Genomic DNA, 54,207 nt, shown 5'->3' with positions numbered 1-54,207 from the left:
CCGCTGCCCGCGTTCGCGCGGGGGGCGCACGTCAACCTGATTGACTACCCCAGCGATGAGACCGCGTGGGAAAGGGCCTTTGCGCTGGAGGACGCGGTCGCCGGTGAATTCGCCGCGTTGTGTGCCGACACCTTCTGTGAAGGTGACTACAGCAATTACCGGGTGATGGAGTTCCGCTGTGCCGTGCTGGCCCATCGGGGCACCGTGCAGCGCTGCGTCCTGGTGGTGGCGGCCAGCGAACTGGAAGTACAGCCCGATACGGGACAGGTGCAGGTCGACAACGGCAGCTGGGTCTGCCCGATCGAATTGCAGCCCGGGGTGCCAGTCGAGGCGTTCTATGCCTCACTGGAAGCGCCGGGCGGCCTGGTCGCGCCTCTGCCCGGGCGTGACCACGGCATCTTCGATGGGCTGCCTGAATGCCTGCGCACGCAGGGGAGGGTGGGCTGATGGGCAGCTTCCGTAGATGCTGGCTGTTGTGCGGCGTGCTGTCTGTCGGCCTGTTGTACGCCGGTGCCGTGCAGGCTGCGCCGGCGTTCGTCGATGCGCGCGATTACACCGGCCCGGGGGGCGGCCACGAGCGTTTCCTGGCTGCCGAGCGGCAACTGGTGCGTGGCTTCGATGAGGTGTGTGGCGATACCTTCTGCGAGGGGCAGTACATCAATCTGTGGGCCATGCGCCTGCGCTGTTCCGTGGAACAGGCCACGGGGGTGGTTGTCCAGTGTGTGTGGACATTCGCCGGCAGCGACACCTGGGTAAAGCCCAGCGGCCTGATCAAGGTCAACCGCGGACGCTATGCCTGCGTGCTGCCGCTGGCAACTGGGACACGCCTGGAAACCCTGCTGCAGGTGTGGGAAATGGGGGATGGGTTTGACGCGTTGCACGCGCCGTTGCCCGGCACGACAAGCAATACCTACGACGCGCTGGTTGATTGCCTGTAGGTCTCGTCACTGATGAGAACGTGACTGATTCGCATTTGCGGAGTAGCATGCGCGGCGCCTCCCGTCTGTCGTCCCGGCTCCGCGCATGTCCTCCAATGCTGCCTCCCTCACCGAACTGCTGATCCGCGAGCGGCCAGCGCTGCTGCGCCGGGTGCAACGTATTCTGGGGGGCGACAACGGCGCCGAGGACGTGATCCAGGCGGTGTGGTTCAAGGCCCGTGGGGTCGATGACAGCCAGGCCATCGACAATCCGCGCGCCTATCTGTACCGGCTGGCCGCCAACCTGGCCACCGACCACGGCCGCGAGTCGACCCGGCGCAACCGCCTGTTGGCTGATCACTACCTGTGGGGGCCGGACGAGGTGATCTCCACCGAAGAGCAGGCCATGGCGCAGGACGAGCTGCAGCGGGTACTCGACGCGGCCGGCCATCTGCCGGAGCCGACCCGCACCATCTTCCGGCTCAACCGCCTTCAGGGCCTGACCCAGGCCGAGATCGCACGCCGCCTTGGGGTATCGGTGACCACGGTGGAGAATCACGTACGCACCGCGCTGCAGCGCCTGGCCTGGGCCCGCAGCGGCCGATGATCGCGCCGCCTTGGGGCTGGCCTTCGCGCAAACGTCTTGATCATTGGACCGTGGATGCGGTCCAGTTCCCCCGCCCCGCGCTTGAATGCGCCTGTCCGCCAGCCGATGAGCCCGCCGAACATGCTGCCTGCCGCCAATGACGATGCCCTGGCCGAGCAGGCCCGGGACTGGATCGCGTGGCTGGCCTCGGGCGATATCAGCGACGCGCGCATGCAGGCGTTCGAACACTGGCTGCAACAGCCGGGGCACCGCAGGGCCTTCGAACACGAGCGCGCGCTGTGGCGCAGCGTCGGGCCGCGAGCGCAGCCGGCCCGCGTGGCTGGTCGACGCCCGCGCCGACGGCGTTGGGCCATGGCTGCGGCGGCAATGCTGGCGATGCTGGTGGCATGGCCGGAGGCGTGGCTGCGCCTGCAGTCCGATCACCGCAGCACGCACCAGGTGCAGAACGTGCTGCTGCCTGATGGCAGCCGTGCGGTGCTGGACGCCGACAGTGCGATTGCCGTGCACTTTGATGCGAACGCCCGCCAGGTCGAGCTGTTGCGCGGGCGTGCCTGGTTCGAGGTCAGTCCGGACGCGCAGCGACGTTTCAGCGTGCGCGCGGGCAATGGCGTGGTCGAGGACATCTCGACCGCCTTCACCGTGGCGCGGGGCCACGACCAGGTGGAAACCCAGGTCGGGCAGGGCAGGGTACGGATGGCCAGCCCGGTTGACGGTGGCTGGACCTACCTGCAGCAGGGCCAGCGCGCGGCCTACGGTGAACACAGTGGGGTGGGGCGATTGGGGGACGTTGCGGCCGACAGCGTCGGCGCCTGGCGTCAGGGCGAGCTGCTGTTGGAACAGGCCCGCGTTGCTGACGCGGTGCAATGGGTGGGGCGCTATCGCGCTGGCCCGACCTTCGTGCGTGGTGATCTATCGCAGCTGCCGGCGGTAAGCGCGGCGTTGCGTATCGACCGCCCGGAACAGGCGCTGGATGCGCTGGCCGCGACGGCTGGATTGCAGGTGACCCGGCTGCCGCTCGGCGTCGCCATCGTCCATCGGTAGATCCACGCCATTGCCCCGTTGCCGACCAACGGTCGGCACCCACCACTGCAACCAGCCACGCAACCGTCGGCGCCCACCACTGCAACCGGGCGCGCAACCGTCGGCACCTGCTTCGACTGCAAATCCCCTTGGGGTTGCCACGCTTTCATCCGTCTTACTCCGCGAACGTACCCGCCGCCGCCACGTACGTCGCCGTGTCCGCCCGTGTTGCGGATGACGCCGCGTTCGCGGCACCGATTACCTGACAGGTTCCCCCATGTTCGACTTCCATCGCCCGGGCCGCGTGCTGCGCCCGTCCCGCCTGTGCATCGCGTTGCTCGCCGCCGGCCTGGCCAGTGCCGCGCCGTCCGTACTGGCGCAGAGCGCCAGCAGCGACCACGCGGCCGTGCTGCGCTTCGATATTCCGGCGCAACCGCTGGATGACGCGCTGCGCAGCTACATGCGCCAGTCCGGTGTGCAGGTGGTCTATCCCGCATCGCTGGCACGTGGCGTAACCTCTCGCGCGGTCGGCGGCAGCCTGTCGGCCAACGAGGCGCTGCAGCAGCTGCTGCAGGGCAGTGGCCTGGCAGTGCGCCGGGTCAGCGCCGATGCGGTCACCCTGGAAGCGGCAACGCCGTTGCAGGCCGACAGTGGTGTGATCGTCACCGACACGCTGAGTGTGGCCGGCGACCGCGTCGGGAGCGGCGCGACCAGTGATGAAGCACGCCTGCTCGACAGCTATCGCAGCGTGGGTTCGACCACCACGCTCAATCGCACGCATCTGGAGCGTTTCCGCGGCACCTCCAACGGCGACATCGTCAAGGGTGTGGCCGGTGTCACCGCCGGTGATCCGCGCGTGGGCAACGGCTTCGACGTCAACATCCGCGGTATCCAGGGCCAGGGCCGCGTGCCGGTGATCATCGACGGTGGCCAGTCCAGCATGGATACTTACCGTGGCTACGCCGGCCAGTCGCAGCGCACCTACCTCGACGCGGACCTGATCTCCAGCCTGACCATCACCAAGGGCCCGAGCCTGCAGGCCAACGCGTCCGGTGGCATCGGCGGCGTGGTCGAGATGGAGACGTTGAAGATCGGTGACGTGCTGCGCGAGGGCCGCGACGTCGGCGTGCGCGTGCGCGGCGGCCTGGCCAATGGCAGTGCCAACAGCCTGCCGTCCTACAGTGCGGCACCGCGCACCGATCGCAGCGCCACCGGCAGCCAGTTCTTCAACGTGGCCGCCGCAGGGCACTGGGACCGCTTCGATCTGGTCGCCGCTTACGCCTACCGTGACAACGGCAACTACTTCTCCGGCCGCCACGGCTACGACGACTTCCCGCAGGATCGGCGCACGCTGGCGCCGCTGAATCCGCCGCGCACCGAGGTTTTCAATACCTCTTCGCGCTCGAAGTCGGCGCTGCTCAAGGGTACCTGGCGCATCGACGACACGCAGACGCTGGAAGCCGGCTATCGCCGCTATGAAGGCACTGCCGGCGAGATCATGGCCTCGCAGATCATCCGCGTGGATCGTGACCGCATTCCACAGTGGGATCCGGGCCACGTCGACATGGACAGCTACAGCCTGCGCTACCGCTTCAATCCGGACAGCGAGCTGATCGACCTGCGCGTCAACGCCGCGTACACCGACACCGACAGCGTGATGTACAACAGCCTGACCGGCATCACCCCATGGTACTTCGACCGCCGCACCGAGTGGTACGACGCGCCCAGCTTCAGTGGCGACCCCGGCTACAAGGATGCCTACCGCAATCCGCTGCGACAGAAGCGCTTCGGCCTGGATGTCAGCAATACCTCGAAGTTCGACACCCGGGCCGGCGCGTTCACGCTGGACTACGGCCTGTCCTACAGCGACGAAGACATCGCGCCGGGCAGTTCGGGGCCGGTCATGCACGACGACCTGGTCAACAACCGTTTCCTGCGCAACGCCGAGCGCAAGGAGTACAGCGCCGTGGCCTCGCTGAAGTGGCAGCCCGATGAGCATTGGGAACTGCTGGCCGGCGGCCGCTGGAACCGCGTGGATGTGCAAGACCGCAACCGCCTGGCCACGCCCGATGCCTATGAGGTACAGGGTCAGTACCGCTATACCGAACTGCTCAATGGCAACCCGGCGCTGCCGTCGTGGCGGGCCAAGCGCATCGCGCTGCTGAACTGGTACCCGGATGCCAACGGCAACTTCACCCGGGAATCGCTGCTGGCCTCGCCGTACAAGAAGGGTACGGTGGCCGACATCGGTGGCTGGAACTTCTACGACGCTGGCAAGGCGCAGGATCTGGAAGTGCCGGTCAGCTGGAGCTGGTCGCAGCCGATCCGCCGCCGCGACAGCGCGTTCTCGCCGACCGCCAGCGTGGCCTATCGCTTCAGCGAAGACACCATGGTCTACGTGAAGTACGCCGAAGGCACCAAGCTGCCGAGCCTGTTCGAGACCACGCTGGGCCTGTTCACCGCCGCCAAGCCGGTGGGCGAGCTTAAGCCGGAGCGCGCGCGCAGCTGGGAAATCGGCGCCAGCACCCTCCGCTACGACCTGTTCACTGCCGGCGACCGCTTGGCGCTGAAGCTGGCGTATTTCGATACCCGTATCGACGACCTGATCACCCGTGACTACCGCACGCTGTCGGCGGGCCTGATCCGCAACGTCGACCAGTTCAAGGTCTCGGGCATGGAGTTCCAGTCCAGCTATGACAGCGGCAAGGTATTTGCCGATCTGTCCGCGCACTACTACTTCAAGGCCAAGACCTGCGCGCCGGACATCGCCGCCGAGCGCCGTGCCTATGGGGCGCAGCGCAGGAACGGCGAGCTGGCCAACACGCCCGACTGCGTGGACGGCGGCTTCGAGGGCTCGTACACCAATACCCAGAACCCGCCGCGCTACATGGTCAACCTGACCCTGGGCTCGCGCCTGTTCGAGGAGCGCCTGACCTTCGGCACCCGCGTGGTCCACAACGCCGGCCCGATCAGCAAGCTGGACAAGGACTGGAACGTGGGCCTGTCGGCGATCCAGCAGCTGTACCGGCCAACCACGCTGGTGGACCTGTTCGCCAGCTGGAGCTTCAACGACCAGCTCTCGGTGGAAGCCGGCGTGGACAACCTGACCGACCGCTACTACCTGGACCCGCTGGCCCTGGGCGTGATGCCGGCACCGGGCCGCACCGCGCGGCTGGCGCTGACCTGGAAGTACTGATCGGTCGCGGATGAGCGCTGGGGTCGGATCCCTTTCCTGCGGAAAGGGCGAGCGGCAGGGTCGGATCCCTTTCCTGCGGAAAGGGCGAGCGGCGGGGTCGGATCCCTTTCCTGCGGAAAGGGCGAGCGGCGGGGTCGGATCCCTTTCCTGCGGAAAGGGCTCTGACCCCAACAGCGCGGGATACCCCGCTTACAGCCCCGTCGCCGCCTTAACCGCATCTTCGTGCAGCGACTCGTTCAGCTCATCCACCACGGTGGTCCATGCCGCATCGGCCTGCAGCGACTCGGACAGGAACTGGCGCTGCGCATCGTTCCAGTACGGTGCCTCGACCACTTCCACATCGGTGGCCAGCTGGTGCTCGCGGATGAAGCGGGCGATGCCCTCGGCGCTGGCGTCCAGGCCCAGCTGCAGGAACAGGTTGGTCATGCGCGGTTCGGTGGTGATCATCGTCGGTTCCTGCGGTAAGAAGGGATGCGCCATTATCGGCGCACATAGCCTTGGGGAAAGCCCCGTGGCGAACGTCTACAGCAGGACGACCCCCTTGGCATCCCCCATGAACGCACACATCGCCCCTGAAGACAGCCGCAGCCTGCGGCTCAAGGCCGCCACCCGCGACAGCCATGGCGCCCTGGACAAGCGCATCATGGCCGGTGACATCTTCGCCGACCGCAGCAACTTCGCCCGGTTCCTGCGCGTGCAGTATCGCTTCCATCGCAGCATCGATGCGCTGTATGCCAACCCTGCGCTGGACGCACTGCTGCCGGACCTGGGCGAGCGCCGCCGCCTGGCCCAGGTGGCGCGCGACCTGCAGGATCTGGAGCAGACGCTGCCCGGGGCCGACATCGCGGCGTTGCCGTCCGATCTGGAACTGCCCGCCGCGTTGGGGTGGCTGTATGTGGCCGAAGGGTCCAACCTGGGCGGCACCGTGCTGTACAAGATGGCCGCCAGGCTCGGCCTGGATCGTGATTTCGGCGCCCGCCACCTGGCCGCGCATCCGGATGGCGCGGCGCGCCACTGGCGCGAGTTCACCGCTGCGCTGGACGCGGTACCGCTGAGTGCCAGGCAGGAGCAGCAGGTGATCGATGCGGCCGACGCCGCGTTCCGCAGCGTGCACGGCCACGTCGAAGTGGAATTCGCCTGATGCCTGGTGCCCGCCTGCGGATGCAGCGCTGATGCGTTGGCTCTGGTTCGCGCTGGGATGGGTGATGGTCGGCCTCGGGGTGATCGGCGCGTTGCTGCCGGTGATGCCGACCACCATCTTCCTGATCCTCGCCGTGGGCTGCTTCGCACGCAGCTCGCCGAAGTTCGAGCAGCGCCTGCTGGCGCATCCGCGCTACGGCCCGTCACTGCGGCTGTGGCGTGAGCAGGGTGCGGTGTCGCGCAAGGGCAAGGCGTTCGCCAGTGCCGGCATGGCCGTGGGTTTTGCGCTGTTCTGCTGGGGAGCGCACCCGTCGTGGCGCCTGCTGCTGGGCGTGGGCCTGTTCTTCGCGGTCAGCGCCGGCTACGTGCTCAGCCGACCCGCGCCGCGGCTGCAGCCCCATCCGGTCGTGGAAGTGGACGACGCCAATGATCCGCGTGCGACCCGCCGTCGCGCAGCGACCCGTGATGCTGATGGAAACCGAGACGATGCTGCCTGCTGACCTGGCCCCTGTGGCCGCCCCCGCATTGACTCCGTGGGGCATGTACCTGGCCGCCGACGTGGTGGTGAAGGCCGTGATGATCGCGCTGGCACTGGCGTCGCTGGCCACCTGGACCGTGCTGCTGGCCAAGGGCTGGGAGCTGGCGCGGCAGGCCCGGCAGCTGCGTACGGCACGCGCGCTGTTGCTGCAGTCCGCACAGCTGCCGACGCAGAGCGAAGAAGCGACCCTGCAACAGGGCGCCGCACTGACGATGCTGGATGCTGCACGCACCGAACTGCGCCTGTCGCAGGGGCTGGACAGCCACGACGGCATCAAGGAGCGCGTCGCCTCGCGCCTGGAGCGCATCGAGCTGGAAACCGCGCGCGTGCAGCGGCGCGGTATCGGCGCGCTCGCCAGCATCGGCGCGGTGGCGCCGTTCGTCGGCCTGTTCGGTACGGTGTGGGGCATCATGAACAGTTTCATCGGCATCGCCCACAGCAACACCACCAGCCTGGCGGTGGTTGCGCCCGGCATCGCCGAGGCCCTGTTGGCGACAGCGCTCGGCCTGGTCGCGGCGATTCCCGCGGTACTGGTCTACAACCATTTCAGCCGCGTGCTGGCCGGCCTGCGGGGGCTGCTCGGCGATCTGTCGGCGGCCGTGCAGCAGCTGGTGTCGCGCGATCTTGATCGTGCCGTCCCGCGTGCCGCTGCGGCGCCGCTGCGCGCGGTGCACTGAGGCGCGACGATGGCGATCAGGACCGCGTCCGACCGCGACGATGCCCCCGAAGAAGCGCACGAGATCAATGTCACGCCCTTCATCGACGTGATGCTGGTGCTGTTGATCATCTTCATGGTGGCCGCACCGCTGGCCACGGTGTCGGTGCCGGTGCAGCTGCCGGCCAGCAGCGCCAATGCCGCGCCGCCGGAACAGGCACCGGTGTACGTGACCGTGCAGGCCGACCTGTCGCTGCGCGTCGGCGAGCAGGCGGTGGCGCGTGACGGGCTGGCGGCTGCATTGCAGGTGGCCACCCACAGTGATACCGCGCAACGCATCTTCCTGCGCGCCGACACCCGCGTGCCCTACGGCGAACTGATGGCCACCCTGGATGCGCTGCGTGCGGCGGGCTACCTGAAGGTGGCACTGGTCAGCCTGGAGCAGCGCACGCAATGAGCGGACTGCGGCGCTGGGCGACCAGCCTGGCGATCGTACTGCTGGTGCACGCGCTGTTGATCGGCGCGGCCTGCTGGTGGGTGGCGCGCGCATCGGTGCAGGCTGCAACGGCTCCCCCGGCAGCGCTGACGCTGGAGCTGGCGCCGATGGCGCAGGCACCGCCGGCGCCGCCGCGCGAGGTCGCCACCGGGCCGCTGCAGCAGCAACAGCAGCGGCAGCAGGCGCCAGCGCCAGCCGTGCGTGAGCAACCCAAGGCACCCGTGCAGCCGCAGGGTGAGCTGCCTCCGCCAGAAGCGCCGGAACCAGCGCCCGCGCCGGACAGCGCCGATGCCAACGTCGCGCAGACCAGCGCACCGCCGCAGGTGGCCGCCGACGCTGCCGCACGCTACACCGCGCCGCAGACCACGGCGGGTGAGCGCAGTCGTGCCGAGGCGACCTGGGAAGGACGCCTGCTCGGGCACCTGCAGAAGCACCGGCGCTATCCACGCCAGGCCGAGCGGCTGCGCCAGCAGGGCGTGGTCTACGTGCGCTTTGCCATGGCCCGCGACGGTGTGGTTTCGGCGGTGGTGCTGGGTCGCAGCAGCGGCTTCGCGTTGCTTGACCAGGAGACGCTGGACACCGTGCAGCGGGCCAGCCCGGTCCCGGCGCCGCCGGCCGAGGTGGCTGGCGACCCGGTGCAGGTGATGGTGCCGGTGTCGTTCTTCCTGCGTGGGCGGTGATTGACGGTGGGGTCGGATCCCTTTCCGCAGGAAAGGGCTCTGACCCCATCGAGGCCGTCATCCACGCATGGCGCGGATCTACAGCAGCGGCACCAGCAGCAGCGCCACGATGTTGATGATCTTGATCAGCGGATTGATCGCCGGGCCGGCGGTGTCCTTGTACGGGTCACCGACGGTATCGCCGGTCACCGCAGCCTTGTGCGCTTCGCTGCCCTTGCCGCCGAAGTGGCCATCCTCGATGTACTTCTTGGCGTTGTCCCAGGCACCGCCGCCGGTGGTCATCGAAATGGCCACGAACAGGCCGGTCACGATGGTGCCGATCAGCAGGCCGCCCAGCGCGCGTGGCCCCAGCAGCAAGCCGACCACCACCGGCACCGCCACCGGCAGCAGTGAAGGCACGATCATTTCGCGGATCGCCGAGCGGGTCAGCATGTCCACCGCCTTGTCGTACTGCGGCTTGCCGGTGCCCTGCATGATGCCGGGGATCTCGCGGAACTGGCGGCGCACTTCCTCCACCACCGCACCGGCGGCGCGGCCGACCGCTTCCATCGCCATCGCACCGAACAGGTAGGGAATCAGGCCGCCGATCAGCAGGCCGATGATCACCGTGTGGTCGCTGAGATCGAAGCGGAACTCCTGGCCGGGATTGGCCGCCTGCAGGTTGTGGGTGTAGTCGGCGAACAGCACCAGTGCGGCCAGCGCCGCCGATCCGATCGCATAGCCCTTGGTCACTGCCTTGGTGGTGTTGCCCACCGCATCCAGCGGATCGGTGATGTCGCGGATCTCGGAAGGCAGCTCGGCCATTTCAGCGATGCCACCGGCGTTGTCGGTGATCGGGCCGTAGGCATCGAGGGCGACGATCATGCCGGCCATCGACAGCATCGCAGTAGCGGCGATGGCGATGCCGTACAGGCCGCCCAGCGCGAAGGCTCCCCAGATCGCCGCACACACCGCCACCACCGGCAGCGCGGTGGACTTCATCGAAATGCCAAGGCCGGCGATGATGTTGGTGCCATGGCCGGTGGTCGAGGCCTGCGCCACGTGTTGCACCGGCTTGTACTGGGTGCCGGTGTAGTACTCGGTGATCCAGACGATCAGGCCGGTCAGCACCAACCCGATCAACGCGCAGCCATACAGCGCCATCGGCCCATGCACGTTGTCGGACATCAGCCCGGTGGTGATCGGATAGAACGCAATCGCCGCCAGCACGCCGGAGACGATCACGCCCTTGTACAGCGCCCCCATGATCGAGCCGCCCGGCTTCACCTTGACGAACAGCGCACCGATGATCGAGGCGATGATCGATACGCCGCCCAGCACCAGCGGGTAAAGCACCGCGTTGGCGCCGGCCTCGGCCAGCATCAGGCTGCCCAGCAGCATGGTGGCGATCACGGTCACCGCGTAGGTCTCGAACAGGTCGGCGGCCATGCCGGCGCAGTCACCGACGTTGTCACCGACGTTGTCGGCGATCACCGCCGGGTTGCGCGGATCATCTTCGGGAATGCCGGCTTCGACCTTGCCGACCAGATCGGCGCCGACGTCGGCTCCTTTGGTGAAGATGCCGCCGCCCAACCGCGCGAAGATCGAGATCAGCGACGAACCGAACGCCAGCCCGACCAGCGCGTGCAGCGCCTGCTCCATCGGCAGGCCCATGCGCAGCAGCAGTGCGTAGTAGCCTGCCACGCCCAGCAGGCCCAGCCCGACCACCAGCATGCCGGTGATCGCGCCGCCGCGGAAGGCGACGTCCATCGCCGCGCTGATGCCCTGGCGCGCCGCCTCCGCGGTGCGCACGTTGGCGCGCACCGACACGTTCATGCCGATGTAGCCGGCGGCGCCGGACAGCACCGCACCGACCGCGAAACCAATCGCGGTGTACCAGCTGAGGAACACCCCGACCAGCACGAACAGCACCACGCCAGCGATGCCGATGGTCAGGTACTGACGGTTGAGGTAGGCACGCGCACCTTCCTGGATCGCGGTGGCGATCGCAACCATGCGCTCATTGCCGGTGGGTTGGCGCAGGATCCAGCGCGCCGAGACGATTCCGAACAGGATCGCGAGAATGGCGCAGCCCAGCGCCAGTGACAGCCCGTGACGTTCCAGCATTAGACCCCTCCGCAGAATGGATGTAGGCATCCAGTGGCGATGAACGGCACCACGAGGGGGACGACGGGCTGCAGCCTGGAACCAACCCGTACCGACCTTGGTGGTCGTCCGACGTATGGCGGTGTTCAGCATTCCCTGGTGCCTGCAGTATGCGTGCCGCTCTTTGTAGAGTCGAGCCATGCTCGACCGGCCCGTGGGAGCCGCGCCGCATGACCCGTGGGCGCCCTGCCAATGAACGCGTCGACATGCGCGCGGACCCGCCGCCAGGCAAGGGCCTGATTTGCGAGCCACCGGCCTTTGCACCCCGTTAAGCCAGTCTCTGCAAGCCTGCGCGGAGTCCCGATGGAGATCCCCCATGCGCCTGTCCCTGTTGATGCTCGCCGCCCTGGCCCCGGCCGTGCCGGCACTCGCTGCGGAAACCCCGGAGCTGCAGCGTGCCGTGGGTGCCCCCCAGGCGGTGGGTGCGGTGCATACGCTGCGGCAGATCCCCGAGGCCTGCGCGCGCCTGGAAGGTGCGTTCACCGGCGATGCCGCCGCCCCGTACCGCTTCTCCGCCGTGCGTACCAGCGAGCAGTGCCAGCCACGTGCGCGCTTCGTCGACTACACCAAGGCACAGCCGAGTGCCGACAAGGGCTGGAAGCTCAACGATGTGATCCGCGTGCCCAACGCGGCATGCCCGGCGCAGCAGGCGGTGGTGCGGGTGTGGCGCCTGCCGTCGAGCAACAAGATCGAGCTGGATGGGCAGGGCCAGTCGCGCATCTATCTGGAAGAGGCCAAGAAGCAGGCGGCAGCCGGCCAGATTCCGCAGGTGACGATGTTCGCCGCGCAGCTGCAGATGGAAGGCAAGGCCTGCAACTGAGATGATGCGTGCGCTGCGCCCACGCAGTCGTCCACGGGTGGTAGTGCCGGCCGCTGGCCGGCATCCGGCTGATCTCACTCCGCCAGCGTCGCCCCGCGCGCCACCAGCAGCTCGCGCAACGCCCTGCGATGGCAGTGCGCTTCGTCCTCGCAGTAGCAGCCCACGCTGAGGTCGCTGTGCTGCGACATCGCGGCCAGCAGGTCCAGCGCGTGCGCGGCATCGGGCGCTTTCATCTCGGCCTTGTAGTGGCGGAAGAACGCAGTCCAGTCGGCGGCGGTCTTCGCCTCATGGGCCTGCTTCACCAGCTCCGCGCTGGGTGACAGAGTCGGGAACCAGACGTCGTACCAGTCCCGTTTCGCGCATTCGCTGCGGGGCACGCCGCGCGGTGGTCGCCGCACGGTGCCGATGCGCAGGCCTTCACCGGGTTGGCGCGGGCTGCCGAGACGAACAACACGCAGTGCCATGATGACCTCCATGAAAAGGGGACGGAGGGGATTAAGTCGTATCCGACCCACTGCTGATGCTGTTGGAGATGACAGAGGGGCGTATGCGACTTAATCCCCTCCGTCCCCTTTTTCAGGTCAGCCCTCGAAGGCCGGCAGCTTCTGCTTCACCGCCACGTTCTTCAGTGTCACGTACTTCGGCAGGCCGTCGGTGCCATAGGGAAGCGGCGCTTCGCCCTTGATCAGCGGCGACAGGTAGGCGCGCGCCTTGGCGGTGATGCCGAAGCCATCGCGGCGGATGAAGCCGGCTGGCATCTTCTTCTCGTGGTTGGCGATCTTCGACAGCGGGGCCGCTTCGATCTTCCAGCGATAGGGCGCATCGCTGCTGCGCACGATCACCGGCATCACGCCGTTCTGGCCCTTCAGTGCCAGCTGCACGGCGGCCTTGCCGACCGCCTGTGCCTGCTCCCAGTCGGTCCTGCTGGCCAGGTGGCGGGCCGAGCGCTGCAGGTAGTCGGGCAGCGCCCAGTGCACCTTCAGGCCCAGCTGGTCCTTGACCCGTGCAGCAAGGTGCGCGGCCACGCCGCCCAGCTGCGAGTGACCGAACGAGTCCTTGCCGCCGCCTGCGTCGGCGACGAAGCGGCCATCTGCGGTCGCGATACCTTCCGACGCCACCACCACGCAGTAGCCGACGCGCTCGACCACGGCCTTCACCTTGGCCAGGAACGCGGCCTCGTCGTAGGCGCGCTCGGGCAGCAGGATGATGTGCGGTGCTTCGTCATCACCGTTGCCAGCCAGGCCGGCGGCCGCGGCCAGCCAGCCGGCGTGGCGGCCCATCGCCTCGTAGATGAAGACGCGGGTGGAGGTCTCGGCCATCGCCGCAACGTCCAGCGCCGCCTCGCGCACCGAGACGGCGGTGTACTTGGCCGCCGAGCCGAAGCCGGGGCAGGTGTCGGTCACCGCCAGATCGTTGTCGATGGTCTTGGGCACGCCAATGCAGGTCAGGTCGTAGCCGGAGGCCTTGGCCAGCTGCGAGACCTTCAGCGCGGTATCGGCCGAGTCGTTGCCGCCGTTGTAGAGGAACCAGCGCACGTCGTGCGCGCGCAGCACCTCCAGCAGGCGGTCGTAGCGGGCACGGTCGGCGTCCAGCGATTTCAGCTTGACCCGGCACGAGCCGAAGGCACCGCCCGGGGTATGGGCCAGCGCGCGGATGGCCGCGGCACTCTCCTTGCTGGTGTCGATCAGCTCCTCGCGCAGGGCGCCGAGGATGCCGTTGCGGGCGGCCAGGACCTTGATGCCCTTGGCCCGCGCCTGCTCGATCACCGCCGCCGCCGTGGCGTTGATGACGGCGGTGACACCGCCGGACTGGGCATAAAGGAGAGTACCGTTGCGCATGCTTCTACCTGCTCGGGGGAGGGGACATTGCAGGGACATTACCCGGATGCGGTAAAGTGGCGCTATTGCGGTGCAGCGATACCGGACCGTCCGGGACGCGAACCTTCTTTGTTTTCAACACGTTGGAGTCAGGTCAATGCGATTGGTTCTGTTGGGACCGCCCGGTTCGGGCAAGGGGACACAGGCGACGCGCCTGAAGGAAAAGCTGGGCATCGCCCACATTTCGACCGGTGACATGCTGCGCGCGGAAATCGCCGCCGGCACCGAGCTGGGCAAGCAGGCCAAGACGGTGATGGATGCCGGCAACCTGGTGTCGGACGACATCCTGCTGGGCATGCTGGAGTCGCGCCTGACCCAGGCTGATGTCGCCAAGGGCTTCATCCTCGATGGCTACCCGCGCAACGTGGCCCAGGCCAATGCGATGGATGGCCTGCTGGCCAAGATCGGCCAGCCGCTGGACGCCGTGGTGCAGCTGGACGTGGCCACCGAGCTGCTGGTGGATCGCATCGCTGGTCGTGCCAAGGAGCAGGGCCGCGCCGATGACAATCCGGAAGCGGTGCGCCAGCGCCTGCAGGTCTACAACGAGCAGACCGCCCCGGTGGTCGATTTCTACGCCGGCCGTGGCACCCTGGCCCGCGTCGATGGCGTCGGTGAGCTGGACGAGATCGAAGCCCGCATCCTGGCGGCGATCAAGGCCTGATCCGGCCGGGCCGGCGCGAATTGCCGGCTCCCCGGGCGCAAAAAAACACAGGCCTGGTCCGCGAGGATCAGGCCTGTGTCGTTTGACAGGCGCCAGCGAAGGGCTTGCTCAGGGCCCCGCAGCATGAGCTCCCTTGGGGATGGCCTCTTGGGGAGTAGGACCGGTTCGGGTACTGCGGCTGGCAGTTCGAATTGTGTCCGGGTTCACAGAACATCGCTATCGGGAATTCCCTGACAGCTGATTGGAGTTTTCTCACATCCCGTGTAGGGGTTGTCTTACCCGATAGCGGACATTGGCCCTATACAGCCGTCATCGGTCACAATCCTCGGTCATGAGCAGCGTACATATCCTTGCAATTGCCGGCACCTTCATGGGCGGCGTGGCCGCCCTGGCGCGGGAACTCGGGCATTCCGTCAGCGGCAGCGACCAGGCCATCTACCCGCCGATGTCGACCCAGCTCGAACAGCTGGGCATCACCCTGGACCAGGGCTACCGTGCCGACAGCGTGCCGGCCGGCACCGACGAGGTAGTGATCGGCAACGCGCTGTCGCGCGGCAATGCCGCCGTGGAAGCCGTGCTCGATGCCGGCCAGCGCTATATATCCGGCGCGCAGTGGCTGTCCGAGCAGGTGCTGCCGAGCCGCGACACGCTGGCCGTGGCCGGTACCCATGGCAAGACCACCACCACCACCATCCTGACCTGGCTGCTGGAAAGTGCAGGGCGCTCGCCGGGCTTCCTGATCGGCGGTGTCGCCGAGGATTTCGGAGTCTCCGCGCGCCTGGGCCAGGGCCGCGAGTTCGTGGTCGAAGCCGATGAGTACGACACGGCCTTCTTCGACAAGCGCAGCAAGTTCGTGCACTACCGGCCGCTGGTGGCCATCCTCAACAATCTTGAATACGACCACGCCGACATCTTCCCGGACGTGGCGGCGATCCAGCGCCAGTTCCATCACCTGGTGCGCACGGTGCCGGCGCGTGGCCGCCTGATCGTCAACGGCGAGGATCAGCACCTGGCCGAAGTGCTGGCGATGGGCTGCTGGACCCCGGTCGAGCGGTTTGGTTTCGATCCGTCGCTGGAGTGGCATGCCGAGCTGCTGGCCGCCGATGGCAGCGCGTTCCGCGTGCACCATCGTGGGCAGGCGCTGGGCGACGTGCAGTGGTCGCTGCTGGGCCGCCACAACGTGCTCAACGGGCTGGCCGCGCTGGCCGCTGCGCATGCAGTGGGCGTGGCGCCGGCCACGGTGATCCCGGCGCTGGCGCGCTTCCGCAGCGTCAAGCGCCGCATGGAAGTGATCGGCAGCCATGGCGGCATCACCGTCTACGATGATTTCGCCCATCACCCCACCGCGATCGCCACCACGCTGGAAGGCCTGCGTGCCAGGGTCGGCGATGCGCGCATCGTGGTTGCGATGGAACCGCGCAGCAACTCGATGCGGTTGGGCGCACATGCGCAGGCACTGGCACCGTCGCTGGCGCTGGCCGATGAAGTGGTGTTCCTGCATCGCCCGGAACTGGCCTGGGATGCCGCTGCGGTGATCGCTGCGGTACGTGGTGACGCCCACGCGGTGCCGGATACCGACGCACTGCTGGCGCAGCTGCAGTCCAGCGTGCGCAGCGGCGACCACGTGGTGTTCATGTCCAACGGTGGCTTCGACGGCGCCCCGCGCCGCTTCCTCGCCGCGTTGCAGGCCCGATGAGCGTCGACAGCCCGCTGCCGCTGTTTCCGCTGCACACCACGCTGGTGCCGGGTGCGGCGGTGGGCCTGCGTGTTTTCGAGCGCCGCTATCTGGACCTGGTCCGCGACAGCGGCCGCAGTGGTGAGGGGTTCGGTGTCTGCCTGATCCTCGATGGCGAGGAAGTCGGCGCACCGGCGACGCCGGCGGCCTATGGTGTGCAGGTGCGCATCGAAGACTTCGATGTCGGTGCCGATGGCGTGCTGCAGCTTCGCCTGCGCGGCACCCGTCGCTTCCATGTCGAGCGTACCCGCGTGCGCGACAACGGCCTGGTGGTGGCCGACGTGCGCTGGTGCGAGGAAGACCCGGACGACGAACTGCGACCACAGCACGCGCTGCTGGCCACGGTGCTGGGGCACATCATCGAACAGGCCGGCGAGGCCTATGCGCCGTCCAACCCGGCGTTGCTGGACCAGGCCAGCTGGGTCGGCTGGCGGCTGGCCGAGCTGTTGCCGCTGAGCGAGCAGCAGCGCCTGCAGCTGCTGCAGATGGACGACCCGCACCAGCGATTGCAGCAGTTGCTGGGCTGGATGCCGTAGCAGCCTGCCTTGGGTGGGTGTGCACCTTGGTGCACACGCTGGGGCATGCGTGGAATGCCATCCACGCACGGCGTGGGATCTACTGTAGAGCCGAGCCTGTGCTCGGCTTGATGGTTCCCGCGAAGAGCAGCCGAGCATGGGCTCGGCTCTACAGTGGGTGATCGCGCACCGGTGCCGGTCAGGGCGTTGTGGTCTTCAACCGCAGCACCGGCAACCCGGTTTCGCTGTGCACGTCCTCGCGCTGCGGCAGGTCCTGCACGGCTTCCTTCACTGCGTTGAGCGCCGGGTCGACGCCACGCAGCGGGTGCCACATGCCGATCCACTCGAAATGACGCTCGTAGCGCAGGGTCTGCGCACTGCCCAGCCATAGCGGCGTATTGCCCGGTTGCAACTGCGCAGGGGCTGGCCACAGGCGCAGTACGTAGCGCTCATCGCGGTGTGTACCCGGGCGCACCATCAACAGCGCTTCCACGCGCGTGTCCAGCGTGGCTGGCAGCACCGGCAGTTCGTCGGCACCCGTGTTCTTGTCCAGCATCAGCAGCGCCTCCTGCCAGCCGGCCTGTTCCTGCCGCTTCCAGCCGCGTGCTTCCAGCTGCGCCTGCAGCGGGGCCAGCGGGCCCGCCACCTGCACGTCCAGCGGCCAGCGCTGGTCGTCGTCGAACTCGTTGCGGCGCGCCGGCAGTGTCGCCCAGTCGTGCTGCCACCAGGCCTGCATGTCCATCGCCTGCGCCGCCGGCAGGGTCGGCTCGAAGCGTTCCAGCTTCACCGGAATGTGGCGCGGCGCGTACCACATCGCCGCCACGGCGAAGACACCGTAGAACAGCCACGCCACCGGCTTCACCCAGAACGAGCGGTTGAAGCGGCGGCGGTAGGCGATGCCCAGCACCAGCAGCCAGAACGTACCGAACAGCATGCCGCCGATCACATCGCTCAGCCAGTGCGCGCCCAGGTACAGGCGCGAGAAGCCGATCAGGCTGACCACGATGCCCGACACCAGGTACGGCCAGACACGGGTGCGGCCAGGCATCTCGCGGGCGATCAGCACCGCGAAGAAGCCGAAGGTGATGGTGGCCATGGTCACCGACACCGACGGGAAGCCAAAGCCACTGCTGGCATCGACCGGTCGCACCACATCCACCGTTGCGCCGAGCAGCATGGTCAACGCCAGGCCGAAGGCAAGCGCGGCCAGCCAGTGCGCGGCTGCCATCCAGCGGCGGCGCCAGATCAGGTAGCCCATCGCTGCAGCGGTGGCCGGCAACAACACCTGCCAGGCGCCCAGCGATGCCAGCGCGGCCATCGGGTAATCGGCCAGCGGATTGCGCAGCGCCAGCATGGCCTGGTGCACCAGCAGGTCGATCGCCAGCGGCTCGCCATGGGCGACCACCACGGTCAGCAGCGCGAACCAGCCCCAGCCCAGCACCAGCAGCATCAGCGCCAGCATCGCCAGCGGCACCGACTCGCGGCGCTTCGGGTCCAGCACACCGACGGTGTAGCGGCCCAGCGTCGGGTGCCGGTTGGACCAGTCCAGCAGCCGCGCCAGCCAGTTGTCCATGCGCGCGGCCGACCAGCGGTAGCCGTACAGCACGATGGCCCAGACCAGGCCGAGGATCACTGCCAGCAGGCCGACCACCACCACCAGGCGCCCTGCGACGGCGGCCACCGCGTCGTAGGCCTCGCCGAGCACCCAGCCCGGTGCCAGGAACAGCACCGCCCACGAAATGCTGGCGATGCCACTGGCCTGCATGTAGCGGCTGGCCGGCATTTTCATCATGCCGGCGATGGCCGGCACGAACGGCCGGATCGCGCCCACGTAGCGTGCTACCAGGATGCTCTTGAAGGCATTGCGGCGGAACAGGTTTTCGCCGCGGTCGAGCAGCTGCGGGTAACGGCTGAAGGGCCACACGCCACGCAGGCGGTCACCCCAGCGGCGCCCGATCCAGTAACTGATGCCATCACCGGCGAATGCGCCCAGTGCGGCTGCCGCCACCGCATACGGCCCGGAGATCTGGCCCAGCCCGATGAACACGCCCACCGCGAACAGCAGCGGCAGGGCCGGCACGATGGCGCCGAGAATGATCACCGCATCGCAGAAGGCGATGAGGAAGATAACGGCACCCGCCAGCACGGGGTGAGCGGCAATCCACGCGAGGGTGGCGTCGATCCATGAAGAGTCCATTGCCCGATTATAGGGGCGTGAAGGTGACTGGTTCCCAGCCGCTTGGTGACCGTTTGCAACGGGCGCCATCGCCTAGAATGGGCACATGCCGCATTCGTCAGACACGCCCTCGCACGCCCTGAAGGCCGACAGCTTCGGTCGCATCCTCCTTGTGGAAGGGCCGGCCGGCTCCTTTGTACGCCGTGATCTGGGCGCCACACCACTGTGGTTGCGGCTGCCGGCCTGGTGGCTGGCCCGCCGTGAAGCACGCGCACTGCGCCACATCCACGGCATGGCCGATGTGCCGCAGCTGCTGGCGTGGGATGGACGTCATCTCGACCGAAGCTTCATGGCCGGCGACGCCATGTACCAGCGTCCGCCTCGCGGTGACCTGGCCTGGTTCCGCGCCGCGCGTCGCCTGCTGCAGCAGCTGCATCGCAATGGCGTGGCCCACAACGATCTGGCCAAGGAAGCCAACTGGCTGGTCACCGACGATGGCCGCCCGGCGCTGATCGACTTCCAGCTGGCGGTGATCGGCAACCCGCGCTCGCGCTGGATGCGCCTGCTGGCCCGTGAGGACCTGCGCCACCTGCTCAAGCACAAGCGCATGTACTGCCGCGAGTCGCTCACCCCGGTGGAAAAGCGGGTGCTCAAGCGCACCTCCTGGGTGCGCGAGCTGTGGTTCGCCACCGGCAAGCCGGTCTACCGCTTCGTCACCCGCCGCATCCTGCATTGGGAAGACAACGAGGGGCAGGGGCCCAAGCCGTGAACCGTGCGCAGGTGGTGACCGGCCCGCCGGGCGCGGGCAGCGTCCTGCGCCCACAGCTGGCCGGTGCCGACTTCGTGCACGCCTGCCAGGCGACGACCCGTCGCGATGGGCGCTCGGCCTTGCAGGCCTATCGCGACATGGCGGCGACCATTCCCGGCTGGTTCGACGGGCTGATGGCACTGCGCAATCGCGGCATGCGCCTGCTCGGCATGAAGCACCTGGGCTCGTTGCGTGCGGTACAGGACATCGCGCAGCCGCGTCCGGGGCAACGGCTGGGCATCTTCACCCTGCAGTCGCTGGATGACGATGCCATCGTGCTGGAAGACGACGACCGCCACCTGCGTGTGCAGCTGGCCCTGCAGTGGCAGGGCGATGTGCTGGAAGTGGCGACGGTGGTGCATACGCACAACGCGTTCGGGCGTGTGTACATGCTGCCGGTCGCACCGGTGCATCGGCTGATCGTGCCGCATCTGCTGAGGAAGCAGGTGCAGGGGTACCGGTAGATCCACGCCATGCGTGGATGAATTAAGCAATTCAATGGTCGCGTGCAAGTGAGTTTGCCGTCACCGATGTCAGCCTGCCAGGCAACAACGCGGAGCTGTGAGCGGCGGGGTCGGAGGCGCGTTGATCGGTGCCATTGGTCGAGGGACAGTTACAGTGGGAGGAGCTGTCGCGATTCAAGCGGTGACCAACGCCTTCACGGGGGCGGGCAGTGTTCTTGCTCAGAATGCCTAGGAAGGAAAGCCCACGTCCGGTGCGGAGCTTGCGTCAGCGATGGCGGGTAGTGTCGGTGGCGGTCTAGTTGCGAGCGGAATTGGTGTGGCTGCTGGTGATTTTGCGGGAGCTGCGGCCAAAGGGAATCTACAAAGGATGGTCGCCTCCTCTGCACCCGGGGTGCCAAATATGGCCCATGCGACCGCGTCAACTGCAGCAGCTATTCCGAAGCAGAGCTTGGGGCAGGCCACCATGTCACAGACTGCCCAGGCATCAGCTCAGATGGCGACTGCGGCAGCACAGAAGGAACTGGAGAAAAGGAAGTGTAGACGTCAACGCGTTCTTTGTTAGTTTATGAGATAGGAGGGGTGCTGTTCTTTGTGCTGATCTACGTCATCCTTGACTACAGAGGGATTGGCAACGCGGCTCGAATTGCTCTTTACCCTTTTTTTGTGTTTCAAGCCTTTCTGCTGTCGTCATATTTTGTAGATGCCTTGAAGGGTAGATGGCGTCGCTGAGTTTGGAAGCTGGCAACAGAACGAAATGAGCAACCCAATGCATACCGTTTCCAGCGTTGAAAGAGCGCTGATTGAAGCTGTGGCAGTCTGTCTGCCTGCGGCCTCTGCTTCGCAGCTTCAAGCCGACCTGGCTTCCGCAAGCGCTGTGGAAACCAGTCTGGGTGGAGCTCGGGTGGGATTCGTCATTTCTGGATATGAGCGTCCGCCGTATCTAGGGCAGCACGCATATCCCGTCGAGCTGCAGATGCAGGACGCAGATGGTGCTGAACTCACGCCGATTCTTCATGCGGACGCAAACGACCGGCTACTGGAGCTGGAGATCATTCGTTGGGATGGTGGCGAGCTGATATCTCCGCAGATCGAGAGCGTGGTCTGCTATGCATGAGGTGGCGAAGAAGGATTCTGGTGACGACAAGGGCAATGTGCAGAATGCCAGCCTCGAAGAGCCAGTGGATGTCGCGGAAGCGCTTGCGATGTATCAGCGCTTGATGCTTGAACGAAGCGATGCGGCGTTCGTCGCCGACTTCATGGTGTTCTGTTGGCAGGCCGTTGATCCCGGGCGCGTCGCCGCATTGGACTTGCCTGGGGACGTTGTGGATGCGTGCGCTGATCAGCTATCCCTGCTGATGCGGATGGAGGATCAGCAGGATCAGCAGGATCAGCAGCGCGCGGCGCCAGCTTTCTGGAAGCGCTACATCGAGTGGGCGGACTACGCCATCGATTTCCCGCTTGATGAACGCAAGCGGTTCATCTGTGAGGCACCTGGCTACTTGGAGCCAGCATTTTCTGTGTTCGTGGCCACTGGCGGTGCTGAGATGAGGTCTGAGGCGATGGAGCTCCTGGCTGAGTACTCCGGGTCTGGCACAGCGAGGGCTGCCTATGTCAGATCGGTGATCGAGAGTCGGCTCAGCTCTGAAGGGTCATATGGTCATCAATCCGTCGGTGGCTGATGGCTGTCAAAGGGGTCTGCCCATCACAACGGAAAGTGGTCGACGTGCAACGGTTTGAATAGAGCACTTGGTATATCCCTGCTGCTGGCAGCGGGTGGGACGGGTCTGGTTCCCGCCTTTTCCAGAGACAAGCATCCAGGCATCTGCCAAGGAATGAGTGGGTCGCGCAATGATGTGCAGTCCTGCCAGACACCGCTGCAGGCGCTTCTTGCGAACTCGGGCGGCTATGATGGCGGGCACTTTGCTGCGTTCGGCTACCTGCTCCATGAGGGTGGAAGCAGTGATGCCCTCGGCCCCTCCGCCGATGCGCTGGTCGATCTGAGTGGCGCGGAGTACGAGGACTCCGTGCGTGGCATCGAGCCAGGCCTGTACTTTGTCATGCTCCAGGGGATGTATTACGCGGGGGGGGGCAGTGAACGGTGCCTGCGTGGGCGAACTGAGGGCGCCTTTCATATCGCGCACATCAAAGGTCGATGAGGTTGATTGACCAGAGTGCTGTTGAGGTAATGCATGTGGGACTGCGCACACGCCATCCTCTATTACGAGAGCCAAGGGCAGGACTCGCTCCTGGTGCATGAGAACGTGTACCTGATCAGTGCCGATAACGACGAGCGCGCTCTTGAGAATGCAAACGCGCCTGCTCGCGGGTATGAGGATCCGAGCGGCCGCCTGATGGGTGAAGACGGTAGAGCGCCCCTCTATCGATGCGCCGGAATCCGCAAGCTGATATCAGTAGAGACTGATGAGGACCCTGCCGAGGGACGCCTGCACTCCGGTGTGGAGGTCACGTACTCCGTCATGGCGGTGGATACGTTGGATCAGGTGAGACGTCTTGCCCGTGGTGATGGCGTGGAAGTGCTGTACCAGGAATGGAAATGTAGAGCCGAGCATGGCTCGGCTCTACAGAGGCGGGTGACCTTACGGCGTCGCCGGCACCACCTGCTGGCCAATGAAGTTGCGCTTGGCGTCGAAGTCGTACGCGATCTGCAGCTGGCCCACATCCGGGCAGGCGTGGCAGTCGCGCAGCGGCGTGCGGTACAGCAGGCGGACGCCACCGTTCTCCAGCGGCGTGGCCCCGGCCGACTGCGTCGGTGCGAACGGCGTGGCCTGCGGGTGGTCCTTCAGCAGGGCCTGCACGGCGGGGTCGGCACGCAGGGTGTCGTCCAGCTGCACGGCATCCACATCGATGCGCTTGCCGGTGGCGTCGACCAGGCGGGTGCCCTCGTTGGTGTTGGCGCGGAACGGATACTCGACCGTCGCAATGCCCAGGCCTTCGTTCTCGTGCCAGGCCGTCACGTAGGCCAGCTCGCCCCCGGTGGACAGCTGTTCGGCGGCGGTGATCGCATCGGCGCTGGCGCCGCCGGCGCGCATCGCATCGCGCAGGCAATCACGCGTGGCGGCGTTCTCGCCCTGGCGGCAGGCGTTGAGGTCGCCATCCCACACCACGGCCTCGCTCCAGCGCAGCTTGCCGTCGGCGGCGGCCTTCTCTGCGCTGGGCGTGTCACCGGCAGGTGGCTCCTTGCCCGGTTCCGGCGAACGGCCCTGGCAGGCGGTCAGCAGGGCAAGCCCCAGGGCAGGCAGCAACAGGCGGGAACGGCGCATGGCGTGGACCTCGTGTGTTGTCTGGAGGCCCAAGTATCGTCAAGGCCGGGTGAACTCCACGTCGGCGCGGCATACTAGCGGCTCATTGCATACGCTGGAGTGTGGGACGTGGGCAGTCTGCAGGGCAAAACGCTTTTCATCACCGGTGCCTCGCGTGGCATCGGCCTGGCCATCGCACTGCGCGCTGCGCGCGACGGCGCCAACGTGGCCATTGCGGCCAAGTCGTCGGTGCCGAATCCGAAGCTGCCGGGCACCATCCATACCGCGGCCGAAGCGGTGACGGCGGCAGGCGGGCAGGGCCTGGCCCTGAAGTGCGACATCCGCGAGGAAGAGCAGGTGCATGCGGCGGTTGCGGCCACGGTCGACACCTTCGGTGGCATCGACATCCTGGTCAACAATGCCAGCGCGATCTGGCTGCGTGGCACGCTGGATACGCCGATGAAGCGCTTCGACCTGATGCAGCAGGTCAATTCGCGCGGCAGCTTCCTGTGCGCGCAGGCCTGCCTGCCGTACCTGCTGCAGGCGCCGAACCCGCACATCCTCACTCTCGCGCCGCCGCCGAGCCTGGAACCGAAGTGGTGGGGCGCGCATACCGGCTACACGCTGGCGAAGATGGGCATGAGCTTCGTCACGCTCGGCCTGGCCGCGGAATTCGGCCCGCAGGGTGTGGCGGTGAACGCGCTGTGGCCGCGCACGGTGATCGCCACCGATGCGATCAACATGATTCCGGGCGTCGATGCGGCCGGCTGCCGCACGCCGCAGATCATGGCCGATGCTGCGCACGCGGTGCTGGTGCGCGAGGCGGCGGGTTTCCACGGCCAGTTCCTGATCGACGATGACGTGCTGGCACAGGCGGGTATCACCGATCTGTCCGGCTATGCGGTGGATCCATCGCGTCCGTTGTTGCCGGATCTGTTCCTGGAGTGATCGCGCGTCGCCGGCAGAGGCCGAGGGCTGCGACCTTCGGCCTGCTGCGCTAGAATGCGAGGCTGTAATCGTTTTCAACAAGGACGTGAACCCATGTCACGCACTCTTTCCGTCGCGGCGCTGGCCGCTTCGCTGTCGATTGTCCTGGCTGCCTGCGGCGGCAAGGCACCCGCAACCACTGGCGACGCCGGCCCTTCCAGCACGCCCGACGCCAGCGCGGCGCCGTCCGACGCACAGCAGCAGTTGACCGCCAAGCTCAACGCCTACATCGGCTGCTTCAACACGCTTGATTCGAAGACCCACGGCAGCATCGAGTCCTATACGCGCTGGATCAAGGACGTCGAGGCCGGCCCGAGCGGGCGCGAGACCCAGGTGTACGGTCCGTTCGAGATCAGCGATTACGACATGAAGCAGTGCGATGGCCCCGTGACCGAGGCGATGGCTGCCAAGCCGGCGCTGGCTGAGCTCGATGCCGCTGCTGGCCATTACCAGCAGGCGCTGAAGGCACTGGTGCCGCTCAGCAAGGACGCGCACGACTATTACGATCGCCAGGACTACGAAGACGACCAGTTCGCCAAGGGAAAGCAGCTGCACGCGCCCTTGATGGCCGCCTTCAAGGAGTTCGTGACTGCCAGCGAAACGTTCAACGCCGAGCTGGAGCGCCAGAACGACGCCGCCCAGCGCGAGCAGCTCAAGGTATTGGAACAGGCCGAGGGACGCACGCGCGAGTACTACCGTCTGGCAATGATGCTGGAAGCCAAGGCCATCATGGATCTGATGAGTGAGGATGACTTCGATCAGGCCAAGGCGCGCGAGCGCCTGGATGCGTTCAACCGCATTTCCGACGAAGCGCATGCGAAGGTGGCTGATCAGGAGCCGGGCAAGCTGGACTGGAACAGCTTCGAGCGTGAAGCCGAGAACTTCCGTCGCGAAGGCAAGGAGCGGCTGCAGCGCGTCAGCGAGAAAAAGCCTTACAGCGATTTCGAACGACGCATGCTGGATTCGCCTTCGATGGCGCCGCGTGGCTCTGCCAGCAAGCTGATGCAGGAATACAACTCGCTGGTTTTCCAGAGCAACCGCCAGTAGCGCTCCCGCTCATGGCTTGATCAGCGAGCGCCGGTGTACATCGCCGGCGCTCGCATCAATGACTGAACGCATCCGGCAGTTCGCCGCCGCACTTGCGGCAATGCCGGGCATCCGGCTCGTGGCCTTCCAGCCCGCAGTGCGGGCAGCCACGCGCATCGCGGCGCGCGGCCAGCTCGGCTTCACGCATGGTGCTGGCCAGCTCCGCGGTGTAGATGCCGGTGGGCACGGCGATGATGCTGTAGCCGATCAGGATCAGCACCGAGGTGACGAAGCGGCCGAGCACGGTCTGCGGCACGATGTCGCCGAAGCCGACCGTGGCCATGGTCACCACCGCCCAGTACATGCTGGCCGGGATGTTGGTGAAGCCGTGTTCGGGGCCCTCGATCACGTACATCAGCGCGCCGGCGATGATGGTGATGGTGATCACCGTGAACAGGAACACCAGCACCTTGCGCCTGCTGCGCCACAGCGACGTCATCAGCACGCCGCTTTCCTCGATGTAGCGGGTCAGCTTGAGGATGCGGAACACGCGCAGGATGCGCAGCGCGCGTACCACCAGCAGGCTCTGCGCGCCGGGGATGAACATCGACAGGTAGGCGGGCAGGATCGACAGCAGGTCGATGATGCCCCAGATGCTCACCGCGTAACGCAGCGGGCGCTTGACCACGGCCAGCCGCAGCAGGTACTCGGCGGTGAAGATGATCGTGAAAGCCCATTCCAGGATGTACAGGCCGGTGGACCATTCGGCATGCAGGTGCTGCACGCTGTCGATCATCACCACCAGGATGCTGGCGACGATCGCCACTACCAGGATCAGGTCGAAATTGCGCGAGGGCCGCGAGTCGTGGCGGTAGATGATGTCGAACCACCGGCGGCGCCAGCCGGTCTCGGTGGCGGGGTTCAGCTGGGGGGCAGAAAACGGTCGCATGGGCGCATTGTGCCGCAGGGGTTCCGGCGCGAGAATGGGGATTCCTGAACCCTGCCGACTGCCATGACCGCCGCTACCGATCCGCTGATCTCCCTTTCGCACTATTACCTGCCGGTCTACAAGCCCCGTCAGGTGGTACTGGAGCGAGGCCAGGGCGCCCGCGTGTGGGACAGCCAGGGCCGTGAGTTCATCGACCTGGCCGCCGGCATCGCCGTGTGCGGGCTGGGCCACAACGATCCGGACCTGGTGGCCGCACTGGTCGAGCAGGCCGGCAAGCTCTGGCACACCAGCAACGTGTTCTACAGTGCGCCGCCGCTGCACCTGGCCGAGGAGCTGGTGAAGGCCAGCCGCTTCGCCGAGCGCGTGTTCCTGTGCAACTCCGGCGCCGAAGCCAACGAAGTGGCGATCAAGATGGTCCGCAAGTGGGCCTCCAGCCAGGGCCGCCCGGCCGACAAGCGGGTGATCATCACCTTCCGTGGCAGTTTCCACGGCCGCACCCTGGGCGCGGTGACCGCCACTGCCCAGCCGAAGTACCAGGAAGGCTACGAGCCGCTGCCCGGCGGCTTCCGCTACATCGATTTCAACGATGAAGTACAGCTGGAAACCGCGATGGCCGCCGGCGACGTGGCGGCGGTGATGCTGGAGCCGATCCAGGGCGAGGGCGGCGTGATGCCGGCCAAGTCCGGTTTCCTCAAGCGCGTGCGCGAACTGTGCGACCAGCACAACGCACTGCTGGTGCTGGACGAGATCCAGGCCGGCATGGGCCGCACTGGCACGCTGTTCGCGCACTGGCAGGACGACGTGGTGCCGGACATGGTTACCCTGGCCAAGGCACTCGGTGGCGGCTTCCCGATCGGCGCGATGCTGGCCGGCCCGAAGGTGGCCGAGACCATGCAGTTCGGCGCGCACGGCACCACCTTTGGTGGCAACCCGCTGGCTGCTGCGGTGGCCCGCGTGGCGCTGCGCAAGCTGGCCTCGGCGGAGATCGCCGCCAACGTCAGTCGCCAGTCCAAGGCGCTGCGCGATGGCTTCGCCCGCATCAACGACGAGTTCGGTGTGTTCAGCAACGTGCGTGGTCGTGGCCTGATGCTGGGCGCGGTGCTGAGCAAGGACTTCGCCGGCCAGGCCGGTGCGATCCTCGACCACGCCGCCGAGCAGGGCCTGCTGACCCTGCAGGCCGGCCCGGACGTGCTGCGCTTCGTGCCGTCGCTGAACATCACCGACGAAGAAGTGGCCGAAGGCCTGAAGCGCCTGCGCGCGGCGATTGCCGCGTTCATCGCCGCGCGCTGAGGCCATCATGCCGGGGTCGGACCCCTCTCCTGCGGAGAGGGCTCTGACCCCGTTGCTGAGGAATGCCCGTAGAGCCGAGCCCATGCTCGGTTCATCGCGATGCCAGGCCACAGCAGCCGAGCATGGGCTCGGCTCTACAGTGGTTCACGCAATCCGGTAGCGCTTCAACACCTTGCCCAATCCCCGGCCATCGCGCACGGTTTCCGCGTGCAGGCCGGCAGCGCGCGCGCCACGCACATTGGCGAACAGGTCATCGACGAACAGCGTGCGCGAAGGTGCCACGCCCAGCGCTTCCAGCGTGCGCAGAAACACCGCCGGCGCAGGTTTGCGCAGGCCGAAATCCGCACTGCAGAACACGCGCGCCTGCAGGGCAGGAAACAGTTCCGGCAGCAGGGTGGGCAATGCCTGCTGCATCAGCGCGCCGTTGTTGGTCAGCACCGCGATTGGCAGTTGCAGGGCCTGCAATCGTTGCAACACGGCCGCCTGAGGATGGCTGGCGGCCCGTCGCGCCGCGGTCCATGCAGCCACATCGACAGTCGTGCCCAGAAGCTCTCCCAGCTGCGCCAGATAGGCCGGGCCATCCAGCGTGCCATTGTCATGCGCTGCTTCCAGACCGCTGTCGTACAGCGCGGCCTGTACGGCGTGCGTCGGAACCTGCAGTGTCCGGGCCAGATGCAGCACGCGTTGCCCGCGCTGGTACTGCACCAGCACGCCATCCACATCCAGCAGCAACAGGTCGATCCGCATCGGCTGAGCATGCCATTGCGATGAGTGCGCGGGAAACCCTGGAGCTGGCATGCGACAGACGGTCGCAGACGGCGCCGCAGGGGGCTGCCTAGAATGGCGCTTGAATCCGCAGGAGATGCAATGATGAAGGCTTGGAGGGTGGCAGTGGGACTGGGTGCGCTGATGCTGGCGCCGTCGGCGATGGCGCGGGTGTGTGCGGTGAGCATCGACAGCACCGACCAGATGAGCTTCAGCAGCCGCGAGATCAAGGTTGCCGCTGATTGCACCGCCGTGGACCTGACCCTGCGCCATACCGGCAAGCTGGCGGTCACCGCGATGGGCCACAACTGGGTGCTGACCCGCAGCGCTGATTACCAGCCGGTGGCGATGGCGGGCATGCGCATGACCCTGGCTGACAGCTACCTGCCGAAGGCCGACAAGCGCGTGCTGGCGCATACCAAAGTGATCGGTGGCGGCGAGACCGCGCGCGTGCGTTTCTCTACCCAGGGCCTGCAGAAAGGTGGCGATTACACCTTCTTCTGTTCGTTCCCTGGCCACTTCGCAATGATGAAGGGCAAATTCGTCTTCGGTTAGAAAAAAAGGGGACGGAGGGGATTAAGTCGTTTGTGCACAAACGACTTAATCCCCTCCGTCCCCTTTTTGCGATCAGCCCTTGGTGGCCTTGAACGCCACGCGTGCAGCGGCGAGGGTGGCCTCGATCACCGCATCGTCGTGCGCGCTGGACAGGAAACCGGCTTCGTACGCCGACGGCGCCAGGAACACGCCCTGGTCCAGCATCGCATGGAAGAAGCGGTTGAACGCCGGGATGTCACAGGCAGTGGCCTGCGCATAGGTCTCCACCTTCTCGCTGGTGAAGAACAGCCCGAACATCGCGCCCACGCGGGTGGTGGTCACGGCCACGCCGGCTTCGGCGGCGGCCGCTTCCAGGCCGGCACACAGGCGCGCGGTGCGCTCGGCCAGGTCGGCGTGGAAGCCCGGCTGCTGGATCAGTTCCAGCATCGCCAGGCCGGCGGCCATCGCCACCGGGTTGCCGCTCAGCGTACCTGCCTGGTAGATCGGGCCGGCCGGGGCGATCTGCTGCATCAGCTCGCGGCGGCCGCCGTAGGCCCCGACCGGCATGCCGCCGCCAATGATCTTGCCGAAGGTGGTCAGGTCCGGGGTGATGCCGTAGTGCGCCTGTGCGCCGCCGAGGGCGACGCGGAAGCCGGTCATCACCTCGTCGAAGATCAGCAGCGCGCCATGCTTCGTGCACAGTTCGCGCAGGTGCTGCAGATAGCCGTCGCGCGGCGGGATGCAGTTGGCGTTGCCGACCACCGGCTCGATGATCAGCCCGGCAATGTCGTCACCCTGTTGCTCGAACAGGGCGGTAGCCGCTTCGAAATCGTTGTAGGGCAGGGTCAGGGTCAGTTCGCTCAGCCCGGCCGGGACGCCCGGCGAGGTCGGCACGCCCAGCGTCAGCATGCCGCTGCCGGCCTTGACCAGGAACGAGTCGCCATGGCCGTGATAGCAGCCTTCGAACTTCACGATGCGGTTGCGGCCGGTCGCACCACGCGCCAGGCGGATCGCCGACAGCGTGGCCTCGGTGCCGGAGTTGACCATGCGCACCATCTCGCACGACGGCACCAGGCGGGTGATGGTCTCGGCCATGGTCACTTCGGCTGCGCACGGCGCGCCGAAGGACAGGCCGTTGTCGATCGCCTTCTTCACCGCCCGGCGCACGGCCGGGTGGTTGTGGCCGACGATCATCGGGCCCCAGGAACCGACGTAGTCGATGTAACGGTTGCCGTCGACGTCGTACAGGTAGGCGCCGTCGGCGCGCTCGACGAAGAACGGTTCGCCACCGACCGATTTGAACGCGCGTACCGGCGAATTGACGCCGCCCGGCAGCAGTTGCTGGGCGCGGGAGAACAGGGCGTGGGACTGGTCGTGGTTCATGGGGCTTTCCTGGGCGTTACGCGAACTGGGCGAGGTAGGCGCGCTGGGTCGCGACCGGGTCTTCGGCGGCGAACACGCTGCTGACCACGGCGACCAGATCGGCGCCGGCGTCGATGATGGGACCGACATTGTCCGGCGTCAGGCCGCCGATCGCCACCCGCGGCACGCCCAGTGCGGCGCTTTGCCGCAGCAGGTCGGTATGCGCGCGGCTGCTGGTGACCTTGGTCGTGGTCGGGAAGAACGCGCCGAAGGCCACGTAGCTGGCGCCGGCGGCCACGGCCTTCTCTGCATTGGCAAGCTGGTCGTAGCAGGAGGCGCCGATGATGGCCTCGGCACCGAGCAGGGCGCGTGCGCTGGGGATGTCACCGTCGGTGCCGCCGAGGTGCACCCCCGCCGCGCCAACGGCTTTGGCCAGCGCCGGGTCGTCGTTGACGATCAGCGGCACGCCGTGTTCCGCGCACAGCGCCTGCAGGGCGGTGGCCTGCTCCCGCCGCAGCGCGTCACTGGCGGTCTTGTTGCGGTACTGCAGCCAGGTGGCGCCAGCGGCCAGCAGCGGCGCGGTACGGGCCAGCAGGCGTGCGGTATCGGGCTCGTCCGGGGTGATCAGGTAGACGCCGCGGGGCGCCGGGGAAGCAGAAGTCATCGATGGCTACCGGTGAGTGGACCGCGATGGGACAATGGCGGCCCGTGAATCCAGCCCTGATTATCCGATGAGCGATGCCACCCCCACCACCTTGCGCACCTGGATGTGCGTGGTCTGCGGCTTCCTGTACAACGAAGCGGAGGGCCTGCCGGAGGAGGGCATCGCGCCGGGGACGCGCTGGGAGGACATTCCGGAGACCTGGACCTGCCCGGACTGCGGGGTCACCAAGGCCGATTTCGAGATGGTCGAGGTCGATTGATGAGGGTAGGTGTGGACCGTTGGTCCACACCCCGGCACCCTCAATGCAGCCGCGGCATCGGTCCGCCGAGGTCGATCAGCTTCTCGCGCAGCCACTGCGCATCACTGGCTTCTGGGTTGCGCTTCAGGTACTGCCCCAGATCGTGGCGGGCACCGGCCAGGTACTCCAGTTGCAGGTAGGCCAGGCCGCGGTCACGCAGCGCATCGTCCTGCTCCGGGGCGAGCTTCAGCAGGCGGTCGGCACTGCGCGCGGCGCGGTCCCATTCGCCGGCCTCGGCATACACGCCGTGCAGGTTGCGCAGCATGCGCATCAGGATCGCGCGCGCCGGCGCCGGGTCCAGAATCTGCGCCAGCACCTGGTCGTCGGGCATCTGCCCGCCCAGGTGTGACTTGGCGCGTTCGCGCAGTTCGTCCACGTCCAGCGGGCGACCACCATTGAACGGGTCCATCACCAGCACGCCGTCGTCCACCGGCAGGCGCACCAGGAAGTGGCCGGGGAAGGACACGCCGTCGAGCGGAATGCCCAGCCGCCGCGCGACTTCCATCTGCACCAGCGCCAGCGAGATCGGGTTGCCCAGCCGGCGCTCGAATACCTGGTTGAGGTAGCTGTTGCGCGGGTCGTAATACTCGTCGTGGTCGCCGCTGTAGCCCAGCTCGTCGAACAGGTGGCGGTTGATCGCCGCCATCTTCAATGGACTGTTGTCGATGCTCTCCACTTCCGAGCGGAGGTGGTCGACATGGCTCTGGATCAGCGCATCGTAGGTCGACGGCTGCAGATCGGGGTATTCATCGCGCGCGATCAGCAGCGCGGTCGGCAACAGTGGCAGCGCCTCGTCTTCGAGGTCGGCCAGTGCATCCCAGTCGGGGAGTGTGATCCGGTCCTGCATGGCCACAGACTGGCGTCATTCGCAGGCCGTTTCAAGCGGTGCCGCGTGAAAAATGCAGGGGTCAGATCCCTTTCGCGTGCGAAAGGGATCTGACCCCTGCAGGGTTGCCGGCCAGCGGCCGGCACTACTGCGGGTGCCGGGCGGAGCCCGGCCGTACCTTACTTTTCGATGCCCGGGCCGAATTTCAGCTCCGTGCCGTCCTTCAACTGCAGCTTCTCGGCCTGGCCGGCGTTGAGTTCCAGCACGTAGCGCGCCGGGCCACCGCTGGGGTAGGGCGGGCACATGTCGCCGGCCGAGCACGGCGGTACGTCGCGCTGCTGGCTGACCAGCCTGCGCTGGCTGTCGAAGTACAGGATGTCCAGCGCGATCCTGGTGTTCTTCATCCAGTACGCCTGCATTTCTTCGCGGTCGTGGATGAACAGCATGCCGTGGTCGGCCGCCATCTGGTCGCGGAACATCAGCCCGCGCGCGCGGGTTTCATCGTTGGTGGCCAGCTCCACCTGGTAGCGGGCGCCATCCAGTTCGACCCAATGGCGGGCCGCGTCGGTGGCACAGCCGGCCAGGGCCAGCAGCGGAAGCATCAGCAGCGAACGCAACAGCGACATCGTCAGGATCCTTCGGAAGGGTCAGAGCACGACCGGCGGCTCGCCGCCGACGATCACCACGTCGGCGCGACGGCGCGCGAACAGGCCCACGCAGACCACGCCCGGCAGTTGGTTGAGCTCGCGCTCCAGCTTTTCCGGATCGGTGATCTGCAGGTTGTGGATGTCCAGGATCTGGTTGCCATTGTCGGTGACCACGCCTTCGCGCCAGGTCGGCTGGCCGCCGGTCATGTCGCGGATCTGCCGGGCGACCAGGCTGCGCGCCATCGGGATCACTTCCACCGGCAGCGGGAACCTGCCCAGCACCGGCACCTGCTTGCTCGGGTCGACGATGCAGATGAAGCGCTCGCTGGCCTCGGCGATGATCTTCTCGCGGGTCAGTGCGGCGCCGCCGCCCTTGATCAGGCACTTGTTCGGATCGCACTCATCGGCGCCGTCCACGTACAGCGACAGGTTGCCGCTGTGGTTCAGCTCGATCACTTCGATGCCGTGCTGCTTCAGGCGCGCGGTGCTCTGCTCGGAGCTGGACACGGCGCCCTTGATGCGGTGCTGGATGCGGGCCAGGGCATCGATGAAATAGGCCACGGTGGAACCGGTGCCGACACCGACGATCATGCCGTCTTCGACGTATTCGATGGCTTTCTCGGCGGCCAGGCGCTTGGCTTCGGACATGGGAGAACTCTCAGGCAGGGAATCAGGATTTCTTTTCCAGCGACAGCAGCAGCTTCCACTGCGCGGCGGTCACCGGGAACACCGACAAGCGGTTGCCCTTGGCAACCAGCGGGAAGCCTTCGCCCAGTTCCTCGGCGTGCAGCTTGATCTCGTCCAGCGCGATCACCTGCTTCAGCTTGCGGTCGAAGGCCACGTCCACCAGCATCCAGCGCGGGTTCTCGCGCGTGCTCTTGGGGTCGTAGTAGTCGGATTTTGGATCGAACTGGGTGTCGTCCGGATAGGCGGTGCTGGCCACCGTGGCCAGGCCGACGATGCCCGGCACCTTGGTATTGGAGTGGTAGAACAGGATGCCGTCGCCCACCTGCATGCCATCGCGCATGAAGTTGCGTGCCTGGTAGTTGCGCACCCCGTTCCAAGGTTCGACCTTGACCTTGGCCAGGTCATCGATGGAGAAGGCGTCCGGTTCGGACTTCATCAGCCAGTAGCGCTTGCGGGCGGTCATGCGTTCACGGGGGCAGCGGAGGGGAACAGGGTGCCGTCTTCGGTGCAGATCGCATCCACCGGCACGTCCCACGACGCCACCGGCAAGGACTCGACCTGCTGCACCGCGAACGCAGCACCGACCAGCCAGGGCGGCGCCGGCCGGTCATGGCGGAAGGCGAAGCTGCGATCATACCAGCCGCCCCCCATGCCCAGCCGCCGGCACTGTGCGTCGAAGCCCACCAGCGGGGCCACCACCAGCGCCATCTGCGCCGGTTCCAGCGTATCGTCCAGCGCTACGTCCGGTTCGGGAATGCCGTAGCGGTTGCTGGTCAGCGCCTGCCCCGGCCGCCACGGCGCGAAGCGCAGGACCTCGCCGGCCAGCACCGGCAGGCAGTAGGTGAGGCCTTCGGGCAGTTGCAGCTGCCAGCGGTGCAGGGCGATTTCGCCATCCAGCGCCCAGTAGCCGGCCACGGCGCCTTCGCGTGGGGCGAACGGCAGGGCGAGCAGGGCATCGGCAAGGGATTCGGCGGCAGCAATGCGCTCACCGGCGGAAAGGTCGCGGCGGCGTTGCCGCAGGTCGTGGCGCAGGGCCTGGCGCGGGTCGGTCATGGCAGCGTGCGGCAAGGATCAGCCGCCATTGTGCCGGAAAGAACAAGGGCGACGCCCGAAGACGCCGCCCTTGCTGGAATATTGCATTCTCCGCAATGTCGATGCATGCGAAACGACCTTGAACCCGGGGGCTCAAGTGGGAACGCTGGAGAACCATCGGGCTTCCCGCTACAAGGCGGACCTGCACTCCCGGCGCTGTCGCGCTCCCGGTGTCGTTCTTAAGGGACAAGGCGAATGTTTGCACATGCCGTCGAGTACCGCAGAGAACGCGTGGCCATTATAGCCAGCGTGCAGGATCTGGATAGGCCGTTCGTCGGCAACAGTCCGTGCCAATTCAGATATGCGAAAAGGGGACGGAGGGGATTAAGACGTTTCCGGCACGGATGGGGCGAATGCGCCTTAATCCCCTCCGTCCCCTTTTTCCTAGGGGGTGCCGTCGATCGCGCGGTCCAGGCGCCTGTTCAGGTCGGCCAGCGTCTGCTGCAGGGCCACGGCCTGGCGGGCGTTCTCGTCGCGCAGCAGCTGCAGTTCGTGGGCCAGGTTCAGTGCGGCCAGCACGGCGACGCGGTCGACGGCGGCCATGCGGTTGCTGCCGCGGATTTCGCGCATGCGCGCATCGAGCAGGCGCGCGGCGGCCATCAGGCTGTCGCGTTCATCGCCGCCGACACCCACCGTGTATTCACGATCGAGGATGCGGACACTGACCGGTTCGGCGCTCATGTGTGCTGCTCCAGGGATTTGAGCCGGCTGATCATTGCTTCCACCCGCGAGCGTGCCTGCTCGTTCTTGGCCAGCAGCGTGGAACGCTCGGCCACCAGCTGTTCCTGCTGGTGGCGCAGGCTGCGGTTCTCCTCGGCCAGGCGCTGGTTGCGTTCGAGCAACGCTTCCACGCGGGCGGCGAAGTCCTGCAGCTGGGCAAGGGGATCGGCGGGTTCCATGCGGGCACGATAGGCAAGCCGGGCAAGGGCGGTCAAGCGTTGTCGCAGCAAGGCCTGGCGGCCGCAGAGAGGACGCCGCCAGGTTGCTACACTACGGGGTCTCACGGGCGCGCGCGTGCGCGCCCCGGGTTTCCTTTCCGAACGAGCCGCACGATGACCGAACTTCCCTCCGTCGACGACGTTACCCGCGCCAGCCAGGAACTGGGCCTGGGCGCTACCGCTGCCGAGCTGCACGGTGCGCTGTGTGGCTGGCTGGCCGCCGGTGGCGCCCCCGGCAACGACTGGCCGGCACGGGTGCTGGCCGACGACAACCTGCCGCCGGTGGCTGCCGACAGCGTGCTGGGGCAGCTGCTGCAGGCGACCATCAAGCAGCTGGAAGACCGCGACTTCGCCTTCGAACTGCTGCTGACAGACGGCGACGATGTGTCCGCGCAGGCCGATGCCATGTTCAGCTGGACCCGCTCGTTCCTGGGTGGTTTCGGCCTGGGCAGCGGCGGCCGCCGCCCGACCTTGTCCGAAGAGGGTGAAGAAGCGCTGACCGACATGGCCAGCCTGGCACGCGCCTCCAGCGAGGATTTCGAAGCGGGTGGCGATGATGACGACGAAGCCCTGTCGGAGATCGAGGAGTTCATCCGCGTGGCGGTACTGCTGCTGCACGGTGACGTGGTGCTGGCCTCGCGCCATCGGCAGCGCCTGAACTGATGGACATCAAGCAGCGCACCGGCATCGCGGCCGGCGAATACAAGCGTCGGCGCCGCCAGCTGATGGACATGGCCGGCGAGGACGCGATCCTGGTGCTGCCGGCCGCGGCCGAGAAGGTGCGCAGCCTCGATACCCATTACCCGTTCCGCCAGGACTCGGACTTCCAGTACCTGAGCGGTTTCCCGGAGCCGGAGGCGGTATTGGTGCTGATCCCGGGCCGGCGCCACGGCGAGGCCATCCTGTTCTGCCGCGAACGTGATGCCGAGCGCGAAGCCTGGGACGGCAGCCGTGCCGGCCAGGAAGGCGCGGTGGCGCAGTACGGCATGGACGATGCGTACCCGATCGATGATCTGGACGACATCCTGCCGGGCCTGTTGGAAGGCCGTTCGCGCGTCTACTACCACTTCGGTCGCGACGCCGATTTCGACCTGAAGCTGATCGGCTGGGTCAACCGCGTGCGTTCGCAGGTGCGCCACGGTGCGCAGCCGCCGCACGAGTTCCTCGAACTGGGCCATCTGCTGCACGAGCAGCGCCTGTTCAAGTCCGGTGCGGAAGTTGCATTGATGCACCACGCCGCGCAGATCAGCGTGCGTGCGCATCTGGCGGCGATGAAGGCTGCCAGGGCCGGCATCCACGAATACGAGCTGCAGGCCGAGCTGGAACGTGTGTTCCGCGCCAGCGATGCAGTGCCGGCGTATTGCAGCATCGTCGGTGCGGGCCGCAACGGTTGCATCCTGCATTACCGGGACAACAACGCGCGTTCGCGCGACGGCGAGCTGGTGCTGATCGACGCCGGTGCCGAGTACCGTGGCTACGCCAGCGACATCACCCGCACGTTCCCGGTGAATGGCCGCTTCAGCGCCGAGCAGCGTGCACTGCACGACCTGGTCGGCGATGCACAGGCCGCAGCGCTGGCCCAGGCCAGGCCGGGCGTGCCGTACGAGGCCGGTCACCTGGCCGCAGTGCAGACCCTGACCGAGGGCCTGCTGCGGCTGGGCCTGCTGAAGGGGACGCTGGAAAAGAACCTGTCCGAAGGCCTGTACCAGCGTTTCTACCGGCACAAGACCGGGCACTGGATCGGGCTGGACGTGCACGATGTGGGCGATTACCGCCTGGCGGGCGATTCGCGGCTGCTGGAGCCGGGCATGGCATTCACCATCGAGCCGGGGCTGTACATCGGCGTGGACGATACGACGGTGGAACCGCGCTGGCGCGGCATCGGCATCCGTACCGAGGATGATGTGCTGATCACCGATGACGGTCATCGCGTGCTGACCGAAGGCCTGGCGCGCAGCGCCGACGAGATCGAAGCGGTGATGGCGGGGTAAGGGGTGTTCTGCAGGGCTTGCAGCCCTGCACCCGCAGAGGCAACAGCAAGAGCAACAGCAACAGCGCGCATTCCGTGGGATGGCGGGGCACTGTGGGTGTGCGGGGACGCCGTGAACCCATCCATGGGGGCTTGGTCGCGGCATCCATGCCGCTCACACCCCGCAAACCCACAGTACCCCGCCTTCGACAGGTTCACGCGGCTGTTGGCAACCGCGGTTATTGGCACGCGCGGCTGTTGGCAGGTGTCGACCTTGGTCGACACGGAGCGAGCGCAGCGAGCGACCCGCTTCTGCTTTTCTTTCTTCTTTTTCCGTGGTTGGACGCGGCAGGAAACTGTCAAAGGACGGGCGGGGTGGGTTTGCAGGACCGTTGGCGCCATGGATGGCGCCATCGAGCCCCCATGGATGGGTTTACGGCGTGCCCTGCAAACCCACCCCGCCCGGCCAAGCGCGGCCTTTGATATCAGCGCCCAACCACGAGGGGCTCAGCCGTTCGCCGCCGCAAACGCCGGCCGCGTCAGGTTGTCCGCCTCGCCCTCGGTGCACAGCACTTCGTCTTCAATGCGGATGCCACCATACGGACGGAAGAAATCCACGCGGTCCCAGTTGATCGCATCACCATGGCCGGCATCCTTCACTTCGTTCAACAGCATGTCGATGAAGTACAGGCCCGGTTCAATGGTCACCACCATGCCCGGTTGCAGTACGCGGGTCAGGCGCAGATACGGGTGGCCCGCCGGGCGCTCGATGCGGCCGCCCTCGTCGCTGGCCGCGAAACCGGCCACGTCGTGCACCTGCAGGCCGATCAGGTGGCCGATGCCGTGCGGGAAGAACGCGGCGCTGACGCCGGTCTCCAGCGCGGTCTGCGGCGAGACCTTGATCACGCCGAAGTCCTTCAGCACGCCCATCAGCGAAAGATGTGCGTCCACGTGCAGCTGCCTGTAGTCGAAGCCCGGGCGCACCGCTGCGCACATCTGCTGCTGGGCGGCGTCGACGGCAGCAATCATCGCAGCGAATTCGTCGTGGCCCTGCGCGGCGTAGGTACGGGTGATGTCGCTGGCGTAGCCGTGCGCGCTGGCGCCTGCATCGATCAGGAAGCTGCGCAGCGGCTGCGGCGCCTTGCGGCCCAGCTCGGTGTAATGCAGCACGGCGGCATGTTCATTGAGCGCCACGATGTTGCCGTAGGGCAGCTCGTTGGCATCCTGGCCCACTGCCTGGCAGTACGCCATGTGGATGCTGAATTCGTCGGCGCCGTTGCGGAACGCGGCTTCGGCGGCGCGGTGGCCGCGCACGCCCAGCACCTGCGCCTGGCGCATCAGCGCGATCTCATACGGCGTCTTGCTGCCGCGGTGCCATTCCAGGTAGTTCACCACCGGTGCCGGGTTGTTCGGCACGTAGCTGCACAGCGCGCTCTGCGGCTCGCCGAGGATCGCACAGCGCGACGGGGCGGCCGGCAGCAGGGCCAGCGCCTCTTCGGGCTTGCGGATGATGTGGATGTCGAAGTGCTCCACCCACCAGCCGCTGGGGGCATCCGGTACCACGTGCCAGTAATCGAAGGGCTGGTGGAAGATCACCGCCGGGCGCTTGCCCGGGGTGAACACGATCCAGCTGTTGGGCACCCGGGTCAGCGGCAGCCAGGCCTTGAACTGCGGATTGACCGCGTACGGGTAGTCGCGATCGTCGAACACCTGGTAGTGCAGGGTGCCGCTGGGCACGACCAGATGGTCGAAGCCGCCGCGGGCCAGCGCCTGTTCGGCACGTCGGCACAGCACGGCCAGGTGGTCGGGGTACAGGGCGCCGGGGTCTTGCTGGATCATTGCGGTGGCTCGACACGGAAAACGGCCCTAGATTCTGCCGCATACCGGGAAAAACCGCTGTGCTGGAACCGGCACTCAGGCCGTCGAAACCGGTGCCTCGTCGCTGTCTTCGCCTATCCACTGGCGCAGCAGCTGCCGATGTTCGCGTGACAGGGTGAGGAAGCGGAAGCCGGTCCAGCTCTGGCCGGGCACATGCGCCGGCTCGCTCCACAGCAGGTGCACGCCCACGTCAATGGCCTCGTGGCGGCCGTCACCGATCGGCAACGGGAAGCGGAACTGGTACAGCGCGTCCTCGCGCAGCGGGGTGCTGGCGAGCATCAACATGCCAGTCTCGGAGACATTGCCGAGCCGGCCCACCACGCATTCGCGCATCTGGTCGGTGACCGGTACCAGGTCCGAGACCTGGCGACGCGGCGCGCGGCGGGTGTCCTGCGGCGGTTGCACGTTCAAACGGACGCCTCCTTGTAACGGCCGCCGGCCAGCGCACGCAGCGCACCGAGGCTGGCCTGCCATGCGCGATCGACCAGCCGCCCCTTGTCTTCGGTGACCAGCTGCGCACGTCCGGCGCTGATCTGCCGGGCCAGCGTATCAAGGTCGGTATCGGCGATCTTCTGCCCGCGCGGGTTGACGAACAGGGCGTGGCCGGTCAGCAGGCTGTACCAGGACAGGCGCTGGCGGCGCAGGGTGCCGTCACCGTTGTCGATGTCGAACCAGCTGCCAAAGGGCAGGGTCACGAGCTGCTGGTAGGCCGCCTCTTCGGCGCTGCTGCGCGGCGTGCGCGGGGCGTCGGCGCTGCCGCTGGCAGCATGTTCGCCCAGTCGTGCACGTGCCTTCAGGCGCGCACTGAGCTCGGTGCGCGAGGTGCTTTCATCCTCGCCTCCTGGCGTGGCCAGACGGCGCGCAACGGCGGCGGCTTCCTCGGCGTGATAGCCGACCTGCACGAGCGCCGATTCCACCTCGCTGGCCAGCACCGCATCGGTGCCACCGTTGGCATCGACGGCCTGCGCGGTCACCGCGGCGATGCGCTCGGTCTGTAGCAGGCGTTCCTGCCACTGCGGCGAATCGTCGCCATGGCGCAGGCGGGTGAGGGTGAGTGCATCGGCCCAGGCCTGGCGCAGCAGGGTCTGCACGAAGCGCGGCGGCGCCTGTGTGTCGCAGCACTGGTCGATCTGCGCATTGGCCTGGCGACGCGCCAGTTCCAGCCGTTCCTTGCCACGCGCGGCCTCGACGTGGCGGCGCTCGGCCAGTTCGGCGCGATGGGCCGCCGCGCGCTGATGCTGCTGCACGTCCTCGTTGGCGGTGGCGAAGGCCTCGGGCGAGCGTGCATCCTGGCCGAGCAGACCCTGCACGCTCTGCGCCATGCGCTGCAGCAGCTGGGGGTCCACATCATCGTCGCCCAGCCAGTTGGCGCCGACTTCGGCAATCTGGTTGAGCAGTTCGCGTGCAGGGTGTTCATCGCGCACGAAGAAGCCGGGGTCGGCCATCGCCGCACGCGCCAGCGGTACCTGCAGGCGCGCCAGCAGGGCGGCCGGCACCGGGTCGGGGCGCTGCTGTTGCTGCACCTGCTGCATCAGCAGGCGCAGCAGGTCGAGGTTGTCGCGGTCGTGGCCGCCCAGCTGGGCCTGCGCGCCGTGCTCGCTGCGCAGCTGGGCGACCACCGCGGCCTGCAGGTCGGCGACGCCGGTGGCCGCGCTGGACTGGGCTTGCAGCCGCGCGAGGACCGCATCGACGGCCGCACTGGGCACGGCGGCGGTGTCCGCAGGAGGGGCAGTGGCATGGCGGGCCTGCTGCAGCAATTCATGCAGCGCACTGCCGGTGGACGTGGTCACGCCAGCGGTGGCTGCGCCCGGCGTACCCGCGTCGTTGAATGCGTCCTGCACCAGGTTCGACCAGGAACCGGCCGGAGCGGAGCCGTTCCAGCCGGTCAACGGCGCGGCGGAACGCTTGGCAGGCTGGGTCGTGCGGCCGCCGCCCACCGACTGGGTGATGATCCGCCGGGTGCTCGACGAGCGTGCCAGGTACGGGGTGTAGACCAGGCCCGGCAGCACGCCATGCTGGGCCAGCAGCGCATTGGCGCGGTCCAGCACATCGCCCAGGCGTTCCAGCACCTGCCGCTCGAAGCTGCGGTACAGCGCAAGCTGCACCTCCACGCCAAGGGCGTCCTGTTCGGCGATCCGGCGCACCATCGCGCACAGGGCCTGCGGTGCCAGTGGCAGGGTGTCGGCCTCGAACGCCGGCGCCGCCGCGAGCACGCCCAGGCGCTGTCCCAGCAGGTTCAACGTATTGGTTGAACGCAGGGTCTCGCGCCGGATCATTTCGGTCAGCAGCAGGTCGCGATCCACCTCGTGCTCATCGACCAGCGACAGGCCGAGCGCGCCCGGTAGCGGCGGCGGCGAAGCAGGGGCCGCAGCGGCGGTGCACGGCTCGCGCAGGCCCGCCAGCGCTTCGGCCACGGCATCGAGCATGCGGTCGGCGAAATGGCCGGCGAAGGCGTGCAGCTGGCCACGCTGGGCCATCAGGTCCGCCTGCTGCATCGGATTGCGTGCACGGTCGGCGTCGTGCAGCAGCGTCTGCTCCAGCGCTTCGACGGTCAGGATCAGGGGCGCGGCCAGCGTTTGCCGGCACAGGCCGATCAACGCACCCAGCAGCTCACGCACCCGCGGTGGCAGGTCGCTGGCGGCCAGGCGTGCTTTGTCGGCAGAGGTGATGGAAAAGACAGCTGACATCGGCGAGCGGTACCCGGATTCCCGCGGATCGATCCTGTGAATCTACCGTGTCGGCCGCAGTCGGCGCTACTTTAGGCTGAACGTGTCTCACGTTCATCGGGCAGGGCTGACGGATGAACGGTACTGCCGGCTGCTGACCGGCAGCGCTGTCTTTACCAGAGTGCCGGCCAGCGGCCGGCACTACCCGGTATGGCGGAAGGCTTATTCCTCCAGGAACAGGCTCACCACATCGTTGGTGAACCGGCGGCCCAGCTCGGTCGGCTGCACATGACCTTCCGCCACCTCCAGCCAGCCGCGCTGGACGGCCTCGGCCAACGGAGCGTCCAGCACGCCGCGCGGCAGCCCGGTGCGCGACTCGAAATCGCGAAGGCCGAACCCTTCGTGCAGGCGCAGCAGGTTGAGCATGTACTCGAACGGCAGGCGCTCGGCTGCGATCACATCGTCACCCCCGAAAGAGGCCGGCGTGCCAGCGCTGTCCAGGTAGGCCTGCGGATGCTTCAGCTTCCAGCGGCGCAGCACGTGTTCTTCGGCGCCCGAGCTGATCTTGCCGTGCGCACCGGCACCGATGCCCAGGTAATCGCCGAAACGCCAGTAGTTCAGGTTGTGCGCGCTTTGCCGGCCGGGGCGCGCATAGGCGCTGACCTCGTAGTGGCCAAAGCCGGCCTGCGCCAGCAGCGCCTGGCAGTGCTCCTGCATGTCCCAGGCGTTGTCTTCGTCGGGAATGCCCTGCGGCGGCCGCGCGAAGAACACCGTGTTCGGTTCCAGGGTCAGCTGGTAGTGCGAGATATGCGCCGGCTGCAGCGCGAACGCACGCTCCAGGTCGGCCTCGGCGCCGGCCAGGGTCTGTTCCGGCAGCGCATACATCAGGTCGATGTTGAAATTGTCGTAGCCCGCGTCCTGCGCCATCTTCACCGCGCGCTCGGCTTCGCCACTGTCGTGGATGCGGCCGAGGCGCTTGAGCATGGCATCGTCGAAACTCTGGATGCCGAAGCTGAGGCGGTTCACGCCGGCCGCGCGGTAGCGGTCGAAACGGCCATGCTCGGCGGTGCCCGGGTTGGTCTCCAGGGTGATCTCGGCATTGGGTGCGAAGCGCAGGCGCGCGCTGGCCTGCTGCAGGAAGCGGTCGATCGCCTCCGGCGGGAACAGGCTGGGCGTACCGCCGCCGAAGAACACGCTGTGCACCACCCGGCCCCAGACCAGCGGCAGGTCCTGGTCCAGGTCGCGCAGCAGTGCATCGATGTAGGCCTCGAACGGCAACTCGCCCTTGGCCTGGTGCGAATTGAAATCGCAGTACGGGCATTTGCGCACGCACCACGGCAGGTGCACGTACAGCGACAGCGGTGGCGGCACCAGCCGCGGTGCGCTGTCGTGGTCAGCGGAGCAGGCTTCGCCGGGCAGGTGGTTGCAGTGGTCGTGGGCGTGCGGCATGGGCTTCATCGGTAGTGCCGGCCGTTGGCCGGCTTCCCTGGTTCGATCAGGTCGGGCGTCAGTACAGCGTCGCCAGCTGTTGCTTGAGCTGCTGCAGGGCAATGGCACGGTGGCTGATGGCGTTCTTCAGCGCCGGCTCCATTTCCGCGGCGGTCAGGCCGTGGGTGGTGTCCAGGAACACCGGGTTGTAGCCGAAACCATTCGTGCCACGCAGCTCACGGATGATCTGCCCTTCCCAGCGGCCTTGGCAGATCAGCGGCTGCGGGTCGGTGGCGTGGCGCAACAGCACGATCACCGCATAGAAGCGGGCACTGCGCTGGCCATCGGGAATACCGGCCATCGCGTCCAGCAGCTTGGCGTTGTTGGCAGCGGCGTTGGTCGGGTGGCCGGCATAGCGCGCGCTGTACAGGCCCGGTGCACCACCCAGGGCATCGACGATCAGGCCGGAATCATCGGCCAGCGCCGGCAGGCCGGTCGCTTCGCAGGCGGCGCGTGCCTTCAGCAGCGCGTTCTCGACGAAGGTCAGGCCGGTCTCTTCCACGTCGCCCAGGCCCAGCTCGGCGGCCGAGGTGATCTGCAGCGGCAGGTCGGCGAGGATCTCCTGCATCTCCACCAGCTTGCCGGCATTGTGGCTGGCCAATACCAGTTTCTTCATTGACGGGGCTCCAACAGGTCCCAGGTGTTGCCATACAGGTCGCGGAATACCGCGACCGTTGCATAGGGTTCTTCGCGCGGTGCTTCCAGGAACTCGACGCCGGCGGCCAGCATCGCCGCGTGGTCGCGGTGGAAGTCGTCGGTGTTGAGGAAGAAGGCAACGCGGCCACCGGTCTGGTTGCCGATGCGGCTGCGCTGTTCCTCGTCGCTGGCACGGGCCAGCAGCAGGGCGGCGGCGCTGCCGTCGGTCGGGCCGACCACCACCCAGCGCTTGTGCCCCTGGTCGATGTCTTCGAGCAATGCGAAGCCGAGCTTGCCGGTGTACCAGGCAATGGCTTCGTCATAGTCGGCCACCACCAGGGTGGTCAGGGCGATGCGCCGGTTCATGCCGACAGCGCCGCCTGCTGCGCGGCCAGCAGCTCGGCCACGCCCTTCTCGGCCAGGCCCAGCAGCGCGTCCAGTTCATCGCGACGGAAGGCGTGGCCTTCGGCGGTGCCCTGCAGCTCGATGAAGCCGCCACCGTCGTTCATCACCACGTTCATGTCAGTGTCGCAGTCGCTGTCTTCGGCGTAGTCCAGGTCCAGCACCGGGGTGCCGCGGTACACGCCCACCGACACTGCTGCAACTGCGCCCAGGACCGGGTTGCGCTTGATGTCGCCACGCTTCATCAGCACGTTCACCGCATCGACCAGGGCCACATAGGCGCCGGTGATGGCGGCGGTGCGGGTGCCACCGTCGGCCTGCAGCACGTCGCAGTCGAGGGTGATGGTGCGTTCGCCCAGCGCATTGCGGTCCACGCAGGCACGCAGGCTGCGGCCGATCAGGCGCTGGATCTCCAGCGTGCGACCGCCCTGCTTGCCACGGGCCGCTTCGCGGTCGCTGCGGGTATGGGTGGCGCGCGGCAGCATGCCGTACTCGGCGGTGACCCAGCCTTCGCCCTTGCCGCGCAGGAAGCCCGGCACGCGGTTCTCGACGCTGGCGGTGCACAGCACGCGGGTTTCGCCGAAGCACACCAGCACCGAACCTTCGGCGTGGCGGGTGAAGCCGCGTTGGATGACGACCGGGCGGAGCTGGTCGGGCTGGCGGCCGCTGGGGCGGGAGTCGGACATGGTGCGGGTTCCGTAATGGCGAGGGAGTACGCCGCCACGCCCGCGGCCTTCACGGGGCGGGCAAGGGGGCTCTGGTGAGGGCGCTAGGGTACCATTCCCCCTTTGCACGCACCGGACACATTCCATGATTCGAAGCATGACCGCCTATGCCGGCGGCGAGCGGGTCACCCCGTGGGGCACGCTGGGCTGCGAGCTGCGCTCGGTCAACCACCGCTTCCTGGAGGTCGGCACCCGCCTGCCCGAGGAACTGCGGGCGCTCGAACCGCAGCTGCGCGAGCGTATCGCCGCGCGCCTGAGCCGCGGCAAGCTGGATCTGGTGATGCGCCTGCGCGCGCCGGAGGCGGCTGCCAACCTGCAGGTGGACGAGGCCCTGCTGGGCCAGCTGGGCCGCCTGGCCCACCGCCTGACCTCCGATTTCCCGAACCTGCAGGTCAGCTTCACCGATCTGCTGCAGTTGCCGGGCGTGACCCGCGGCGAGGCAACGGATGCCGCCGCCCTGCAGGTCGAGGCGCTGGCCCTGCTGGACCAGGTGCTGGACGGCTTCGTCGAAGCGCGTGAGCGCGAAGGCGGCAAGCTGGCTGCGGCCATCAGCGAACGCGTGGACGGCATCGAACGCATCGCCACCGAAGTGCGCACCTTGATTCCGGCCATTCGCGACGGCCAGCGCGCCAAGCTGGCCGCCCGTCTGGCTGACCTGCCGCACCCGGTCGACCCGGGCCGTGCGGAGCAGGAGCTGGTCCTGTGGCTGCAGAAGCTGGACGTGGATGAAGAGCTGGACCGCCTCGGCAGCCACATCGTCGAGATCCGCCGCGTGCTCAAGCAGCGCGAGCCGGTCGGTCGCCGCCTGGACTTCCTGCTGCAGGAGTTCAACCGCGAAGCCAATACGCTGGGCTCGAAGTCGGTGGACAGCCGCACGTCCAATGCCGCGGTGGAGCTGAAGGTGCTGATCGACCAGATCCGCGAGCAGGTGCAGAACATCGAATGATGTTGCGTGCAGCGATACAGCAGGGGCGCCTTCGGGCGCCCTTGTCGTTCCAGCGCATCAGCGCACGCTGACGCCCGGCGCCCCTTCACCCAATCGCCCGACCACGGCCGCCTGGCCGAACCCTGCGTCGTGGAAGCAGGCCAGCACCGCATTCGCTGCCTCCGGGGCGCAGGACACCAACAGCCCGCCACTGGTCTGCGGATCGGTCAGCAGTGGCTGCCAGTGGCCGGCCAAGCGCTCGGCGAAGCGCACTTCGGCGCCGTACGAGGCCCAGTTGCGGTTGGAGGCGCCGGTCACGCAGCCGCGCTGCAGCAGCTCCAGCGCCTGCGGCAGCAGCGGCACCTTTGCACTGTCCACTTCGGCGGCGACGCCGCTGGCGCGGCATACTTCCAGCAGGTGGCCGAGCAGGCCGAAGCCGGTGACGTCGGTCATCGCGTGCACGCCGTCCAGCGCGGCCAGCGGCACGCCCACGCTGTTCAGGCGGGTGGTCGACGCGATCATCTGCCGGTAGCCCTCTGCATCCAGCACTTCTTTCTTCAGCGCCGACGAGTACACGCCCACGCCCAACGGCTTGCCCAGCACCAGCACATCGCCGGCGCGGGCATCGGCATTGCGCTTGAGCCGCTGCGGATCGAGCACGCCGATCGCGGCCAGGCCGTAGATCGGTTCCACCGAATCGATGCTGTGGCCGCCGGCCACCACGATGCCGGCGTCGGCGCAGGCACGCTCGCCGCCCTGCAGGATGCCGCGGATCGTGTCCTGCGGCAGGGTGTTGATCGGCATGCCGACGATGGCCAGCGCGAACAGCGGCCGCGCGCCCATCGCGTACAGGTCCGACAACGCGTTGGTGGCGGCGATGCGGCCGAAGTCGAACGGGTCGTCGACGATGGGCATGAAGAAATCGGTGGTGGCGACGATTGCCTGGCGGTCATCGAGGCGGTACACCGCGGCGTCGTCGCTGGTCTCGCGGCCGACCAGCAGTTCGGCCGGTGCGGGAAGTGCTGGAACGCCGCGCAGCAGTTCGGACAGCACCCCCGGCGCGATCTTGCAGCCGCAGCCACCGCCATGCGCGAGAGAGGTCAGTCGTTGCGGGGCATCGGCCGTGGATGGGGCGGGTGACTGCGCGTGCGTGGCCATGCCGACATCTCCTGCGGAAACACGAATGGCGGAAGGCAGCAGGAGTCGAACCTACCAGGGAACGATCGACGCCCCCTACTGGGTTTGAAGCCCAGCCGCATGCCCGGATGCGCATGCCTTCCGAAAGTACGGCGGTACCGGTGGGCTCAGTCGCGGGCTGCGTTCCACTGCAGGTCGCCGCGCGGCCGATGCTGGTCACCGACGCGTCGAGTGTAGCCAACGCGATTGAAGAACTCCAAGATCTGGATGCTGCGTTTGCGGCCCAGGCCGATGGCATCGCGGAAGGCGGCCGCATCCACCGCGCCGCTGGCCTGTGACAGCTGCGCGACCATCGCGGCGAGTTCCGCAATGCGCGCGGGTGCATAGAACAGGTCCGGCACCACCTGGAACAGTTCGCCACGTGCGGCGGCGCGGCGCAGGACGGCGCGGACATCGTCTTCGGTCAGTCCGAAGTCGGCGGCCAGAGTACGCACCCACGGCGGATCGAAGCCACCGGCGTGCAGTTGCGGCAGCACGCGTTCCAGCAGCAGGCGCTCGCGTTCCGGTGGCGCATGGTCATGGCCGGGCAGGCGCCACCAGGCGCCCACGCGTTGCACGCTGCCGTCGTCCAGCAGGTCCTGCAGCAGCGCATTCCAGAGCCCCGTCGCAAGCGCGGGCAGGGTGCTGCGTTGCAGGCGCCCGCTGTCGACACCGGGTTCGTCCGGGCGTCGCTCATGCCAGCTATGCAGCGATGTGATCACCTGCTCGCGCAGCACCTGCCAGTGCGAGGCAAGGATGACCACCGTGTCCTCGCGGGTGATGATGCGCTGTGCGTCTGGAGGAAGATCGATCCGGTCGGCCGCGCGCCGGCAGTAGCGTTGCAGCGCGGCCATGGCAATGCCGAAGGGCGCCTGCTGCAACAGCGGGCCGATTCCCGCACCTGTGGCCAGCTGCTCCAGTGCGCCCAGCCAGGCGAGCCGTGCCGGGCTGCGCCGGCGCCGCTGTGGCGGGTCCGGGTCGAGCACGACGCCACCGCCCAGCGTGTGGGTCGCGGCGGAATCGCGGGCGATGAAGCGATCACCACACATCGCACAGACCGGTGCATCGAAGACCAGCTGCACCAACTGCCCATCACCTTGGTCACGGTCCTCCAGCAGCACCACATGGGCCTGCCGGTGCATCGTGCCCCAGTGGATGTGCAGGGGTGCCCAGGCGCGCAGTGGTGCTGCCCGTGCGGACAGGCGCAGGCGCACATCGATGCGGGTGGTGGCCAGCAGCGCGCGCGGGTCGGCAATCCAGTCGCCACGATGAATCTCGTCGCAGGCGATGGCGGCCAGGTTCAACGCACAGCGCTGTCCGGCCATCGCGTGTTCGCTGGCCTGGTTTTGCGCGTGGATGCTGCGCACGCGCACATCGGTGGTGGCGGGCATCAGTTGCAGGTGCTCGCCCACCGTGGCGCCGCCGCCATGCACCGCGCCGGTCACCAATGTGCCGTGGCCGGCCAACGAGAACACGCGGTCCACCGGCATGCGGAACAACTCGTTGCGCAGCGCGGCCTGGCGCGCGTTGGCATCGCCGGCGGCCCATGCGTGCAGGTGGGTGCGCAGGGCGTTGATGCCTGCGTCATCGGGGGACGTGCTGTTGCAGGCGAATACGGGGGAATCCTGCAGCGGCGTTCCGGCCAGCAAAGCGGCAATCTCGATCTCGACCCGGGCGATGCGCGCGGCGTCCACGCGGTCGATCTTGGTCAGCGCCACCGCGCCGCGATCCACGCCCAGCAGCTGCAGGATCGCCAGATGCTCGCGGGTCTGCGGCATCACGCCGTCGTCGGCGGCGACGACCAGCAGGGCGACATCGATACCGGTGGCGCCGGCCACCATCGTGTGGACGAAGCGCTCATGACCCGGCACATCGACGAAACCCAGCGTTGCGGCGGGGCCTGTGCCGTTCGCGCTTTCCACCGGGACATAGGCATAGCCCAGTTCAATGGAGATGCCGCGCGTGCGTTCTTCCTGCAGGCGATCGGTTTCGATGCCGGTCAGTGCCCGCACCAGGCGCGTCTTGCCATGGTCGATATGCCCGGCGGTGCCGACGATCATGGTTGCAGCGTGCTCCATTGGGCGAGGAAGTCCGCTTCGTCGGCCGGTTCCAGGCAACGCAGGTCCAGCCACAATGCGTCCTCGCCGATGCGGCCCAGCACCGGTCGCGGCAGCTGGCGCAGGCGCTTGGCCAGGCGGTCCAGGCCGCCACGTTGCGCAGTGGTGATGCGCAGGCCGGCACTGCCGAGCTGCGCCTGTGGCTGCGCACCACTGCCGATCTGGCTGTGCATCCGTGCCTGTTCAAGCATGTAGCCGGTCGGCAGCGCCGAGCGCAGCGGCGGCAACAGGCGCTGGGCCTGCGCATCCATGTCCTGCTGCGTGCGCGAGAGCGTACGCAGTGTCGGCAGCCGTTGCGCCAGCAGCTCCGGCTCGCGGTACAGCGCCAGTACCGCCTCCAGCGCGGCCAGGCCCATCTTGTCCATGCGCAGCGCACGCTTGAGCGGGTTGCGGTTGATCCGCGCGATCAGGTCGGCGCGGCCGGCGATGATGCCGGCCTGCGGCCCACCCAGCAGCTTGTCGCCACTGAACGAGACCAGGTCGGCACCGGCCGCCAGTGTTTCCTGCACGGTCGGCTCGTGTGGCAGGCCGAAGGCCGCCAGGTCGCACAGGCTGCCGCTGCCCAGGTCCACCACCAACGGCAGGCCATGGTCGTGCGCGATCGCTGCCATCGCCGCGGTGTCGACCTTGGCGGTGAAGCCGGTGATCGCGTAGTTGCTGGCGTGCACCTCCATCAGCAGTGCGGTGCGCGCGCCGATGGCATGGGCGAAGTCGGCCGGGTGGGTGCGGTTGGTGGTGCCCACTTCCAGCAGCCGCGCGCCGGCACTGCGCATCACATCGGGAATGCGGAAGGCACCGCCGATCTCCACCAGTTCGCCGCGCGACACCACCACTTCGCGGCGGTTGGCCAGGCTGTTGAGCAGCAGCAGGACCGCCGCCGCATTGTTGTTGACCACGGTGGCGGCTTCGGCACCGGTCAGCTCGCAGACCAGCGCCTGCACCCGTGCATCGCGGTCGCCGCGGCGGCCGCGGGTGATGTCGAATTCCAGGTCAACCGGTGCGGCCATCGCGCGGGTGACGGCCTGCACCGCGGCCTCGGGCAGCAGGGCGCGACCCAGGTTGGTATGCAGCACGGTACCGGTCAGGTTGAACATCGGCTGCAGGTTCAGCCGTGCATCGGCGATGAGTGCGGCGTCGAGCGCCGCGACCAGTGCCGGGCCTTCAATGGCCTGATGCAACTGCTCGGCCGAGAGCTGCGTGGCACTGATGCGCTCACGCAGCGCCTGCAGATGTACGCGCAGCAACTGGGTGATGCGGCTGCGGCCGTGGCCCTCGATCAGTGTTGCCAAGGCAGGCAGGCGCAGCAACCGGTCCAGCGAGGGCAGCGCGGAAGCCGATGCCGGGGTGGGGGGCGTGGCTGTCATTGCCTCACTCGCCGTCGGATTGCCACAGCAGCGGATTCTGGCTGGCGCGTGCATAGCCTTCTTCGCCCAGCAGCAGGTCCAGCGCCAGCGTGCCAAGGTCATCAGCCACCGGTTCCAGCGACGGATCTTTTTCCAGATACAGGATCTTGCGGTAGCTGTGGCAGTGGTCGCAGGTTTCTGCACGTACCGCGCTCTCGCGCACCGCCTGGCCGGTATCGCCGTCGGCATCAGCCAGGGCGCGATAGGCGATGTCCTTGCCAGCGGCGCCACACTGGCTGCACTGCACGCGCACGTAGTGCCACTGGCAGGCGCACAACGAGCACGACAGGTAGCGGTAGGAGGCATAGGGCGGGCGGGCCTGCACCACGCTGGCCACCGGCAGGGTGCCGCACAGCGGGCACAGCCCTGGCGCATCGGCCAGCGGCTTCAGGTCGCTGGGGCGGAAGCTGGCCGCCAGTACTGCCCAATACACCTGCAACGCGTTCATCACCAGCAGCGCAGCGACCGCGTCGACCGGGGGCGCGTCAGCGCGTTCCAGCACGGCGTGGGCCTGCGCATCCAGCCAGGTGTCGTCGGCGGCGGCGACGCGCAGCAATTCCTGCCGTGTTTCCGCCGGTAGCCCCGCTTCGCCGGCGCAGTGCCGGCACAGCGTGCGCAGCCAGTCGCGCCAGCGCCCGTCCAGATGAAGCGCGTTGGCGGGCCGCAACGGCATGCCGGCACTGGCGGCCGCGCTGGACTGCTGCGCGCGCGCGTGGTCCTGCAGCGCCTCGCGTTGCTGGGGTGTCAATTCCTCCAGCAGCGCCTGCTGTGCGTCGGCCAATGCCGCCAGCAGCTGCAGGTAACCGCCGATGGCGCTGTGCGCGGCCAGGCTGCGCAGGCGCGCCGCGCGTGTGGCGAACAGCGATCCGGTATCAGGCAGGATGATGCGCGGCACGTCGCGCGAGGCGAGCGTCTCGATCTCACCGGGTTCAAGGATGCGTTGCGCCATGCAGGGCCAGCCAGAAGAACCAGCCTCCATCCTCGCCGTTGTCAGCGCTGGCGTCCAGCGCACTGTAGGCCATTTGAAATGGTGGGGGTCAGATCCGTTTTCCACAGGAAAACGGATCTGACCCCATCGGTTGTTGCCGTGTTCATCGTGTCGACCAAGGTCGACACCTACCAAAAGCACCGGGGAACTGTCGAAGGCGCCTCTGCAGGTGCAGGGCCGCAGGCCCTGCCGTTACCCCTCTTCCCGACGTCCGCGCAGGATGTCCCGGAACCACTGCCGGTGGTGCTTGTACGCCCACCCATAGGTCACCTTGCCCTGGGTCATCGCCCGCACCGAGCCCTTGATCCAGATCGCCGCATAGATGTGCACCACGATCGCGCACACCAGCACCCAGCCGAACAGCGCATGGGCCAGCACCGAGAAGCGGATCACCCCGATCGGGAAGAAGTGGCTGAAGTACTGCCGCCAGATCACGAAGCCGGTCAGCAGCAGCGCCGACAGGCAGCCGATGATGGCCCAGAACAGCAGCTTCTGGCCGGCATTGAAACGGCCCACCGGCGGCAGCTTCTCATCCTCGTTGCGCAGTACATCGCGCATGCCGCGCATCCATGCGCGATCGTCGGCGGTCGGCAGATTGTCGCGCCACATGCGGAACGCCAGCAGCGCAAAGCCCACCACCATGGCCAGCCCGATGAACGGATGCAGGATGCGCGTCCACGGGCCGCCACCGAACAGCTGGGTCAACGGGAACAGGGCAGGGTGGAACAGCGCCAGCCCGGACAGCGCGGTCAGCACGAAGCAGATCGCCACGATCCAGTGGTTGATGCGGGTCGGTGCGCGGTAGCGGATGATCTGGCGCGGGTGCGGGGCGTACTTCATGGCCGCTGCTCCTCTTCGATCTTCTTCGCCTCGTGCTCGGCTTCCTCTTCTTCCTCGTCATTGACCGTGTTGCGGCCGATGCCGATGTAATGCAGGAAGCCGGCGAAGGCGGTGGCGGCGATCGCCAGCACGCCCAGCGGCTTGGCCACGCCCTTCCAGACTTCCACCATCGGGCTGATCCGCGGGTCCTTGGGCAGGTCGGCGTACAGCTCCGGCTTGTCCACATGCTGCAGCACGTACATCACGTGGGTGCCACCCACGCCCTGCGGGTCGTACAGGCCGGCGTTCCCGTAGCCGCGCGATTTCAGGTCTTCCACGCGGCCGGCCGCGTGCTCGGTCATCGCCTGCTTGCTGCCGAAGGTGATCGCCCCGGTCGGGCAGGTCTTCACGCAGGCCGGTTCCTGGCCTACCGCCACCCGGTCCGAACACAGTGTGCACTTGTAGGCCTTGTGGTCCTTCTTGGAAATGCGCGGCACGTCGAACGGGCAACCGGTCACGCAGTAGCCGCAGCCGATGCAGTTCTCTTCCTGGAAGTCGACGATGCCGTTGGCGTACTGGATGATCGCGCCGGGCGACGGACAGGCCTTCAGACAGCCCGGATCGCTGCAGTGCATGCAGCCCTCCTTGCGGATCAGCCACTCCAGCTTGCCCTTCTCGTCCTCGTACTCGCGGAACTTCATCACCGTCCACGACTGGTCGCTCAGGTCGGGCGGGTTGTCATAGCTGCCAACGCAGCTGCCGACCTCGTCGCGCAGGTCGTTCCATTCCATGCAGGCGACCTGGCAGGCCTTGCAGCCGATGCATTTGCTCACATCGATCAGCTTGGCGACCTGGCCGGTGTGCGCACCGCGCGCTTCCGGCGAGGGCGTGGTGGTGGCCGAGCGGCGGATGATGTCCAGCGATTGCAGTGACATGGCGTGTCTCCTACACCTTCTCGACCTTGACCAGGATGCACTTCGATTCGGGCGTCTGCGAGTTGCCGTCACCGATGGCGTTGGTCAGCGTATTGGCGATGTATCCGGGCTTGGCCGCACCGAGGAAGCCCCAGTGGATCGGCACGCCCACCTGGTGCACGGTCCGGCCATCGATCTGCAGGGCCTTGATGCGCTTGGTCACCATCGCCACCGCTTCGATGTGGCCACGCTTGGAACTGACCCGCACGCGGCTGCCGTTGCTGATGCCCAGCTCGTCGGCCAAGGCCGCGCCGATCTCGACGAAC

At 67.4% G+C, this 54,207-nt stretch carries 58 protein-coding genes, 1 tRNA gene and 1 other RNA gene (2 of these 60 running past the window's edge); 27 read left to right on the top strand and 33 right to left on the bottom strand.

Going from position 1 to position 54,207, the window contains the following annotated elements; genetic code table 11:
- The 5 genes from VG566_RS12690 to VG566_RS12670 all read left to right on the top strand — a co-directional run.
- Positions 1–447, top strand: partial view of a hypothetical protein gene (locus VG566_RS12690; protein ID WP_049420880.1) — the 3' portion only. Its footprint begins 45 nt before the window's first position; the window shows 447 of its 492 coding nt (coding positions 46–492); the start codon falls outside the window, past its left edge; its stop codon occupies positions 445–447.
- Positions 447–938 (top strand): hypothetical protein, encoded by a 492-nt coding sequence (locus VG566_RS12685; protein ID WP_046432378.1) that lies wholly within the window; start codon positions 447–449, stop codon positions 936–938. Before VG566_RS12690 ends, VG566_RS12685 begins: the two co-directional genes overlap by 1 nt.
- A gap of 85 nt (positions 939–1,023) precedes the next feature.
- On the top strand, positions 1,024–1,524 hold the full coding sequence (locus VG566_RS12680) for an RNA polymerase sigma factor (RefSeq protein WP_014038389.1): 501 nt from the start codon (positions 1,024–1,026) through the stop codon (positions 1,522–1,524).
- A 105-nt stretch (positions 1,525–1,629) separates the two neighbouring features.
- Positions 1,630–2,565, top strand: coding sequence for a FecR family protein (locus VG566_RS12675; protein WP_032956002.1), 936 nt, complete (start codon positions 1,630–1,632; stop codon positions 2,563–2,565).
- Positions 2,566–2,821: 256 nt separating this feature from the next.
- Positions 2,822–5,740, top strand: a complete 2,919-nt coding sequence (locus VG566_RS12670; protein ID WP_423172664.1) for a TonB-dependent receptor domain-containing protein — start codon at positions 2,822–2,824, stop codon at positions 5,738–5,740.
- A 189-nt stretch (positions 5,741–5,929) separates the two neighbouring features.
- Here VG566_RS12670 and VG566_RS12665 read toward each other — a convergent pair whose 3' ends face one another.
- Entirely contained in the window at positions 5,930–6,187 is a 258-nt protein-coding gene (locus tag VG566_RS12665) for a DUF2789 domain-containing protein (protein ID WP_006390068.1), read from the bottom strand.
- A gap of 106 nt (positions 6,188–6,293) precedes the next feature.
- On the opposite strand from VG566_RS12665, the gene VG566_RS12660 reads away from it, so the two are divergent.
- The 5 genes from VG566_RS12660 to VG566_RS12640 are packed head-to-tail and all read left to right on the top strand — an operon-like array spanning position 6,294 to position 9,249.
- A complete protein-coding gene (locus VG566_RS12660) occupies positions 6,294–6,881 on the top strand; it encodes a biliverdin-producing heme oxygenase (RefSeq protein WP_075076023.1) in 588 nt (195 codons plus the stop codon).
- A gap of 31 nt (positions 6,882–6,912) precedes the next feature.
- Positions 6,913–7,380 (top strand): YbaN family protein, encoded by a 468-nt coding sequence (locus VG566_RS12655; protein WP_241884223.1) that lies wholly within the window; start codon positions 6,913–6,915, stop codon positions 7,378–7,380.
- Positions 7,367–8,095, top strand: a complete 729-nt coding sequence (gene exbB, locus VG566_RS12650; protein WP_241884224.1) for a tonB-system energizer ExbB — start codon at positions 7,367–7,369, stop codon at positions 8,093–8,095. Before VG566_RS12655 ends, exbB begins: the two co-directional genes overlap by 14 nt.
- A 9-nt stretch (positions 8,096–8,104) precedes the next feature.
- Entirely contained in the window at positions 8,105–8,530 is a 426-nt protein-coding gene (exbD, locus tag VG566_RS12645; RefSeq protein ID WP_100450570.1) for a TonB system transport protein ExbD, read from the top strand.
- On the top strand, positions 8,527–9,249 hold the full coding sequence (locus VG566_RS12640) for an energy transducer TonB (protein ID WP_241884226.1): 723 nt from the start codon (positions 8,527–8,529) through the stop codon (positions 9,247–9,249). Before exbD ends, VG566_RS12640 begins: the two co-directional genes overlap by 4 nt.
- A gap of 78 nt (positions 9,250–9,327) precedes the next feature.
- On the opposite strand, the gene VG566_RS12635 is transcribed toward VG566_RS12640, so the two are convergent.
- Positions 9,328–11,355: a sodium-translocating pyrophosphatase gene (locus tag VG566_RS12635; protein ID WP_032956016.1), complete on the bottom strand. Its 2,028-nt coding sequence runs from the start codon at positions 11,353–11,355 to the stop codon at positions 9,328–9,330.
- Positions 11,356–11,710: 355 nt separating this feature from the next.
- On the opposite strand from VG566_RS12635, the gene VG566_RS12630 reads away from it, so the two are divergent.
- Complete coding sequence (locus tag VG566_RS12630; protein ID WP_075076020.1) at positions 11,711–12,214, top strand: hypothetical protein; 504 nt, start codon at positions 11,711–11,713, stop codon at positions 12,212–12,214.
- 74 nt (positions 12,215–12,288) lie between these two features.
- Here the strand turns inward: VG566_RS12630 and VG566_RS12625 are convergent, their stop codons facing one another.
- Positions 12,289–12,678, bottom strand: coding sequence for a DUF488 family protein (locus VG566_RS12625; protein WP_241884228.1), 390 nt, complete (start codon positions 12,676–12,678; stop codon positions 12,289–12,291).
- Positions 12,679–12,795: 117 nt separating this feature from the next.
- A complete protein-coding gene (locus VG566_RS12620) occupies positions 12,796–14,052 on the bottom strand; it encodes a 6-phosphofructokinase (protein WP_014648312.1) in 1,257 nt (418 codons plus the stop codon).
- A gap of 136 nt (positions 14,053–14,188) precedes the next feature.
- On the opposite strand from VG566_RS12620, the gene VG566_RS12615 reads away from it, so the two are divergent.
- The 3 genes from VG566_RS12615 (at position 14,189) to VG566_RS12605 (ending at position 17,023) form a co-directional block, all read left to right on the top strand.
- The gene (locus VG566_RS12615; protein ID WP_032956019.1) at positions 14,189–14,752 is read left to right on the top strand and encodes an adenylate kinase; all 564 of its coding nucleotides are present in this window, start codon (positions 14,189–14,191) and stop codon (positions 14,750–14,752) included.
- A 331-nt stretch (positions 14,753–15,083) separates the two neighbouring features.
- Positions 15,084–16,448 carry a UDP-N-acetylmuramate:L-alanyl-gamma-D-glutamyl-meso-diaminopimelate ligase gene (mpl, locus tag VG566_RS12610; protein ID WP_241884230.1) on the top strand — a complete coding sequence of 455 codons (1,365 nt, stop codon included), beginning with the start codon at positions 15,084–15,086 and terminating at the stop codon, positions 16,446–16,448.
- Positions 16,445–17,023: an LON peptidase substrate-binding domain-containing protein gene (locus tag VG566_RS12605; protein ID WP_032956024.1), complete on the top strand. Its 579-nt coding sequence runs from the start codon at positions 16,445–16,447 to the stop codon at positions 17,021–17,023. The genes mpl and VG566_RS12605 overlap by 4 nt, the downstream gene beginning before the upstream one ends.
- A gap of 178 nt (positions 17,024–17,201) precedes the next feature.
- Here the strand turns inward: VG566_RS12605 and VG566_RS12600 are convergent, their stop codons facing one another.
- Positions 17,202–19,199 carry a bifunctional DedA family/phosphatase PAP2 family protein gene (locus VG566_RS12600; protein WP_241884232.1) on the bottom strand — a complete coding sequence of 666 codons (1,998 nt, stop codon included), beginning with the start codon at positions 19,197–19,199 and terminating at the stop codon, positions 17,202–17,204.
- A gap of 85 nt (positions 19,200–19,284) precedes the next feature.
- Here VG566_RS12600 and VG566_RS12595 point away from each other — a divergent pair, with 85 nt between their 5' ends.
- The 5 genes from VG566_RS12595 (at position 19,285) to VG566_RS12575 (ending at position 22,606) form a co-directional block, all read left to right on the top strand.
- Entirely contained in the window at positions 19,285–19,947 is a 663-nt protein-coding gene (locus tag VG566_RS12595) for a serine/threonine-protein kinase (protein WP_014648307.1), read from the top strand.
- A complete protein-coding gene (locus VG566_RS12590; RefSeq protein ID WP_241884234.1) occupies positions 19,944–20,450 on the top strand; it encodes a DUF2867 domain-containing protein in 507 nt (168 codons plus the stop codon). The genes VG566_RS12595 and VG566_RS12590 overlap by 4 nt, the downstream gene beginning before the upstream one ends.
- A 766-nt stretch (positions 20,451–21,216) precedes the next feature.
- Positions 21,217–21,564 carry a DUF6984 family protein gene (locus VG566_RS12585; protein ID WP_032956031.1) on the top strand — a complete coding sequence of 116 codons (348 nt, stop codon included), beginning with the start codon at positions 21,217–21,219 and terminating at the stop codon, positions 21,562–21,564.
- Between the two features lies 1 nt (position 21,565).
- Positions 21,566–22,129, top strand: coding sequence for a hypothetical protein (locus VG566_RS12580; protein ID WP_032956033.1), 564 nt, complete (start codon positions 21,566–21,568; stop codon positions 22,127–22,129).
- A 153-nt stretch (positions 22,130–22,282) separates the two neighbouring features.
- Positions 22,283–22,606 (top strand): hypothetical protein, encoded by a 324-nt coding sequence (locus VG566_RS12575; protein WP_154582531.1) that lies wholly within the window; start codon positions 22,283–22,285, stop codon positions 22,604–22,606.
- Positions 22,607–23,047: 441 nt separating this feature from the next.
- Here VG566_RS12575 and VG566_RS12570 read toward each other — a convergent pair whose 3' ends face one another.
- Positions 23,048–23,731 (bottom strand): hypothetical protein, encoded by a 684-nt coding sequence (locus VG566_RS12570; protein WP_241884235.1) that lies wholly within the window; start codon positions 23,729–23,731, stop codon positions 23,048–23,050.
- A 108-nt stretch (positions 23,732–23,839) separates the two neighbouring features.
- Here VG566_RS12570 and VG566_RS12565 point away from each other — a divergent pair, with 108 nt between their 5' ends.
- Positions 23,840–24,658, top strand: a complete 819-nt coding sequence (locus VG566_RS12565) for an SDR family oxidoreductase (protein ID WP_014648303.1) — start codon at positions 23,840–23,842, stop codon at positions 24,656–24,658.
- 93 nt (positions 24,659–24,751) lie between these two features.
- The gene (locus VG566_RS12560; protein ID WP_049407676.1) at positions 24,752–25,744 is read left to right on the top strand and encodes a YiiG family protein; all 993 of its coding nucleotides are present in this window, start codon (positions 24,752–24,754) and stop codon (positions 25,742–25,744) included.
- A 55-nt stretch (positions 25,745–25,799) separates the two neighbouring features.
- Here VG566_RS12560 and VG566_RS12555 read toward each other — a convergent pair whose 3' ends face one another.
- The gene (locus VG566_RS12555; RefSeq protein ID WP_014648300.1) at positions 25,800–26,672 is read right to left on the bottom strand and encodes an ion transporter; all 873 of its coding nucleotides are present in this window, start codon (positions 26,670–26,672) and stop codon (positions 25,800–25,802) included.
- A 63-nt stretch (positions 26,673–26,735) separates the two neighbouring features.
- Between VG566_RS12555 and VG566_RS12550 the strand changes: the two genes are divergently transcribed.
- On the top strand, positions 26,736–27,962 hold the full coding sequence (locus VG566_RS12550; RefSeq protein ID WP_241884237.1) for an acetylornithine transaminase: 1,227 nt from the start codon (positions 26,736–26,738) through the stop codon (positions 27,960–27,962).
- 144 nt (positions 27,963–28,106) lie between these two features.
- Here VG566_RS12550 and VG566_RS12545 read toward each other — a convergent pair whose 3' ends face one another.
- Positions 28,107–28,709, bottom strand: coding sequence for an HAD-IA family hydrolase (locus VG566_RS12545; protein ID WP_014648298.1), 603 nt, complete (start codon positions 28,707–28,709; stop codon positions 28,107–28,109).
- Positions 28,710–28,832: 123 nt separating this feature from the next.
- Between VG566_RS12545 and azu the strand changes: the two genes are divergently transcribed.
- On the top strand, positions 28,833–29,282 hold the full coding sequence (gene azu / locus VG566_RS12540) for an azurin (protein WP_241884239.1): 450 nt from the start codon (positions 28,833–28,835) through the stop codon (positions 29,280–29,282).
- Between the two features lie 72 nt (positions 29,283–29,354).
- Here the strand turns inward: azu and hemL are convergent, their stop codons facing one another.
- Both hemL and thiE read right to left on the bottom strand, forming a co-directional pair.
- The gene (hemL, locus tag VG566_RS12535; protein WP_241884241.1) at positions 29,355–30,644 is read right to left on the bottom strand and encodes a glutamate-1-semialdehyde 2,1-aminomutase; all 1,290 of its coding nucleotides are present in this window, start codon (positions 30,642–30,644) and stop codon (positions 29,355–29,357) included.
- Positions 30,645–30,660: 16 nt separating this feature from the next.
- A complete protein-coding gene (gene thiE / locus VG566_RS12530) occupies positions 30,661–31,287 on the bottom strand; it encodes a thiamine phosphate synthase (RefSeq protein WP_046432341.1) in 627 nt (208 codons plus the stop codon).
- A gap of 34 nt (positions 31,288–31,321) precedes the next feature.
- Here thiE and VG566_RS12525 point away from each other — a divergent pair, with 34 nt between their 5' ends.
- Complete coding sequence (locus VG566_RS12525) at positions 31,322–31,546, top strand: rubredoxin (protein WP_075076014.1); 225 nt, start codon at positions 31,322–31,324, stop codon at positions 31,544–31,546.
- A 40-nt stretch (positions 31,547–31,586) separates the two neighbouring features.
- On the opposite strand, the gene VG566_RS12520 is transcribed toward VG566_RS12525, so the two are convergent.
- The 8 genes from VG566_RS12520 to VG566_RS12485 form a co-directional block, all read right to left on the bottom strand.
- Positions 31,587–32,432, bottom strand: coding sequence for a SirB1 family protein (locus VG566_RS12520; RefSeq protein WP_024957828.1), 846 nt, complete (start codon positions 32,430–32,432; stop codon positions 31,587–31,589).
- Positions 32,433–32,590: 158 nt separating this feature from the next.
- Positions 32,591–33,037: a DUF192 domain-containing protein gene (locus VG566_RS12515; RefSeq protein WP_014648292.1), complete on the bottom strand. Its 447-nt coding sequence runs from the start codon at positions 33,035–33,037 to the stop codon at positions 32,591–32,593.
- Between the two features lie 21 nt (positions 33,038–33,058).
- Positions 33,059–33,706, bottom strand: coding sequence for a ribose-5-phosphate isomerase RpiA (gene rpiA / locus VG566_RS12510; RefSeq protein WP_014648291.1), 648 nt, complete (start codon positions 33,704–33,706; stop codon positions 33,059–33,061).
- Between the two features lie 22 nt (positions 33,707–33,728).
- Complete coding sequence (locus VG566_RS12505) at positions 33,729–34,208, bottom strand: EVE domain-containing protein (protein ID WP_014648290.1); 480 nt, start codon at positions 34,206–34,208, stop codon at positions 33,729–33,731.
- Positions 34,205–34,798 carry a 5-formyltetrahydrofolate cyclo-ligase gene (locus VG566_RS12500; protein ID WP_032956052.1) on the bottom strand — a complete coding sequence of 198 codons (594 nt, stop codon included), beginning with the start codon at positions 34,796–34,798 and terminating at the stop codon, positions 34,205–34,207. Before VG566_RS12500 ends, VG566_RS12505 begins: the two co-directional genes overlap by 4 nt.
- Positions 34,799–34,881: 83 nt before the next feature.
- Positions 34,882–35,067, bottom strand: a non-coding RNA gene (gene ssrS / locus VG566_RS12495) — 6S RNA.
- A 154-nt stretch (positions 35,068–35,221) separates the two neighbouring features.
- A complete protein-coding gene (locus tag VG566_RS12490; protein WP_005410899.1) occupies positions 35,222–35,518 on the bottom strand; it encodes a cell division protein ZapA in 297 nt (98 codons plus the stop codon).
- The gene (locus tag VG566_RS12485; protein WP_005410898.1) at positions 35,515–35,736 is read right to left on the bottom strand and encodes a TIGR02449 family protein; all 222 of its coding nucleotides are present in this window, start codon (positions 35,734–35,736) and stop codon (positions 35,515–35,517) included. The genes VG566_RS12490 and VG566_RS12485 overlap by 4 nt, the downstream gene beginning before the upstream one ends.
- A gap of 153 nt (positions 35,737–35,889) precedes the next feature.
- On the opposite strand from VG566_RS12485, the gene VG566_RS12480 reads away from it, so the two are divergent.
- Both VG566_RS12480 and VG566_RS12475 read left to right on the top strand, forming a co-directional pair.
- A complete protein-coding gene (locus tag VG566_RS12480; RefSeq protein WP_014648288.1) occupies positions 35,890–36,438 on the top strand; it encodes a YecA family protein in 549 nt (182 codons plus the stop codon).
- Positions 36,439–36,443: 5 nt separating this feature from the next.
- On the top strand, positions 36,444–37,766 hold the full coding sequence (locus VG566_RS12475) for an aminopeptidase P N-terminal domain-containing protein (protein WP_087786593.1): 1,323 nt from the start codon (positions 36,444–36,446) through the stop codon (positions 37,764–37,766).
- 485 nt (positions 37,767–38,251) lie between these two features.
- Here VG566_RS12475 and pepQ read toward each other — a convergent pair whose 3' ends face one another.
- The 7 genes from pepQ to rph form a co-directional block, all read right to left on the bottom strand.
- Positions 38,252–39,583 carry a Xaa-Pro dipeptidase gene (pepQ, locus tag VG566_RS12470; protein WP_241884243.1) on the bottom strand — a complete coding sequence of 444 codons (1,332 nt, stop codon included), beginning with the start codon at positions 39,581–39,583 and terminating at the stop codon, positions 38,252–38,254.
- Positions 39,584–39,658: 75 nt separating this feature from the next.
- A complete protein-coding gene (locus tag VG566_RS12465) occupies positions 39,659–40,033 on the bottom strand; it encodes a PilZ domain-containing protein (protein ID WP_014648285.1) in 375 nt (124 codons plus the stop codon).
- Positions 40,030–42,309 carry a DUF1631 family protein gene (locus VG566_RS12460; RefSeq protein ID WP_241884244.1) on the bottom strand — a complete coding sequence of 760 codons (2,280 nt, stop codon included), beginning with the start codon at positions 42,307–42,309 and terminating at the stop codon, positions 40,030–40,032. The genes VG566_RS12465 and VG566_RS12460 overlap by 4 nt, the downstream gene beginning before the upstream one ends.
- 201 nt (positions 42,310–42,510) lie before the next feature.
- Positions 42,511–43,737: a radical SAM family heme chaperone HemW gene (gene hemW, locus VG566_RS12455; protein ID WP_241884246.1), complete on the bottom strand. Its 1,227-nt coding sequence runs from the start codon at positions 43,735–43,737 to the stop codon at positions 42,511–42,513.
- A gap of 58 nt (positions 43,738–43,795) precedes the next feature.
- A complete protein-coding gene (gene rdgB / locus VG566_RS12450; RefSeq protein ID WP_241884248.1) occupies positions 43,796–44,392 on the bottom strand; it encodes an RdgB/HAM1 family non-canonical purine NTP pyrophosphatase in 597 nt (198 codons plus the stop codon).
- Entirely contained in the window at positions 44,389–44,778 is a 390-nt protein-coding gene (locus VG566_RS12445; RefSeq protein ID WP_032956062.1) for a VOC family protein, read from the bottom strand. The genes rdgB and VG566_RS12445 overlap by 4 nt, the downstream gene beginning before the upstream one ends.
- Entirely contained in the window at positions 44,775–45,500 is a 726-nt protein-coding gene (gene rph / locus VG566_RS12440) for a ribonuclease PH (RefSeq protein WP_014648280.1), read from the bottom strand. The genes VG566_RS12445 and rph overlap by 4 nt, the downstream gene beginning before the upstream one ends.
- Positions 45,501–45,624: 124 nt before the next feature.
- Between rph and VG566_RS12435 the strand changes: the two genes are divergently transcribed.
- Entirely contained in the window at positions 45,625–46,485 is an 861-nt protein-coding gene (locus VG566_RS12435) for a YicC/YloC family endoribonuclease (RefSeq protein ID WP_005410888.1), read from the top strand.
- Positions 46,486–46,542: 57 nt separating this feature from the next.
- Here VG566_RS12435 and selD read toward each other — a convergent pair whose 3' ends face one another.
- The 8 genes from selD to fdnG form a co-directional block, all read right to left on the bottom strand.
- Positions 46,543–47,622: a selenide, water dikinase SelD gene (gene selD, locus VG566_RS12430; RefSeq protein WP_241884250.1), complete on the bottom strand. Its 1,080-nt coding sequence runs from the start codon at positions 47,620–47,622 to the stop codon at positions 46,543–46,545.
- A gap of 26 nt (positions 47,623–47,648) precedes the next feature.
- Positions 47,649–47,744, bottom strand: a tRNA-Sec gene (locus VG566_RS12425).
- Positions 47,745–47,768: 24 nt separating this feature from the next.
- Positions 47,769–49,700: a selenocysteine-specific translation elongation factor gene (selB, locus tag VG566_RS12420; RefSeq protein ID WP_241884252.1), complete on the bottom strand. Its 1,932-nt coding sequence runs from the start codon at positions 49,698–49,700 to the stop codon at positions 47,769–47,771.
- Positions 49,697–51,121, bottom strand: a complete 1,425-nt coding sequence (gene selA / locus VG566_RS12415) for an L-seryl-tRNA(Sec) selenium transferase (RefSeq protein ID WP_241884253.1) — start codon at positions 51,119–51,121, stop codon at positions 49,697–49,699. Before selA ends, selB begins: the two co-directional genes overlap by 4 nt.
- A 4-nt stretch (positions 51,122–51,125) precedes the next feature.
- The gene (fdhE, locus tag VG566_RS12410; protein WP_241884254.1) at positions 51,126–52,109 is read right to left on the bottom strand and encodes a formate dehydrogenase accessory protein FdhE; all 984 of its coding nucleotides are present in this window, start codon (positions 52,107–52,109) and stop codon (positions 51,126–51,128) included.
- A gap of 231 nt (positions 52,110–52,340) precedes the next feature.
- Positions 52,341–52,988 (bottom strand): formate dehydrogenase subunit gamma, encoded by a 648-nt coding sequence (locus VG566_RS12405; RefSeq protein WP_005410882.1) that lies wholly within the window; start codon positions 52,986–52,988, stop codon positions 52,341–52,343.
- The gene (fdxH, locus tag VG566_RS12400; protein ID WP_014648273.1) at positions 52,985–53,902 is read right to left on the bottom strand and encodes a formate dehydrogenase subunit beta; all 918 of its coding nucleotides are present in this window, start codon (positions 53,900–53,902) and stop codon (positions 52,985–52,987) included. The genes VG566_RS12405 and fdxH overlap by 4 nt, the downstream gene beginning before the upstream one ends.
- Before the next feature lie 10 nt (positions 53,903–53,912).
- Positions 53,913–54,207: the end of a formate dehydrogenase-N subunit alpha gene (gene fdnG, locus VG566_RS12395; protein ID WP_152906956.1), read on the bottom strand. 2,774 nt of this gene lie beyond the right edge of the window; only the last 295 of its 3,069 coding nucleotides appear in the window; its start codon lies off the right edge, out of view; the stop codon is at positions 53,913–53,915.

It is taken from the genome of Stenotrophomonas sp. CASM114, from assembly GCF_049384325.1.
Lineage (GTDB): Bacteria > Pseudomonadota > Gammaproteobacteria > Xanthomonadales > Xanthomonadaceae > Stenotrophomonas > Stenotrophomonas muris.
Note: the sequence above shows the minus strand (reverse complement) of the source record. Positions and strands in the feature narration are given on the sequence as shown.

What these genes read in the sequence shown, in the direction of transcription:
- rpiA (WP_014648291.1), bottom strand. Translation starts at nt 33,706, where the DNA reads ATGTCCGAAGCCAAGCGCCTGGCCGCCGAGAAAGCCATCGAATACGTC.
- VG566_RS12605 (WP_032956024.1), top strand. Translation starts at nt 16,445, where the DNA reads ATGAGCGTCGACAGCCCGCTGCCGCTGTTTCCGCTGCACACCACGCTG.
- VG566_RS12585 (WP_032956031.1), top strand. Translation starts at nt 21,217, where the DNA reads ATGCATACCGTTTCCAGCGTTGAAAGAGCGCTGATTGAAGCTGTGGCA.
- VG566_RS12595 (WP_014648307.1), top strand. Translation starts at nt 19,285, where the DNA reads ATGCCGCATTCGTCAGACACGCCCTCGCACGCCCTGAAGGCCGACAGC.
- VG566_RS12615 (WP_032956019.1), top strand. Translation starts at nt 14,189, where the DNA reads ATGCGATTGGTTCTGTTGGGACCGCCCGGTTCGGGCAAGGGGACACAG.
- fdxH (WP_014648273.1), bottom strand. Translation starts at nt 53,902, where the DNA reads ATGTCACTGCAATCGCTGGACATCATCCGCCGCTCGGCCACCACCACG.
- VG566_RS12630 (WP_075076020.1), top strand. Translation starts at nt 11,711, where the DNA reads ATGCGCCTGTCCCTGTTGATGCTCGCCGCCCTGGCCCCGGCCGTGCCG.
- VG566_RS12505 (WP_014648290.1), bottom strand. Translation starts at nt 34,208, where the DNA reads ATGACCGCCCGCAAGCGCTACTGGCTGATGAAGTCCGAACCGGACGCC.
- VG566_RS12660 (WP_075076023.1), top strand. Translation starts at nt 6,294, where the DNA reads ATGAACGCACACATCGCCCCTGAAGACAGCCGCAGCCTGCGGCTCAAG.
- mpl (WP_241884230.1), top strand. Translation starts at nt 15,084, where the DNA reads ATGAGCAGCGTACATATCCTTGCAATTGCCGGCACCTTCATGGGCGGC.
- selA (WP_241884253.1), bottom strand. Translation starts at nt 51,121, where the DNA reads ATGACAGCCACGCCCCCCACCCCGGCATCGGCTTCCGCGCTGCCCTCG.
- VG566_RS12545 (WP_014648298.1), bottom strand. Translation starts at nt 28,709, where the DNA reads ATGCGGATCGACCTGTTGCTGCTGGATGTGGATGGCGTGCTGGTGCAG.
- VG566_RS12625 (WP_241884228.1), bottom strand. Translation starts at nt 12,678, where the DNA reads ATGGCACTGCGTGTTGTTCGTCTCGGCAGCCCGCGCCAACCCGGTGAA.
- VG566_RS12635 (WP_032956016.1), bottom strand. Translation starts at nt 11,355, where the DNA reads ATGCTGGAACGTCACGGGCTGTCACTGGCGCTGGGCTGCGCCATTCTC.
- VG566_RS12655 (WP_241884223.1), top strand. Translation starts at nt 6,913, where the DNA reads ATGCGTTGGCTCTGGTTCGCGCTGGGATGGGTGATGGTCGGCCTCGGG.
- VG566_RS12445 (WP_032956062.1), bottom strand. Translation starts at nt 44,778, where the DNA reads ATGAACCGGCGCATCGCCCTGACCACCCTGGTGGTGGCCGACTATGAC.
- VG566_RS12405 (WP_005410882.1), bottom strand. Translation starts at nt 52,988, where the DNA reads ATGAAGTACGCCCCGCACCCGCGCCAGATCATCCGCTACCGCGCACCG.
- VG566_RS12525 (WP_075076014.1), top strand. Translation starts at nt 31,322, where the DNA reads ATGGCGGCCCGTGAATCCAGCCCTGATTATCCGATGAGCGATGCCACC.
- VG566_RS12620 (WP_014648312.1), bottom strand. Translation starts at nt 14,052, where the DNA reads ATGCGCAACGGTACTCTCCTTTATGCCCAGTCCGGCGGTGTCACCGCC.
- hemL (WP_241884241.1), bottom strand. Translation starts at nt 30,644, where the DNA reads ATGAACCACGACCAGTCCCACGCCCTGTTCTCCCGCGCCCAGCAACTG.
- VG566_RS12520 (WP_024957828.1), bottom strand. Translation starts at nt 32,432, where the DNA reads ATGCAGGACCGGATCACACTCCCCGACTGGGATGCACTGGCCGACCTC.
- selB (WP_241884252.1), bottom strand. Translation starts at nt 49,700, where the DNA reads ATGATCGTCGGCACCGCCGGGCATATCGACCATGGCAAGACGCGCCTG.
- azu (WP_241884239.1), top strand. Translation starts at nt 28,833, where the DNA reads ATGAAGGCTTGGAGGGTGGCAGTGGGACTGGGTGCGCTGATGCTGGCG.
- rph (WP_014648280.1), bottom strand. Translation starts at nt 45,500, where the DNA reads ATGTCCGACTCCCGCCCCAGCGGCCGCCAGCCCGACCAGCTCCGCCCG.
- VG566_RS12500 (WP_032956052.1), bottom strand. Translation starts at nt 34,798, where the DNA reads ATGACCGACCCGCGCCAGGCCCTGCGCCACGACCTGCGGCAACGCCGC.
- VG566_RS12460 (WP_241884244.1), bottom strand. Translation starts at nt 42,309, where the DNA reads ATGTCAGCTGTCTTTTCCATCACCTCTGCCGACAAAGCACGCCTGGCC.
- VG566_RS12640 (WP_241884226.1), top strand. Translation starts at nt 8,527, where the DNA reads ATGAGCGGACTGCGGCGCTGGGCGACCAGCCTGGCGATCGTACTGCTG.
- exbB (WP_241884224.1), top strand. Translation starts at nt 7,367, where the DNA reads ATGCTGCCTGCTGACCTGGCCCCTGTGGCCGCCCCCGCATTGACTCCG.
- VG566_RS12685 (WP_046432378.1), top strand. Translation starts at nt 447, where the DNA reads ATGGGCAGCTTCCGTAGATGCTGGCTGTTGTGCGGCGTGCTGTCTGTC.
- VG566_RS12435 (WP_005410888.1), top strand. Translation starts at nt 45,625, where the DNA reads ATGATTCGAAGCATGACCGCCTATGCCGGCGGCGAGCGGGTCACCCCG.
- VG566_RS12570 (WP_241884235.1), bottom strand. Translation starts at nt 23,731, where the DNA reads ATGCGCCGTTCCCGCCTGTTGCTGCCTGCCCTGGGGCTTGCCCTGCTG.
- selD (WP_241884250.1), bottom strand. Translation starts at nt 47,622, where the DNA reads ATGGCCACGCACGCGCAGTCACCCGCCCCATCCACGGCCGATGCCCCG.
- thiE (WP_046432341.1), bottom strand. Translation starts at nt 31,287, where the DNA reads ATGACTTCTGCTTCCCCGGCGCCCCGCGGCGTCTACCTGATCACCCCG.
- VG566_RS12490 (WP_005410899.1), bottom strand. Translation starts at nt 35,518, where the DNA reads ATGAGCGCCGAACCGGTCAGTGTCCGCATCCTCGATCGTGAATACACG.
- VG566_RS12480 (WP_014648288.1), top strand. Translation starts at nt 35,890, where the DNA reads ATGACCGAACTTCCCTCCGTCGACGACGTTACCCGCGCCAGCCAGGAA.
- VG566_RS12515 (WP_014648292.1), bottom strand. Translation starts at nt 33,037, where the DNA reads ATGTCGCTGTTGCGTTCGCTGCTGATGCTTCCGCTGCTGGCCCTGGCC.
- exbD (WP_100450570.1), top strand. Translation starts at nt 8,105, where the DNA reads ATGGCGATCAGGACCGCGTCCGACCGCGACGATGCCCCCGAAGAAGCG.
- hemW (WP_241884246.1), bottom strand. Translation starts at nt 43,737, where the DNA reads ATGCCGCACGCCCACGACCACTGCAACCACCTGCCCGGCGAAGCCTGC.
- VG566_RS12600 (WP_241884232.1), bottom strand. Translation starts at nt 19,199, where the DNA reads ATGGACTCTTCATGGATCGACGCCACCCTCGCGTGGATTGCCGCTCAC.
- VG566_RS12555 (WP_014648300.1), bottom strand. Translation starts at nt 26,672, where the DNA reads ATGCGACCGTTTTCTGCCCCCCAGCTGAACCCCGCCACCGAGACCGGC.
- rdgB (WP_241884248.1), bottom strand. Translation starts at nt 44,392, where the DNA reads ATGAAGAAACTGGTATTGGCCAGCCACAATGCCGGCAAGCTGGTGGAG.
- VG566_RS12675 (WP_032956002.1), top strand. Translation starts at nt 1,630, where the DNA reads ATGAGCCCGCCGAACATGCTGCCTGCCGCCAATGACGATGCCCTGGCC.
- VG566_RS12670 (WP_423172664.1), top strand. Translation starts at nt 2,822, where the DNA reads ATGTTCGACTTCCATCGCCCGGGCCGCGTGCTGCGCCCGTCCCGCCTG.
- VG566_RS12485 (WP_005410898.1), bottom strand. Translation starts at nt 35,736, where the DNA reads ATGGAACCCGCCGATCCCCTTGCCCAGCTGCAGGACTTCGCCGCCCGC.
- VG566_RS12665 (WP_006390068.1), bottom strand. Translation starts at nt 6,187, where the DNA reads ATGATCACCACCGAACCGCGCATGACCAACCTGTTCCTGCAGCTGGGC.
- fdhE (WP_241884254.1), bottom strand. Translation starts at nt 52,109, where the DNA reads ATGGCGCAACGCATCCTTGAACCCGGTGAGATCGAGACGCTCGCCTCG.
- pepQ (WP_241884243.1), bottom strand. Translation starts at nt 39,583, where the DNA reads ATGATCCAGCAAGACCCCGGCGCCCTGTACCCCGACCACCTGGCCGTG.
- VG566_RS12680 (WP_014038389.1), top strand. Translation starts at nt 1,024, where the DNA reads ATGTCCTCCAATGCTGCCTCCCTCACCGAACTGCTGATCCGCGAGCGG.
- VG566_RS12575 (WP_154582531.1), top strand. Translation starts at nt 22,283, where the DNA reads ATGAGTGGGTCGCGCAATGATGTGCAGTCCTGCCAGACACCGCTGCAG.
- VG566_RS12560 (WP_049407676.1), top strand. Translation starts at nt 24,752, where the DNA reads ATGTCACGCACTCTTTCCGTCGCGGCGCTGGCCGCTTCGCTGTCGATT.
- VG566_RS12550 (WP_241884237.1), top strand. Translation starts at nt 26,736, where the DNA reads ATGACCGCCGCTACCGATCCGCTGATCTCCCTTTCGCACTATTACCTG.